At 54.6% G+C, this 57,671-nt stretch carries 53 protein-coding genes and 2 tRNA genes (1 of these 55 running past the window's edge); 34 read left to right on the top strand and 21 right to left on the bottom strand.

Annotation, left to right across the window (positions count from 1 at the left end; all coding sequences use genetic code 11):
• Positions 1-1,115, top strand: partial view of an FUSC family protein gene (locus tag Abin_RS09005; RefSeq protein WP_048846097.1) — the 3' portion only. Its footprint begins 928 nt before the window's first position; only the last 1,115 of its 2,043 coding nucleotides appear in the window; the start codon falls outside the window, past its left edge; it ends in the stop codon at positions 1,113-1,115.
• A 92-nt stretch (positions 1,116-1,207) separates the two neighbouring features.
• Here the strand turns inward: Abin_RS09005 and Abin_RS09000 are convergent, their stop codons facing one another.
• Positions 1,208-1,405, bottom strand: coding sequence for a hypothetical protein (locus tag Abin_RS09000; protein WP_084593555.1), 198 nt, complete (start codon positions 1,403-1,405; stop codon positions 1,208-1,210).
• Positions 1,406-1,908: 503 nt separating this feature from the next.
• On the opposite strand from Abin_RS09000, the gene Abin_RS08995 reads away from it, so the two are divergent.
• Together Abin_RS08995 and Abin_RS08990 are read left to right on the top strand one after the other, a co-directional pair.
• Positions 1,909-2,592, top strand: a complete 684-nt coding sequence (locus Abin_RS08995) for an RBBP9/YdeN family alpha/beta hydrolase (protein ID WP_084593554.1) — start codon at positions 1,909-1,911, stop codon at positions 2,590-2,592.
• Between the two features lie 68 nt (positions 2,593-2,660).
• The gene (locus Abin_RS08990; RefSeq protein WP_373321489.1) at positions 2,661-3,437 is read left to right on the top strand and encodes a tetratricopeptide repeat protein; all 777 of its coding nucleotides are present in this window, start codon (positions 2,661-2,663) and stop codon (positions 3,435-3,437) included.
• Between the two features lie 47 nt (positions 3,438-3,484).
• Here Abin_RS08990 and Abin_RS08985 read toward each other — a convergent pair whose 3' ends face one another.
• Positions 3,485-4,171 (bottom strand): Fe2+-dependent dioxygenase, encoded by a 687-nt coding sequence (locus tag Abin_RS08985; RefSeq protein ID WP_048846090.1) that lies wholly within the window; start codon positions 4,169-4,171, stop codon positions 3,485-3,487.
• 311 nt (positions 4,172-4,482) lie between these two features.
• Here Abin_RS08985 and bfr point away from each other — a divergent pair, with 311 nt between their 5' ends.
• Complete coding sequence (gene bfr / locus Abin_RS08980; RefSeq protein WP_084593553.1) at positions 4,483-4,971, top strand: bacterioferritin; 489 nt, start codon at positions 4,483-4,485, stop codon at positions 4,969-4,971.
• A 54-nt stretch (positions 4,972-5,025) separates the two neighbouring features.
• Here bfr and Abin_RS08975 read toward each other — a convergent pair whose 3' ends face one another.
• Entirely contained in the window at positions 5,026-5,385 is a 360-nt protein-coding gene (locus Abin_RS08975) for an ArsC family reductase (RefSeq protein ID WP_084593552.1), read from the bottom strand.
• Positions 5,386-5,578: 193 nt separating this feature from the next.
• Here Abin_RS08975 and Abin_RS08970 point away from each other — a divergent pair, with 193 nt between their 5' ends.
• From Abin_RS08970 to Abin_RS08950, 5 genes are read left to right on the top strand one after another with little or no spacing between them, the layout of a single operon-like run.
• The gene (locus Abin_RS08970) at positions 5,579-5,902 is read left to right on the top strand and encodes a YtcA family lipoprotein (RefSeq protein WP_244894968.1); all 324 of its coding nucleotides are present in this window, start codon (positions 5,579-5,581) and stop codon (positions 5,900-5,902) included.
• 3 nt (positions 5,903-5,905) lie between these two features.
• A complete protein-coding gene (gene mdtN / locus Abin_RS08965) occupies positions 5,906-6,955 on the top strand; it encodes a multidrug transporter subunit MdtN (RefSeq protein WP_048846083.1) in 1,050 nt (349 codons plus the stop codon).
• Positions 6,936-8,741 (top strand): FUSC family protein, encoded by a 1,806-nt coding sequence (locus Abin_RS08960; protein ID WP_048846082.1) that lies wholly within the window; start codon positions 6,936-6,938, stop codon positions 8,739-8,741. The genes mdtN and Abin_RS08960 overlap by 20 nt, the downstream gene beginning before the upstream one ends.
• Positions 8,741-10,360, top strand: a complete 1,620-nt coding sequence (locus Abin_RS08955) for a TolC family protein (protein ID WP_048846079.1) — start codon at positions 8,741-8,743, stop codon at positions 10,358-10,360. The genes Abin_RS08960 and Abin_RS08955 overlap by 1 nt, the downstream gene beginning before the upstream one ends.
• Positions 10,357-10,959, top strand: coding sequence for a glutathione S-transferase family protein (locus tag Abin_RS08950; protein ID WP_048846077.1), 603 nt, complete (start codon positions 10,357-10,359; stop codon positions 10,957-10,959). Before Abin_RS08955 ends, Abin_RS08950 begins: the two co-directional genes overlap by 4 nt.
• Here Abin_RS08950 and Abin_RS08945 read toward each other — a convergent pair whose 3' ends face one another.
• Together Abin_RS08945 and Abin_RS08940 are read right to left on the bottom strand one after the other, a co-directional pair.
• Positions 10,960-11,544, bottom strand: coding sequence for a DNA-3-methyladenine glycosylase I (locus Abin_RS08945; RefSeq protein ID WP_048846339.1), 585 nt, complete (start codon positions 11,542-11,544; stop codon positions 10,960-10,962).
• Between the two features lie 58 nt (positions 11,545-11,602).
• Positions 11,603-11,803: a hypothetical protein gene (locus Abin_RS08940; RefSeq protein WP_048846076.1), complete on the bottom strand. Its 201-nt coding sequence runs from the start codon at positions 11,801-11,803 to the stop codon at positions 11,603-11,605.
• A 279-nt stretch (positions 11,804-12,082) separates the two neighbouring features.
• Between Abin_RS08940 and Abin_RS08935 the strand changes: the two genes are divergently transcribed.
• The gene (locus Abin_RS08935; protein ID WP_048846074.1) at positions 12,083-14,374 is read left to right on the top strand and encodes a TonB-dependent siderophore receptor; all 2,292 of its coding nucleotides are present in this window, start codon (positions 12,083-12,085) and stop codon (positions 14,372-14,374) included.
• A gap of 63 nt (positions 14,375-14,437) precedes the next feature.
• Here Abin_RS08935 and Abin_RS08930 read toward each other — a convergent pair whose 3' ends face one another.
• From Abin_RS08930 to Abin_RS08920, 3 genes are all read right to left on the bottom strand, one after another.
• Complete coding sequence (locus tag Abin_RS08930; RefSeq protein WP_258027422.1) at positions 14,438-15,571, bottom strand: PepSY-associated TM helix domain-containing protein; 1,134 nt, start codon at positions 15,569-15,571, stop codon at positions 14,438-14,440.
• A gap of 122 nt (positions 15,572-15,693) precedes the next feature.
• Positions 15,694-16,101 (bottom strand): ArsR/SmtB family transcription factor, encoded by a 408-nt coding sequence (locus Abin_RS08925; protein ID WP_048846072.1) that lies wholly within the window; start codon positions 16,099-16,101, stop codon positions 15,694-15,696.
• On the bottom strand, positions 16,098-16,757 hold the full coding sequence (locus Abin_RS08920) for a peroxiredoxin (protein ID WP_048846070.1): 660 nt from the start codon (positions 16,755-16,757) through the stop codon (positions 16,098-16,100). The genes Abin_RS08925 and Abin_RS08920 overlap by 4 nt, the downstream gene beginning before the upstream one ends.
• Positions 16,758-16,864: 107 nt before the next feature.
• Between Abin_RS08920 and Abin_RS08915 the strand changes: the two genes are divergently transcribed.
• From Abin_RS08915 to Abin_RS08885, 7 genes are all read left to right on the top strand, one after another.
• Positions 16,865-17,791 (top strand): MBL fold metallo-hydrolase, encoded by a 927-nt coding sequence (locus Abin_RS08915; protein WP_048846068.1) that lies wholly within the window; start codon positions 16,865-16,867, stop codon positions 17,789-17,791.
• Between the two features lie 46 nt (positions 17,792-17,837).
• Positions 17,838-18,620 carry a sulfite exporter TauE/SafE family protein gene (locus Abin_RS08910; protein WP_048846336.1) on the top strand — a complete coding sequence of 261 codons (783 nt, stop codon included), beginning with the start codon at positions 17,838-17,840 and terminating at the stop codon, positions 18,618-18,620.
• Between the two features lie 265 nt (positions 18,621-18,885).
• Positions 18,886-20,568: a thiol reductant ABC exporter subunit CydD gene (gene cydD / locus Abin_RS08905; protein WP_048846065.1), complete on the top strand. Its 1,683-nt coding sequence runs from the start codon at positions 18,886-18,888 to the stop codon at positions 20,566-20,568.
• On the top strand, positions 20,565-22,256 hold the full coding sequence (cydC, locus tag Abin_RS08900; RefSeq protein ID WP_048846063.1) for a thiol reductant ABC exporter subunit CydC: 1,692 nt from the start codon (positions 20,565-20,567) through the stop codon (positions 22,254-22,256). The genes cydD and cydC overlap by 4 nt, the downstream gene beginning before the upstream one ends.
• Before the next feature lie 48 nt (positions 22,257-22,304).
• Positions 22,305-23,921 (top strand): cytochrome ubiquinol oxidase subunit I, encoded by a 1,617-nt coding sequence (locus tag Abin_RS08895; RefSeq protein WP_048846061.1) that lies wholly within the window; start codon positions 22,305-22,307, stop codon positions 23,919-23,921.
• 25 nt (positions 23,922-23,946) lie between these two features.
• Positions 23,947-25,086, top strand: a complete 1,140-nt coding sequence (cydB, locus tag Abin_RS08890) for a cytochrome d ubiquinol oxidase subunit II (RefSeq protein WP_048846059.1) — start codon at positions 23,947-23,949, stop codon at positions 25,084-25,086.
• Between the two features lie 11 nt (positions 25,087-25,097).
• Positions 25,098-25,289: a hypothetical protein gene (locus tag Abin_RS08885; protein WP_048846056.1), complete on the top strand. Its 192-nt coding sequence runs from the start codon at positions 25,098-25,100 to the stop codon at positions 25,287-25,289.
• Between the two features lie 156 nt (positions 25,290-25,445).
• On the opposite strand, the gene Abin_RS08880 is transcribed toward Abin_RS08885, so the two are convergent.
• Together Abin_RS08880 and Abin_RS08875 are read right to left on the bottom strand one after the other, a co-directional pair.
• Positions 25,446-27,125, bottom strand: coding sequence for a SulP family inorganic anion transporter (locus Abin_RS08880; protein ID WP_048846055.1), 1,680 nt, complete (start codon positions 27,123-27,125; stop codon positions 25,446-25,448).
• 167 nt (positions 27,126-27,292) lie between these two features.
• Positions 27,293-28,759, bottom strand: a complete 1,467-nt coding sequence (locus Abin_RS08875) for an aminotransferase class V-fold PLP-dependent enzyme (protein WP_048846053.1) — start codon at positions 28,757-28,759, stop codon at positions 27,293-27,295.
• A 119-nt stretch (positions 28,760-28,878) separates the two neighbouring features.
• On the opposite strand from Abin_RS08875, the gene Abin_RS08870 reads away from it, so the two are divergent.
• Positions 28,879-29,340, top strand: coding sequence for an Lrp/AsnC family transcriptional regulator (locus Abin_RS08870; protein ID WP_048846050.1), 462 nt, complete (start codon positions 28,879-28,881; stop codon positions 29,338-29,340).
• A gap of 40 nt (positions 29,341-29,380) precedes the next feature.
• Entirely contained in the window at positions 29,381-29,737 is a 357-nt protein-coding gene (gene arsC / locus Abin_RS08865) for an arsenate reductase (glutaredoxin) (RefSeq protein WP_048846049.1), read from the top strand.
• Between the two features lie 83 nt (positions 29,738-29,820).
• Here the strand turns inward: arsC and Abin_RS08860 are convergent, their stop codons facing one another.
• Positions 29,821-30,936: an S-(hydroxymethyl)glutathione dehydrogenase/class III alcohol dehydrogenase gene (locus tag Abin_RS08860; protein ID WP_048846047.1), complete on the bottom strand. Its 1,116-nt coding sequence runs from the start codon at positions 30,934-30,936 to the stop codon at positions 29,821-29,823.
• Between the two features lie 210 nt (positions 30,937-31,146).
• On the opposite strand from Abin_RS08860, the gene Abin_RS08855 reads away from it, so the two are divergent.
• Positions 31,147-32,052: a delta(1)-pyrroline-2-carboxylate reductase family protein gene (locus Abin_RS08855; protein ID WP_048846045.1), complete on the top strand. Its 906-nt coding sequence runs from the start codon at positions 31,147-31,149 to the stop codon at positions 32,050-32,052.
• Positions 32,053-32,211: 159 nt separating this feature from the next.
• The gene (locus Abin_RS08850; RefSeq protein WP_048846043.1) at positions 32,212-32,820 is read left to right on the top strand and encodes a GcrA family cell cycle regulator; all 609 of its coding nucleotides are present in this window, start codon (positions 32,212-32,214) and stop codon (positions 32,818-32,820) included.
• Positions 32,821-32,917: 97 nt separating this feature from the next.
• On the opposite strand, the gene Abin_RS08845 is transcribed toward Abin_RS08850, so the two are convergent.
• Entirely contained in the window at positions 32,918-33,640 is a 723-nt protein-coding gene (locus Abin_RS08845; protein ID WP_174766826.1) for a bactofilin family protein, read from the bottom strand.
• Positions 33,641-33,838: 198 nt separating this feature from the next.
• Between Abin_RS08845 and Abin_RS08840 the strand changes: the two genes are divergently transcribed.
• Positions 33,839-34,837 (top strand): adenosine kinase, encoded by a 999-nt coding sequence (locus Abin_RS08840; RefSeq protein WP_048846334.1) that lies wholly within the window; start codon positions 33,839-33,841, stop codon positions 34,835-34,837.
• A 27-nt stretch (positions 34,838-34,864) separates the two neighbouring features.
• On the opposite strand, the gene rnd is transcribed toward Abin_RS08840, so the two are convergent.
• Entirely contained in the window at positions 34,865-36,073 is a 1,209-nt protein-coding gene (gene rnd, locus Abin_RS08835; RefSeq protein ID WP_048846039.1) for a ribonuclease D, read from the bottom strand.
• Between the two features lie 128 nt (positions 36,074-36,201).
• Between rnd and queF the strand changes: the two genes are divergently transcribed.
• Complete coding sequence (queF, locus tag Abin_RS08830; RefSeq protein WP_048846037.1) at positions 36,202-36,672, top strand: preQ(1) synthase; 471 nt, start codon at positions 36,202-36,204, stop codon at positions 36,670-36,672.
• A gap of 304 nt (positions 36,673-36,976) precedes the next feature.
• On the opposite strand, the gene atpC is transcribed toward queF, so the two are convergent.
• The 5 genes from atpC to atpH are packed head-to-tail and all read right to left on the bottom strand — an operon-like array spanning position 36,977 to position 41,945.
• The gene (gene atpC, locus Abin_RS08825) at positions 36,977-37,384 is read right to left on the bottom strand and encodes an ATP synthase F1 subunit epsilon (protein ID WP_048846035.1); all 408 of its coding nucleotides are present in this window, start codon (positions 37,382-37,384) and stop codon (positions 36,977-36,979) included.
• A gap of 27 nt (positions 37,385-37,411) precedes the next feature.
• Positions 37,412-38,884, bottom strand: coding sequence for a F0F1 ATP synthase subunit beta (gene atpD, locus Abin_RS08820; RefSeq protein ID WP_048846033.1), 1,473 nt, complete (start codon positions 38,882-38,884; stop codon positions 37,412-37,414).
• A 31-nt stretch (positions 38,885-38,915) separates the two neighbouring features.
• A complete protein-coding gene (locus Abin_RS08815; RefSeq protein WP_048846030.1) occupies positions 38,916-39,812 on the bottom strand; it encodes a F0F1 ATP synthase subunit gamma in 897 nt (298 codons plus the stop codon).
• A 16-nt stretch (positions 39,813-39,828) separates the two neighbouring features.
• Entirely contained in the window at positions 39,829-41,361 is a 1,533-nt protein-coding gene (atpA, locus tag Abin_RS08810; RefSeq protein WP_048846028.1) for a F0F1 ATP synthase subunit alpha, read from the bottom strand.
• The gene (gene atpH, locus Abin_RS08805; protein WP_048846026.1) at positions 41,361-41,945 is read right to left on the bottom strand and encodes an ATP synthase F1 subunit delta; all 585 of its coding nucleotides are present in this window, start codon (positions 41,943-41,945) and stop codon (positions 41,361-41,363) included. The genes atpA and atpH overlap by 1 nt, the downstream gene beginning before the upstream one ends.
• A gap of 227 nt (positions 41,946-42,172) precedes the next feature.
• Here atpH and Abin_RS08800 point away from each other — a divergent pair, with 227 nt between their 5' ends.
• The gene (locus tag Abin_RS08800) at positions 42,173-42,334 is read left to right on the top strand and encodes a hypothetical protein (RefSeq protein WP_158319906.1); all 162 of its coding nucleotides are present in this window, start codon (positions 42,173-42,175) and stop codon (positions 42,332-42,334) included.
• 44 nt (positions 42,335-42,378) lie between these two features.
• On the opposite strand, the gene Abin_RS08795 is transcribed toward Abin_RS08800, so the two are convergent.
• A tRNA-Gly gene (locus tag Abin_RS08795) sits at positions 42,379-42,452 on the bottom strand.
• Between the two features lie 223 nt (positions 42,453-42,675).
• On the opposite strand from Abin_RS08795, the gene Abin_RS08790 reads away from it, so the two are divergent.
• The 4 genes from Abin_RS08790 to Abin_RS08775 all read left to right on the top strand — a co-directional run bounded on the left by Abin_RS08790 (position 42,676) and on the right by Abin_RS08775 (position 45,550).
• Positions 42,676-42,752, top strand: a tRNA-Trp gene (locus Abin_RS08790).
• A 121-nt stretch (positions 42,753-42,873) separates the two neighbouring features.
• Entirely contained in the window at positions 42,874-43,068 is a 195-nt protein-coding gene (gene secE, locus Abin_RS08785; protein ID WP_048846024.1) for a preprotein translocase subunit SecE, read from the top strand.
• A 9-nt stretch (positions 43,069-43,077) separates the two neighbouring features.
• Complete coding sequence (gene nusG / locus Abin_RS08780) at positions 43,078-43,608, top strand: transcription termination/antitermination protein NusG (RefSeq protein ID WP_048846022.1); 531 nt, start codon at positions 43,078-43,080, stop codon at positions 43,606-43,608.
• 307 nt (positions 43,609-43,915) lie between these two features.
• Positions 43,916-45,550 (top strand): NAD-dependent malic enzyme, encoded by a 1,635-nt coding sequence (locus Abin_RS08775; protein WP_048846020.1) that lies wholly within the window; start codon positions 43,916-43,918, stop codon positions 45,548-45,550.
• A 135-nt stretch (positions 45,551-45,685) separates the two neighbouring features.
• On the opposite strand, the gene Abin_RS08770 is transcribed toward Abin_RS08775, so the two are convergent.
• Positions 45,686-47,725 carry an alpha/beta hydrolase family protein gene (locus Abin_RS08770; RefSeq protein ID WP_371862208.1) on the bottom strand — a complete coding sequence of 680 codons (2,040 nt, stop codon included), beginning with the start codon at positions 47,723-47,725 and terminating at the stop codon, positions 45,686-45,688.
• Positions 47,726-48,003: 278 nt separating this feature from the next.
• Between Abin_RS08770 and Abin_RS08765 the strand changes: the two genes are divergently transcribed.
• Together Abin_RS08765 and Abin_RS08760 are read left to right on the top strand one after the other, a co-directional pair.
• Positions 48,004-48,588 (top strand): DedA family protein, encoded by a 585-nt coding sequence (locus tag Abin_RS08765; protein ID WP_048846330.1) that lies wholly within the window; start codon positions 48,004-48,006, stop codon positions 48,586-48,588.
• Positions 48,585-49,535: an SDR family oxidoreductase gene (locus Abin_RS08760; protein ID WP_048846018.1), complete on the top strand. Its 951-nt coding sequence runs from the start codon at positions 48,585-48,587 to the stop codon at positions 49,533-49,535. Before Abin_RS08765 ends, Abin_RS08760 begins: the two co-directional genes overlap by 4 nt.
• Before the next feature lie 8 nt (positions 49,536-49,543).
• Here the strand turns inward: Abin_RS08760 and Abin_RS08755 are convergent, their stop codons facing one another.
• The gene (locus Abin_RS08755) at positions 49,544-51,904 is read right to left on the bottom strand and encodes a helicase-related protein (protein ID WP_048846016.1); all 2,361 of its coding nucleotides are present in this window, start codon (positions 51,902-51,904) and stop codon (positions 49,544-49,546) included.
• A gap of 486 nt (positions 51,905-52,390) precedes the next feature.
• On the opposite strand from Abin_RS08755, the gene Abin_RS08750 reads away from it, so the two are divergent.
• The 4 genes from Abin_RS08750 to Abin_RS08735 all read left to right on the top strand — a co-directional run bounded on the left by Abin_RS08750 (position 52,391) and on the right by Abin_RS08735 (position 57,601).
• Entirely contained in the window at positions 52,391-53,248 is an 858-nt protein-coding gene (locus tag Abin_RS08750) for a ferredoxin--NADP reductase (RefSeq protein WP_370684435.1), read from the top strand.
• Between the two features lie 52 nt (positions 53,249-53,300).
• On the top strand, positions 53,301-54,698 hold the full coding sequence (gene gorA / locus Abin_RS08745; RefSeq protein WP_048846009.1) for a glutathione-disulfide reductase: 1,398 nt from the start codon (positions 53,301-53,303) through the stop codon (positions 54,696-54,698).
• Positions 54,699-54,852: 154 nt separating this feature from the next.
• Complete coding sequence (locus Abin_RS08740) at positions 54,853-56,229, top strand: dihydroorotase (RefSeq protein WP_048846007.1); 1,377 nt, start codon at positions 54,853-54,855, stop codon at positions 56,227-56,229.
• A gap of 22 nt (positions 56,230-56,251) precedes the next feature.
• Positions 56,252-57,601, top strand: a complete 1,350-nt coding sequence (locus Abin_RS08735) for an Hsp70 family protein (RefSeq protein WP_084593549.1) — start codon at positions 56,252-56,254, stop codon at positions 57,599-57,601.
• Positions 57,602-57,671: the final 70 nt, after the last annotated feature.

Raw genomic sequence — 57,671 nt, 5'->3', positions numbered from 1 at the left:
GTGTCGCACAACAGATAACGCATCAGCATCCTCGCCCGGAAGCACTCCAGAAATCCATCCGCTTTCTTACGCTGTTAAGCCAACGTGAGGAGGATCTGTTTACCAAAGGCGCGCGCATCTGCGCGGATGCGTTGCGTGATTTGCAAGCCGCGTGGCAAAGCCCTGCGTCTGCCAGTCGCGCTGAAGCTGGCACCCGCCCAACCCAAACAGAAAAGGCGGTAAAACCCACTATCCCGACCAGTATGTTTGTGCGGCACGCAGCCCGACTTTCTGTGGCTGTGATGGTGGCTTATGCCATCTCGCTTAAACTGAATCTACCTTATGCGTATTGGGCCATGATGGCGGTGGTGGTAGTTACCCAGCCGCGCGTCAATACCACACTGCCCCGCACGATTGAGCGTGTTGTTGGCAGCATTGCCGGTGGCCTTCTGGCCGCCGTCATGGGCGTGCTCTTGCCGATGTGGAGCATCCTGCTGCTCGTTTTCCCGCTTGCGGCTGCTACAATCGCATTGCGAAGCGTCAACTATACGTTGTGCGTCATGTTCATGACCCAGCTTTTTGTTCTGGTGACTGATCTGGTCAGCCCGGCTTTGGGATGGGATGTCGCGCTATCACGGTCTATCAATAACATTATGGGCAGTCTGGTCGGGCTGGCAGGATGCCTGCTGCTGTGGCCTGAACGGCGGGGGGCTCCGCTTTCTGCACAACTGGTTGCCGCCTTCAAAGCAAACATGCGCTACGCCGCACTGGCCACCAACCCGCAGCAGCGTGACTGGCAGCAGATTGAGCAAGCGCGTCGTGATGCCGGAACCACAACAACCCAGGCTGAAATTCTCTACCAGCAATTAAGGGTAGAAGGATTACGCCGTGCCGAGCATCTGAACATAAGCGGGGAAATTCTGTTTCTACTGCGTAAAATGGCCGGGGCGGCAAGCGTCTGGTGGCTGGAGCAGACGTCTCCGGCCTCAGCCGATGCACTACAGCGGGCCGAACTTTATGCATCGCTGGGGGAGGATTTCATGAACCCCGGTACAAACACCCCACAGGCTGACACAGAACTGAGGCTGGAGAAAATTCTTGCTCTTCTCCGATCTCTTGATCTCGATACCTTTTAAGAGAGAGCATAAAAAAACTGCGGCCCTTTCAGGCCGCAGTTACCGTTCTAAAATAATTTTTCCTGTTTAATTTACCAAGAAATTCTTAATTTTCAGGCAACGTGCGCCCTATTGCGGTGAAACTGTTGGGCTACATGACGCGCCAGAACAGCAAGGTCAGGCTCTACCGCATTGTGCAAAGCGCGGACGCTCTCGTGAGCTGCATAAAAACGCCGCCCGCCGACACCTTGCACCTGTATGGCTGTTCCCAGAAAAACACCGTCTATTTCGATTATTTTTGACTCTAACATAATGACCTACCCTCGAACACAAAGCTTTCAAGAAGCTGTATCCGCCGGCAGTTTCACTACCGGCAGTTTTTAACCGTAATTGCTACATGCATTGCATGGACACATTCGTTCCCGCCTACATCGCTGCATGACACTGATTGCTTGCACCATGAAAGAAGTCCCTTCACTCAGGTTCAGACTCTGTCCCATGCCGGAACACGCAGACCATGCGAGTAATTAGCGCCCCTGTCAACACATAAAAACGATTCTATTTCGTTGTTATTTTTTATCACATACAAATTCAAAGTTATTAATTTTATTGTTTTATTTCAATTTATTACATTCTATTTTTCATTCTAAACCGTGTCGAAAAACGTGTCTAAACCTAGAAAAAAGGATTAGTTTTCAACATGAGAATAATTTTTAACTTAATTTTTCGTTTTTTATCGTGTATTTCATTTTTAAGAACGATTTTATGCCGTGCTTAAAGCTTGTTTCGGATCTGAAGGAAGGAGTTTCGTCTGATGCCACCGTCATTACATCGCTCCCCCACTCTGCCTCTTGCATCGGATTTTCTGGCAACCCCTTCTACCAGACTATCCCCTGCGCTGATCCGTGCCCTATTGCCTTTTGATCTGTTGATTGTCCCCGGTTTGTTTGGTTCGGACGAAGACCATTGGCAATCAATCTGGGAGAATGTTTTCCGCGCCCATGGTCTTTCCGTAAAAAGGGTGGCGCAGGATAACTGGTCCACGCCTTCATTATCAGCATGGCAGGCAAAACTGGACGAAACACTGAAGGAAGCCAAACGCCCCGTTTTGCTTCTGGCCCACAGTCTGGGTGCAGTTCTGACAGTTCATCATGGAGCACGCCACCCGGCTTCTGCCGTGGCCGGTGCCCTGCTGGTTGCCCCGGCTGATGGCGAACAGCATAAAGGGCCAGATGCAGCCCGCATTGAATCCTTCATGCCGCTTCCGGCTCAAACCCTGCCTTTCCCAAGCACGGTAATCTTCAGCCGAAATGACCCGTGGTTAACGCCAGATCGGGCTCAAACCTTCGGCACACAATGGGGATCAACACTGGTTGATGGCGGGTATTCTGGCCATATGGGCAACAATGCCGGTCTGGAGCACTGGCCACTGGGGCTGAACGCGCTCCACTCCCTCGCCTTGACGTGCCACGCAGGGCAGGTACACGCACACGCCTGATTGCCCGCCCCTGTTTTATTCGCTATTGATAATCTTTCTCATAAAAAATCATGAGACTGGGTTATCCGGTGGCGAAAACTGTGTTGTCAAAACTCTTCCAAAAACGCGAAAAAACAGCACCAGTTCGCCTACCTTTGCCCGACAGCATCGAAGTCATTCGCCAAAAAGCCCGGCTTGGCTACCATCTGGAGCAAGTGCTGTGGGGTAAAACCCTACTGGACAGCATTTATATGCCTTCAGACCCGCAACAGGCCATCATATGGTTCACCATGGCGGCCAAAGCGGGCTACGGCCCAGCCCATAACATGCTTGGCCGCTGCGCCCATTTTGGCTGGGGATGCGACAAAAACCTGCAAAAAGCTGCACAGCATTATGAAATGGCCGCCACTTTGGGCGATGAGTGGGGACGTTATAATCTGGGCATCCTTACCATGCGTGGTATTGGTATGCCGCAAAACCTGGAACAGGCGCTAACTTTGTTTCAGACCGCAGCCCAGAATGGGCATGCCAAATCCATGAACATTCTTGCGCGCTTTCTGGAAGAGGGATGGGAAATTCCCCAAGACCGACAGGCTGCCCTTGGCTGGTATAAACGCTCAGCCGAAGGGGGGGATTACAGAGGCCAGCATAATTATGCCACCGCGTTGGCTGAAGCAGGTCATACAGAAGAAGCGTTGAAATGGTGGGGGCAGGCACTGCCAAACGCCACATCTGATATTCTGCTGGCCATGAACAAATCATTGACCAAACTTGGCCCTGATGCTGCCCCTGATCTGTATGCTGCGTTGCAGGAGCGCCTTAAAACCCTGCCATTACAGACAACAGAAACAGACCCGGAAACCTAGGCTGCAACGCACCTGATACGGCCCTGCCTCACCGAAGTCTCAAACACTTAAAGATCGCACCATTGCCGCATGAGGTTATGGTAGCAGTTTACCAGTTGCAAAATGGCTGGGTCATCATCGGGCAGGCGGGTCCGTAAATCCATAACCGTGCGATCAAGGTCATACAGAACGCGGCGGCGGCTTTCATCACGCACCATGGACTGGGTCCAGAAAAAGGACGCCCAGCGGCTGCCGTGCGTAACAGGTGCCACACTGTGCAACACGGTGGTCTCATAAACAATCATGTCACCCGCGGGCAGCTTGATCTCCTGTGTGCCTGCTTCATCATAAATACAAAGCTCCCCTCCGTCATATTCTTCCGGGTGACTGAGAAACAGGGTGGAGGACACATCCGTACGCACACGCATGCCGCCAGAATCGGGAATAGGCCGCACGGCGTTGTCTACATGCGCACCGAATCCCATGCCTGCATCGTACCGGTTGAAAAGCGGCGGCACGACTCTGAAGGGCATCACGGCGCTATTAAAGGTCGGGTTACGGCCTAAGGCCCGTAAAACCAGTTCTGCCAGTTCCCTATGCTGCGGGTGATTGAGCGGTAGCTGGAGGTTATGCTTGGCTTTGGCCGACTGCTGCCCCGCTGTTGCTTTTCCGTCCTGCCAGTCTGCTTCTGCCAGCACAGCGCGACAATGAGCGAGTTCCTGCGGAGTCAGGACGTTGGGAATATGCAGCATCATGGCATTATGTCCGATCCGTGGAAAAACAGAGTATCAGCCCCGCAGCATCATGCAGAAACCACCAGATTTTTAGACTTTTGACAGGGAAAGCTCAAGTTCATCAAACGCTTATGAGATCAGACGCAAACGCGTTGCAAAACCGGCTGGCCGCGCAGTTGATAATCAGTCAAAAAATGGCAGAAGCATGATGTTGATAGTAAGAATTAATTCCCGTAAAATGCTGATATATCATCATTTTTTTATTTGCATCCGGTTTTGCAGTCCGCTAGACACCATGCTGTATTCCCTCCCACACCAAAAAGAAGAGAAGCATCATGGTTAAAGACCCAAAAGTTATTGAACATCTGAACACGCAGCTTACGAATGAGCTGACCGCCATCAACCAGTACTTCCTGCATGCCCGCACCCTGCGCCACTGGGGCGTGACCCTGCTGGGCAAAAAGGAATACGAAGAATCCATCGAAGAAATGCGTCATGCTGACTGGCTGATTGAACGCATTCTGTATCTGGGTGGCCTGCCCAACGTGCAGCGCCTGAACACCATTCTGATTGGTCAGGACGTCAAGGAAATTCTTGAATGCGACCTGAAGCTGGAAGAAAAGGCCATGGCCGACCTGCGTGAAGGCATCGCCTATTGCGAAAGCGTGCGTGACTTCGTGTCCCGTGATCTTCTGCTGAAAATCCTTGAAAACGAAGAAGAACACGAAGACTTCCTTGACCGTCAGTTCGACCTTATCAAGCAGATCGGTATTGAGCGTTACATTCAGCTCAACTCTGCCGCTGCTCCTGATCAGGAATAAGTTTGCGGTTACAGCCCCAGCCTTCTGGCTGGGGCTGTATGCTTTTATAACCCCTTAGTCTTTTGAGAAAAATTTCTCATAATTTTCCGGCTTAAACCCGACCTCCATATCCGTCCCCGCTTCCAGCACTGGGCGTTTGATCATAGACGGCTGCTCGACCATTAACGTTACGGCTTTTTCTTCGGTCAGGTTGGTTTTGTCTGCATCAGGTAATTTCCTGAATGTTGTACCGGCCTTATTCAGCAGCTTTTCCCACCCCACATTTTTAATCCATTTCTGCACATGCTCGGCTGAAATGCCCTGTGTCTTATAGTCGTGAAATGTGTAAGTAATCCCATGGTCATCAAGCCATACACGGGCTTTTTTCATCGTGTCGCAGTTCTTGATCCCATAGAGCGTTATAAAGCGAGCCACCTTCTTCTCCGTTTCTGTCGTTTACAAAACAAATAGACCTGTTGCTTAGGCTTCCCTGAAACCGAGATGAATTGCTGCTGACCCATCGTCTGACACCAGCGGATAAACCATGCAGACAGCTTAGCGCAGAACCACGCTTTACATCAGCCCAAGACCAACCAGACGAAGCTGCCAACACGGCTGCCCCGAACGCTTGCCCCCTCTGTTGACAGGCTTGATAAAGTCAGACCAATTTGCCGGTATGCGTGCGCCCCTCCTCCGCCCAGTTGGCCTGTTTGTCACTGCCACCCTGTTAAACGGGTGTGCCGCGCAGGGTGCTCCATCCTTTTCTGTTTTCGGAGCTTATTTTCCCGGCTGGATGCTGTGCGGCATGATAGGCGTTGCTGTCGCGGTAGGCCTGCGCGTGCTGTTTCTGGCCTGCGGCATGGATGCGCTTCTTAGCCTACGCCTGTTTACCTATGCGTCTCTGGGCGTCGTAGCCGCCTTACTGGTCTGGCTGGTGTGGTTTGGGCCGTAAGATATGAAAAAAGTCTCGCTTTCTGCCTCACGTCCCCTCGGTATTCTCATTGCTGGCCTTTGCATTGCCGGGGCCGTTGGGTTGGGGGTCTATGTCGCCGGGCAGAACAGTAGCTATCCGTCGTCAGACAGTGCGGAACTGGATGCCGAGGTCGTGCATATGGCCTCAACAGTCGGGGGACGGCTGATCGACTTAAGGGTCCACGTCAATCAGGCCGTAAAAAAGGGGGATATTCTCTACCGGCTTGACCCTGAACCTTACCAACTGGCCGTCAGACAGGCTGAAGCCAACTTTGCCCTCGCCTCTGCTGAAGTCGAAAACCAGCAGCGGCTTGTTGCCGTCAAAACAGCCAATGCAGCCGTGGCCAAAAGCCAGACTGAACGGGCACAGACCAATCATGATCTGGCCGCCCGCACAGTAGAACGACTGAAACCGCTTGCAGGGAAAGCCTACATCCCCTGGCAGGAATATGATCAGGCCCGCGTCGCGCTGAACAATGCCTCGGTCTCTCTCTCGCAAAGCCAACAGCAGGAACAAGCTGCTCAGACCGCCATTGGGGACCTAAAAAGTTCGATCGCCGCACAGCAGGCTGCTCAGGCCGTTTTGGAACAGACGCGCTACGCCCTGAAACAGACCGTCATCATCGCCCCGACCGACGGCTACGTGACCAGCCTGCGTGTGAAAGCGGGGGAAATTCTGGCACCATCACAGGTTCTATTTACGCTGATTGCCAATGATGCCTGGTTCGCGACAGCCAATATTCGGGAAATTGCCCTTAAAGAAGTGCAGCTGGGGGCCTGTGCGACCGTTTATTCCATGATTGATAAACACACAGCACTGCGCGGGCATGTGGAAAGTATTGGCTGGGGCGTGCTGTCGGCTGATTCCGCCGGCATTGGTGCTAGCCTGCCGTTGGTGCCCCGGCAGATGGACTGGGTGCATGTCGCCCAACGCTTCCCGGTGCGGATCAAACTGGACGCCGCAAACCCAGCCCTGTTGCGTTTGGGCGCTACCGCCACTGTCGAGATCCGTCATGGCGCAGCCTGTCCCTGATACCCTGCATCTGACACTGGCCCGCTTCTGGCGGCTGGTGTGGGACGCAGCACCGGGCAGACTAGGCTACACCCTGCGCATGACGGCTGCTTGCACTATTGTCATTCTTATTTGTGAAATATGGCAGGTTCCAGAATCCGCTTTGCCCGCGCTTGTCACCATGGCGCTTTGGCAAAAAGACCGTGTTACCAACGTTCTGGCTGGTATTGCAGTCAATATTCTATTTGCTGTTGTTATTGCCCTGATGTTTGGGCTGGTGCACCTCACGCTCGATCACCCCCTTAGTCTTGTGGCCGCAATTGCTGTTCTGTCTTTAGGGTTTTTCTTTCTGGGGTCTGCCAGCAAACTGAAGCCAGTCGCCTATATGCTTGCTCTGGTTGTGGTGTACGCCATGATTGCCATAGATCAGGCCCCTATCGGCGAACTGGCAACACGCGCCCTGTTGTATGCTGATCTGTTTATTCTGGTGCCCGGCGGCGTCATGGTTGTGGTGGGGGCTGTGCTGTGCCCATCACCCAAAACTATTCTGACACAAGATATCGCAGCACGGCTGGAGTTAAGTGCCCGCCTGTTACAGCACCCAGACGCTCTGACGCACGAACAAGCGTCAGCCCTGTTGCGCGAAGGGGCTGGAGGCCTATTGAAATCTCTTAAAATGGCGAAACTGGAAAAGCTCTGGCGTTCTGAAGACCTTTCTTGCCTGCATTATGCCGCTTACAATAGTGTCGCCGTTCTGGCTCTGGCCCAAGCCGCAACATATGAGACGTCTTCAGAAAAACCGCCTGCCAGTCTGATTCAAACACTATCAGACATGGCCAAAATTTTTAGGGCCGGAGATTATCCTACAGACATTCCATGCCACCTGGTTTCTGACGCTACGCCTGCTCTGAATGAACTTGCAGTTGTCTTGTCACTGTTTACGGCATCCACATCGGAAAATGTTCTGCAAGCGGCTGAAAAAGCAGAAACTGGTCCGTCTGGTTTTTTCTTTTCCGATGCATTTACCAACCCCGAGCATGTCCGGTTTGCCGTTAAGGGAACAGCAGCCGTCATGCTCAGCTATTTCCTGTTTAAGGTTCTGGCTTGGCCGGGTATTCATACCTGTGTCATTACCTGCTTTATTGTTGCACTTCCCACTATGGGGGAGATGATTTCAAAGCTGAAACTGCGAATTTCCGGCGCTTTGATTGGCGGGGCCATGGGCATTGGTTCCATTATTTTCCTGATGCCCCACATACAGAATATTGCAGCTTTTCTGGCCATGATGGCAGCGGGAACGCTGTTAGCCTGCTGGGTTAAAACAGGCGATGAACGAATTGCTTATGCAGGGTTACAAATCGGGCTGGCGTTCTTTCTGTCTGACCTGAAAGGATATGGCCCTACTACAGACATGACGACTGCCCGTGACCGTATTATTGGTATCCTGATTGGCAATTTTATTACCTATGCCGTATTTACCAGCATCTGGCCAACAAGTGCCTATGATAAAATTCAGGCTCGTCTGAAAAAAGCATTTCATGCACTCAATGCTTTATGCACATCTCCCAACCGGGCGGAACAGGCTGTGCATGCCGCTGCCGCCTTTTCCGCGTTGGGTAGCGCAGAACGATTGATAGAATTCGCCACGATGGAGCCAGCGCATATGCGTGCCGCCATGCCGCATCTGCACGCATATCATGATGCCACCAAGAACGCGGCAGGCATTGCAGAAGCAGCGTTAATACCAGAACACCGACCAACCACCCAGCACCACCTGACCCAGCTTGAGCAGAGGATTGTTCCCTGATGCCGCCATCCTCTTTCCGCCGTCTGGTCTTATGTGGGCTGAGTGTTCTGCTTCTTTCTGGCTGCGCCACACAGGCACTTGAAACTGCCCCTGACCGGGCTGACACACCCTGGCAGCCCAATGTTTCAGAAAAAGGGGAGCTTTTACCGGGCAAAGCCACCGGGGCGCATGGGCTGACGCTGCCTCGCGATTTTACGTTACCGGCAAACCAGACACTCAGCCCCCGCCCTGCCGATGCCTCCATACAGGCCAGCCACAGCTATTCTTTGGCGGAACTGATTGATATTGCACAGTCCAGCAACCCCACCACACGCATTGCCTGGAACACCGCCCGAGATGCGGCGCTTGCGGTTGGCATTACCCGCACGGCCTATCTACCCCATTTAAGTGCCACTGTTGTTGGCGGTTACACGCACCAGCGCAATAACGGGAGCAACCCTAGCCTGAGTAATGCGGGGCAGATTGGGTCTGGCATCAACACCATTATCAATCAGGCTGAAGGGCTGACAGATGGTGTCAGAAACCGCAACTCCGGCTCTGGTGAGGTGCAAACATTAAGTATGGAATGGCTTCTTTTTGATTTTGGTAAACGGGAAGCCATTATCAATGCAGCCAAACAAGGGCAGCTTGCCAGCAATATCCTGTTTACCGCTGCACATCAAAAAGTCATTTATAGCGTCACACTTACCTTTTATAGGCATGCGGCTGCGGTTGCCCGGGTTGGTTTGGTGCAGCAGGCGGTTGCTAATGCTGCCAGAGTGCAGGCTGCCGCTGAAATGCGGCTGAAGCAGGGTCAGGGCACCATAGTGGATGTGACGCAGGCCCGCCAAATGACCGCGCAGGCAGAACTTCGACTTGTGCAGGCCCAGAATAGCGCTGAAAACACCTATCTTGACCTGATGACGGCTATGGGAATTTCTCCTGATACCCGCCTTCAGACAGTCGATGTTTCCAACCGTCCCTTGACGTTGGCAGACGCGCGCCTGACGGATGCCATGGTACGTCAGGCTGTTTCGCAAAGGCCGGATGTGCTGGCTGCGTATGCGTCAGCCAAAGCATCGCAAAGTCAGGTTTCTGCGGCAAAAGCTGAGTTCCTGCCCAAAGTCTTTGTGTCAGGCAACGTGGCCTACAGCACAGGCAGGCTTGCCCTTTCCTCAGTTCCAGGCATCGGGGCTGACTCTTCACCGACCCTCAATCTTTCGACAAATAATTTCAGTAGCCTGATACTGGGCGGCATTACCGTGCCTGTGTTTGATGGTGGCATGCGGGCTGCTGTTATGCGTCAGGCTAAAAATCAGGCTGACAGCGCGCAAGCTATTTTGCGCAAAACCATTGATGAATCCGTTAAACAAATTATTATTGCTGAAAATGGCGTACATGCCAGCCTAAGCGCATATTCCGCAGCCACAAAGCTGCAAACGGCATCCCAGACCGCGTTTGATGCCGCTTTTGCAGCCTATCGCAATGGTGTTGGCTCTATCACGCAGGCAACCATTGCGCAAAATGGCTTACTTGACGCACAACTTGGTAAATCAGATGCCTATTATGCATCGCTTATTGCTGCATCCAGTCTGGCATTCGCCACAGGGTCCATGCAAACGGAGGATCGTGTTCCATGATAACGCTTTATGGCAAACCTCTTTCAGGTCATGTGCATCGCGTTCGGCTGGTTCTGTCGCTGTTGAAGCTGGACTACCAATTTGAGATTGTGTCTGCTTTCACACCAGAACTGCGGATTATGAACCCACTGGCGCAAGTCCCTATTCTAAAAGATGGTAACCTTGTGCTGACAGACAGTAACGCCATTATGGTGTATCTGGTCAAACAATACGGGGCCGATTCATCTTATCTGCCAGACACGCCAAGTGACGCAGCCCATGTACAGCGCTGGCTGTCTATTGCTGCGGGAGAATTACGGCAGGGACCGGCTGCCGCCCGTATGGTCAGCCTTTTTCATAAAGCGGGTGAACCCGCCAATGCCATTGAACGGGCGCACGCATTATTCGCCATAATGGATGCGCATCTGGCACAGCAGCCTTTTCTGGCAACAGCTTTCCCTACATTGGCTGACTTTGCTTGTTACGCTTATACCGCCCGTGCGCCTGAAGGTGGGGTAGACCTTCAGCCCTATCCCAATATTCAAAGCTGGTTAAAAAGGCTTGAAGCACTGCCAAACTTTTTTCCAATGCCTTGGGCTGATGATCTGAAGAAGGGCTGACTACCCTTTCTCACATGTCTGGTAACGGAAGCAGGCGGGGTCATGGTCATCAACCATACCGATTGCCTGCATCCACGCATAAACAATCACAGGTCCCACAAATTTAAATCCGCGCTTTTTCAAGGCTTTTGATAAGGCCTGCGACTGTGGAGACTGGGCCAGAACCTGCCCCGTCGTGTTTCTGATCGGGGCATCGGGCACCATACCCCATGTAAATTCGGCAAAGTCCTCACCCTGTTCACGCATGGTCAGATACGCACGCGCATTGCCAATTGTCGCTTCAATCTTGGCCCGTGCCCGGATAATGCCGGGATCAGCCATCAAGCGTTCCACATCCGTCTGATCAAACTGCGCCACACGCTCGGGGTCAAATTCGGCGAACGCTTTTTTGAAACCATCGCGCCGACGCAATACGGTTAGCCAGGAAAGACCAGCCTGAAACCCTTCAAGCATCAGCATTTCCCACAGGGCACGGCTATCTTTTACAGGCGCGCCCCATTCTTCATCATGATAGGTGCGTAAAAGCGGGTTTGTTTGCGCCCACTTACAGCGAGTCAGCGTATCGGAATAGTCAGGGTGTGTCATAGCATCAGCATAAAACACTTGGCCTGTGTTGCGCCACCTGCCCACAGCGCCCAGAGACTTAACCCTCCTTCAGATCACGCGTCATAGTCAGGCGCGCCGTCTCAAGGAGCGTATGGGAAGCCGATTTTAATGTGCCGCCTGTTCCGCCCTGCCTTGGAACAGGCGGGTCAATATCTTCCCACCCAGACACAAGGTCAGACTGTGTATCGACATAGCTTTTCCAGGCATGATGCTGGAAAAAATGGATAAGGCCCGCCATTTCGCCCTCCTAAGCCACTTTTTTTCTTTCTTTATTATCGCCAGACCACTACGCACGCGGGGAAGTCGTCCTATGGGTTTTAAAGCCTTAGGCCTGCCTGAGTTTCAACAGCATGGCAGAAAAGTGGCATATTTATAAAAATTCCGTTTAATTTCAAAATACTACAACACTCAACCTTTAGTATCCATTTAGATTGTTCATAAGTTAGTTGACAATGATTATCATTATTATTAGTTGCAGACCACATTTCCTTCTTTTCTTTCCTGGCAGAAAGCCCCCATGAAACGACCCTCCGGCTCCACTCCTTTTCGTTCCAGCCGATTGATGCCTCTGGCTGTTTGCTGCGCCACTTTGGGAGGATACGTTCAGGCGGCGGAGCCAGATAAAACTCCAGCCAAAATGCAGGAAAAGGCTGACGAACACAGTAAAACCACCCAACGTGCACGCGAAAAGGAAGTGATTATTGTCACGGCAACCGGGCGGTCGCGGGCTACGTCCTCAACCAAAACCAATACGCCTATTATCCAGTCCCCCCAGACAATCTCCATCATCAGCCGGGAAGAAATAGATTTACGCGCCTCCCCCACCGTAGCTGATGCTTTGTCTTATACGGCGGGCGTGCAAGCTGAACCTTCTGGCATTGATAGCCGCGTGGATGAAGTCTCGGTTCGGGGGTTTGGTGCGGGTGGCTTTTCGTCAAACAATAACTTTGTTGACGGTCTGCGCCTGCCATCAGGCGGCCAATGGACCAGAACGTCGTTTGACCCGTTTGCGCTCCAGCAGATTGAAGTTTTGAAAGGCCCATCAGGCGCGCTCTATGGTCAGACGGCCCCCGGTGGTGTGGTCAATCTGGTAACAAAGCGCCCGACTGCACAATCAAAAGGGGAACTACTGTTTCAGGGGGCTGGCTTTACCGATATGGCCAACTGGCAAGGTCAGGCATCAGGTGATGTATCGGGTTCAATTTCAAAAAATGGTAAGGTTGAAGGGCGTTTTGTTGCGCTGGCCCGTTATGGCGATACGCAGGTCGATCATGTTCGGTTAGGCCGCTACTATGTCTCACCCAGCCTGACATGGCATATCACGCCCCATACCGACTGGACTATTCTGGCCCAGTATCAGCGCGATGAAGGCGGATCGACTTTCCAATTTTTACCGGCAACCGGTACGCTTTATCCATCCAAAGGGCGCTATATCAGTAACCACGCGTTTATTGGAGAACCTGACTGGAATACGTTTGACCGAAACCAGTTTCTGTTAGGCTCTTTTCTTGAACATCACTTCAACCGTCATTTTGCCATACGCAATAATACTCGTTACACACGGCTTGATACGCTTTACCGCGCCACAGTTCTTTCTGGTGACACGCTTGCACGCTGTACATCAGCCATTGCTGGCTGCGTTGCTGGGCAAACAGTCAATCGCCGCGCTGTCGAGGGGCGGGGTAACTCCCAAGGTGTGGCAACAGATACCCAACTGGAAGGCCGTTTTACCACCGGTCCGGTCAAACATATTGTTCTGATCGGTACGGATTACTTCTACACCGACTGGCAGCACGAACGTGATCTGGTAAAATCGTCTCTGGTTTTACCGGTTCTGAATATCTTTGACCCAGTCTCTCGTGGCTCATCCGGTTTCAAAAGCAATCTGTCCCCGCAGGTTTATACTGACACCATCAGTGAACAGAACGGTGTCTATTTTCAGGATCAGCTCACATTTGAAAATCTGCATATAACTTTAGGCGGCCGTCAGGACTGGGCGCGCGACAACACCTACAACCCGTTAACGCGCACACGGTATCTCACCAACTCAAACGCTTTCACATGGCGTGCGGGGGCTGTTTATCAATTCAAAAATGGTCTGGCGCCATACTTCAGTTACGCGGAATCGTTCCAGCCGCAGGTGTCTGATCCCTCGACATCTGCTGACGGTCAGCCTTTCAAACCTACAACAGGCCAACAATATGAAGCCGGGCTGCGTTACCAGCATGGGCGCGGCATGTATATTACGTTTGGGGCTTACCAGATTACCCAGCAGAACATGACCACGCCTGATCCGAACGGTACGCTGTGCGGGACATCAACCTGCCTTGTGCAAACAGGTGAAGGCCGGGTACGGGGTCTTGAACTGGAAGGACGCGCCACACTGCCGTGGGATATGGCTGTGATTTTCACAGGCACCCGAAGTGCTGCCAAAGTGACAGAGTCAAACACACAGTCACAAATTGGCAACTATCTACCGCAAGCACCAAAATGGATGGCGTCGCTGTTCCTTGACCAGCGTATTCGCCACGGTGCGCTCGCCGGTATGGGAATAGGTGGGGGTGTGCGCTATACAGGGCATAGCTATGGTGACACTGCCAACACGCTCTCCATTCCCGGTTACACGCTTTTTGATGTGTTCCTGCGCTATGATTTTGAAACAGCGCATCCGCGTTACAAGGGTCTATCTTTCTCCGTTAACGCCCGTAACATTGCAGACAAACGGTTCGTAGCAACCTGCACGGCTGTTTCTGCCTGCTATTATGGTCAGGGCCGCAGTGTAACAGCCCGCCTGCAATATAAGTGGTAAGCTGAAATTGGGTGAAGGCATCGTTCACCATGCCTTCACCTTACATTCTGTAAAATAAACCGTTTATGCTTTCTGCGGTTTCTTTTTTGAAGCAGGCTTAAAGCCGCCCGCAAACCAGAATGTCCATGTTGCCAGAAACCCGAGCAACGCCAGCGTCAGGCCAGACAGCGTCATCAGAAGTTTATAAATTATTCCACCCACCTTGCCGGTATGAAGCGGGAAGATGTCATTAAAGGCTCTGGCCTGAACCGGCATCAGGGTTGCGTCACGGGCTTCCACCAGTTGCCCGGTATCAGCCGCAAACCAGAGCATGGTGCGGCCATTAGGCAGCCACTCGGATGGTTGGCGCATCCGTATGGTAATCAGCCCGCTGCCTTTCCGCGGCAGAGCCAGACTTCTGAATTCGGCCTGCGGAAATTTTTCGCGGGCGGTTTCCATCATGGCCTGCCAGTCCAGATCATGACCGATTTTGACAGACTGAAAATGCGGGGGCCGCAGACTGTGATCAATCGCCTGTGCAGCCCCCGGCCCGAGCGCCAACCCGCCGAGCGGGCGAAACACCATCAACACACCGGTGATGAAAGACAGCAACAGAACAGGCGTCATCACAACGCCCAGATCACGATGCTGCCGGATAATGGCTGGGCGACTCATACGCTTTGGCCATAACCGGAATTCAAAGGTTTGTCGGGTACGCCACCAAGCAATGCAGCCCAATATAACCAGCGCAAGCCCGATAAAGCCGGCAATACCGACGACAGTTTCTCCGGCAGGGCGCATAAACAGATACCGGTGCAGGGTTACCAACCACAATTCTGGCCGGGCCCAGTCACTGGACCAGCTTGTCAGGAGTTGACCGGTCTGATCAAGATATGCCCCTGCCCCACCAGCATACGCCACGCGGTCAACACCAAAAGAGGGGGAGGCAAAGGCTATCATCTGCGGGTGTTTGCCCGTCTCGGTCATGACCTGCGCGACCAGCCGCCCGACATCCTGACCGCTCTGCACAACTGCGTCGCCTTTGTGGGAAACGACTGTCCATAAATCTTTATGAACCAGCAACGCCCCCGAAAGCCCGAGAACCGCCAGTAACAGACCCGCAATACCGCCCACCCAACGGTGGCACAGAACAATAAACCGCATCACTCTATAACGATCATCATGAGTAAGAGCGGCCACAGACACGCCGTGCGCCACCTGCTTCCCCTGAAGCAGGAAAAGGATGCCTGATTTTGTTAAAAATGATAATCTTTTGCAGGTAAAAAGATACGTTTGTGTCTGATTTTACGCAACCACTCTCTATCAGAACCCCATAGCGGCTAGCTACCGGGGGGCCGGATCAAGGCGAAGCGGGCGCCCCCTTCTGCCTGCCCTTTGGGTTTAGCCCCTGTATCTTTCCGCGCAGATGCCTGCTGAAGCAGCGGCAAGGTGGATTTGTCATCCCGCAACAGGCCGATCAGCGCCCGGGCGCGCAGAACTTCCTCATCATTGGCCAGACTGTAATAGATGGTGCGTGATTCCCGGCGGGGCACAATAATATCAGCGCGTCGCAACGTGCCCAACTGCTGGCTGAGTGTTGGCTGGCTGATACCCGTCTGGGTTTCAAGTTCGCTCACTGCCAGCGGCCCTTCAAGCAGGGCATCAAGAATAATCAGGCGCTGAGGCTGTGCAAACAGCTTCAGCCGTTCAACCAGCAGCCGCGCTTCTTCCAGAGACAGGCGTTTCATACGGACTTCCCTGTCTGCACGGACATGAACCATGCCGGGCCTGCGGCAGCAACGGCATCCTGCGTCTGTGCGGCAGGAGACATGACATCATCACCCGGTTGCCAGCCTTCGGGTGTCAGCACATCATCTTCAGCCACCCGTTGCAGGGCCGTCAGCAACCGCACCAGCTCCTTGACTGACCGCCCAACCGTAGGCGGATACCATGTTATGGCCTGCACCACGCCTTCCGGGTCTATGACGTACACCGCACGCACCGTCACACTGCTCTGGGCCGTGATATCAAGCATACCATACGCCCGTGCAATCGACATCGACGGGTCTTCAACAATCGGAAAAGGAATGCTGACGCCAAAACGTTCCCGAATAGCGTCCACCCACGCAAGGTGAGACGGCAGGCTATCAACAGACAATCCAACCAGCGCACAATTCATGGCCTGAAACTGCGGCGCAGCCTTGGCCAGTGCAATAAATTCACTGGTACAAACGGGCGTGAAGTCAGCCGGATGAGAAAACAACATGACCCAGTGCCCACGCAATGTGCTGAATGTCAGCTCCCCTTGCGTAGTACGGGCCACGAAATCTGGCACGGTATCGCCAATCTGAAGAATAGCCCGTGAATGGTACAAAGGGCAGGATTCTAACGTGCTGTCGGTCATAGTGTGTTCTTACGCGGATTGTTCTTCTTGACGCAAGATGGTTTCGTATTTAATGAAAATGAATATACATTTTTATATAAAACGATAAACTATGAAGGAAGCTACCGATGACGGATGCGCCCCTCGCTGCTGCCACAGCTCAGATTCTCAAGACCGAGCATTCCGCTGGCCAGCGGCCGGTCGTCAAAACCTTCTTCGATGAAGCCACCTTCACCGCAAGCCATGTCGTTCATGACCCCAACACCAAAGCTGCTGCCATTATAGACAGCGTTCTGGATTATGAAGCGTCATCCGGCCGCACATCTTATGCGTCAGCCGAAGAGATTGTCGCCTACGTGAAGTCCGAAGGACTTAAAGCAGAATGGCAGCTTGAAACCCATGCGCACGCCGACCATCTTTCCGCCGCTCCGTGGTTGCAAGAGCAGGTTGGCGGCAAACTAGGCATTGGCGGAGATATTGTACGCGTTCAGACCGTCTTTGGTAAAATTTTCAACGCAGGCACAGAATTTGCCCGCGACGGGTCACAGTTTGACCATCTGTTCCATGATGGTGATCACTTCAAGATTGGCACACTTGACGCCGTAGCTCTGCACGTACCCGGCCACACCCCCGCTGATATGGCTTTCATCATCGGAGATGCCGCTTTTATTGGCGATACCCTTTTCATGCCAGACTATGGCACTGCCCGGGCAGACTTCCCCGGCGGCGATGCACGTATGCTGTATCGCTCCATCCATCGCCTTCTAAAACTGCCAGAGCAGACTCGCCTCTTTCTGTGCCACGACTACAAAGCCCCCGGTCGCGATGTTTTTGCATGGGAAACAACGGTAGGCGCTGAACGCGCACACAACATTCATGTGCATGACGGCGTATCAGAAGAAGAATTTGTACAGATGCGCACAACGCGCGATGCCAAACTTTCCCTCCCCAACCTCATCATGCCGTCCGTACAGGTGAACATTCGGGGCGGGCACATGCCCGAAGCGGAAGATAATGGCGTCAGCTATATCAAAATCCCCATAAACAAAATGTAAGCCTTTTTTCTATCGTTTTCTTTTTCACGTGGACCTGAAACACATCATGCCAGAGACCTTTCTGCATACCGGACTGGAAATTTTTTCTGGCATGCTTGTCGGCTTTACTCTTGGGCTGATTGGCGGCGGTGGCTCTATTCTAGCTGTGCCGCTAATGGTTTATCTGGTTGGTGTTTCAAATCCGCACGTTGCTATTGGCACCAGCGCTCTGGCCGTTGCCATCAATGCGCTGGTTGGGCTGGCGCAACATGCGCGCGCCCATACCGTAAAATGGCGATGCGCCGCTATTTTTGCATCCTGCGGGGTGGTCGGCGCATTTGTTGGGGCTGCCGCAGGCAAAGCCGTTGATGGCAAACGCCTGCTTCTCTGTTTTGCCATTCTCATGATCGGCGTTGGTATTCTCATGCTGCGCGGGCGGCGCAACCAAGGCTGCCCAGGCGCAAGCTGCAACCGTGACAACGCCACCAAAGTTGCGGGCTACGGGCTGGGAACCGGGGTGCTTTCCGGCTTTTTTGGCATTGGTGGCGGGTTTTTAATTGTACCGGGGCTGATTGCGTCAACCGGCATGCCTATTCTGAATGCCGTTGGCACCTCTCTGGTTGCTGTGGCTGCCTTCGGTCTCAGCACCGCTGTCAGTTACATGATGTCCGGTTATATCGACTGGCAGTTAGCGGCGCTGTTTATTGTTGGCGGAGCCGTAGGGAGCATTGCAGGCACACGCACCGCCCGCAGCATGGCGAAGTCAACAGGCAGCCTGACCACCTTTTTTGCCGGGGTCATTTTCTGCGTTGCCATTTACATGATCTGGCAGAGTCTGCATGGCCATTAAGGCAAGCCCCAAAGATAATTAAGTAAAGTGGTTAAATAAAAAAGCGACCTTTTCGGTCGCTTTTTTATTACCCATATTTTCTTCAACCCATTGTAATTTCTAAATTTAAAACTTGCTTTAATCACCTGACCACTCATCAGGTGCATGCCTGCCCTTACGTGGTTTGCTTGACGCTTAACTCTTTCGTGAATATGTTAATCATACTTTCTTTAATTAAGAAAGTATTAGTTCTTCACCAGAGTCTCATTTCGATCAGGCACCCCGCATGCACACACAACAACACGCAGACTGGCAGACCACAGGTCTTGCCCGCCGGGCCAGAAGTTGGTTGGCTGCCGCCGTTATTCTGGGCGGGGCAGCATCCGTGCTGTTTGTGCTGCAACTGATCATCCTTGCCCAAACGGTCGATAACCTGACTTTCAAAGGCCACACACTGGCGTCAGCCCACATGGCTCTGATTGAAATTGCCTTGCTGTGCGCAGGTAGTCTTTTGGTGCAGTGGTTGGCTGATATGGCTGGCGCAGAAGCGGGGCTGCGCATCAGCACCTCGGTACAACGTGATCTTTTGCATCATTTGTTCCGGGTGGGGCCTATCGGGTGTGCCACACTACCTGCCGGACAAATTGTCACCACTTTGACTGAAGGGGTGGCTGCGCTCGAACCTTATTTTGCCCAGTATATTCCGCGCGCCGCCATGATGGTTATCTTACCGGGGCTTATTCTGGCGGTGGTTTTCCATCTGGACGGGTGGAGCTTTGCCATTCTTGCCTGCACTGGCCCCTTGATTCCGGTTTTCATGGCTCTGGTCGGTTACAGCGCGCAGAGCATCATGAACAGGCAATGGCTGCAACTTGTTGTCATGGGATCAAACTTTCTGGATTCTCTTCGTGGCCTGACAACCCTGCGTCTGTTTGGTCAAACACAGGCCAGCATTGACCGCATGCGTACCATGGCAGAAGCCCATCGGCGGGCCACATTTTCGGTCATGCAGGTGGCGTTCCTGACATCTGCAACGCTGGAGTTCTTTGCCAGCCTGTCAATCGCTCTTGTCGCCGTGGTTTTTGGGGCACGCCTTTTGCACGGCACAGCAGATTTTCGTTCCGCTTTTCTGGTTCTACTGCTGGCACCAGAATATTTCATGCCGTTACGCGCTTTTTCTGCCAGTTACCATGCCCGGCAAAATGCAACGGCAGCAGCAACACGCATTGCGGAAATCGCCTCTCTGCCAGAACTGAACATTGCTGTAGATGGCGAGAAACCTTCAGCCACGCATATTACTTCCCTCACACTCGATACTGTTTGCACCAGCTATGCTGATGAACCTGCTCTACAGGCTGTCTGTGCCCGCTTTGAACGGGGACAATTCATTGCCGTAACAGGCGAAAGTGGGGCTGGGAAAACGACTCTTCTGCGTCTTCTTCTGGGTTTTCTGGATGTACAGTCGGGCAGCATCACGGCACACGATAGTCATGGGCGCACCGTACCCTCCCCCCAAGCCCATATGGCATGGGTTCCACAACGCCCGCTGATGCTGTTTGGCACGGTTGCCGACAACATGCGCATCGCAGCCCCTCAGACTGACAGACAAAGTCTGCGTGAGGCAGCGCAAAAAGCAGATGCACTGGCTTTTATCGAGACTCTGCCTCAGGGTTTCAATACGCCCGTCGGGGAACGTGGTAGTCGTCTTTCAGGTGGGCAGATCAAACGTCTGGCTCTGGCACGGGCCCTGCTGCGCAATCCTGATGTGCTGTGCCTTGACGAACCAACAGCCAACCTTGACCCCGCCAGTGCACACGCCGTGGCTCGTGCGCTTCACCAGTGCGCATCCTATCGGATTGTAATTGCTGCCACCCACGACGACGCCCTTATCAGACAGGCTGACCAGATCCTGCATGTTGCAGATGGCAAAGTAACCGTGTGCCGCCAGAGCAAGGACGTGGCAGCATGAGCCCCCTTCGCACCATTCTCCCCCTTGCCCGCCCATTACGCGGTCGCCTGCTTCTTGGGTTGGCCTTGGCCTGTGGCGCGGCAACGGCTAATTTTTGCCTGCTGTTTCTGTCCGGGTGGCTCTTGGCTGGGGCAGCCTTTGCTGGTGCTGCCGGGTTAGCGGCCCAACAGACCTTCAACATGATGTTGCCTGCGGCTGGCGTAAGATTTTTCGCAACGGTGCGTATTCTGGCCCGCTACGCAGAACGACTTGTCACGCACGACGCAGCCCTGCGCGTAATTGGGCAGTTACGGGTCTGGACATACCGTCACCTTGCACCGCAAGCCCCCGCTGGCCTGACAGGACACCGAGGCGGAGATCTACTTTCCCGCTTTGTGTCTGATACGGATCAGATGGGACAGCACTACACGGACACGGTTCTGCCTTTTGTGCGGGCGGCAGTCTGTGGCAGCCTGTTTGTTCTCATTATGGCGATATTTCTGCCAAGTGCGGCATGGTGGCTGGGCCTTGCGCTTCTGGTGTGTGGTGTCGGTGTTCCCTTTCTGGTCGGGCTTGCATCTGATCGACTACTGGCACAACTCGCAGCACAGCGTGGCACGTTGCAGGCTGATTTGGCAGAAACCCTTCAGTCTGTCGGGGAGTATCTTTCACTGGGGGCAGCCAACCGTCAGGAAATCGCCATTGCAGAAAAGCAGCTTTCGATTGCAGCCATACAACGGAAGCTGGCAGCCATAGAAAGTGCTGCGCGCAGTATCTTGACCTTCTGCACGACGCTGACAACGCTGCTGGTTCTGGTCTGTGCAGTACAGGCTTTTCAGGCCCATCACCTGTCCCTGCCTGAAGTGCCCATGCTGGTGCTTGGCTGCCTTGCCGCTTTTGACGTCCTGATGTCTCTCCCCGCTGCGCGGCAGACTTTGGGCCGTACCCGTATGGCTGCCACACGACTGGACACCGCCTGTTCAACACCCGCTCTGGTTCCTGCGCCAACACAGACGCCAGATATCCAGCAGTCGTTCGACCTGATGCTGCATGATGTCTCTTTCCGGTATCCCAACACCACTCAGCCGGTTTTAGAACATGCCAGCCTTACCATCACGCAAGGCGAACGTGTTGCATTGATTGGCCCGTCAGGCAGCGGAAAAAGTAGTCTGATCACTCTCTTGTTTCGTTTTTACCCATATGAAACTGGCAGCATCTCTTTCGCTGGAACAGATATTCGCAGTTTTCAGGCCGAAACATTGGCACAGACAATCAGTGTCGCCGCACAGGGGTTTCACCTGTTCAATGGCACAGTGCGCGACAACCTGCTTCTGGCAAATCCCGCAGCGACAGAAGGAGACATGCAAACTGTGCTCCGTATCGCTCTGCTCGATACAGTCCTTGAACAGACCGAGTACGGGTTGGACACACTGATTGGCGATGATGGGCTTCGGCTTTCTGGCGGTCAGGCAAAACGCCTGACCATCGCACAGGCTCTTCTACGGAACACGCCGTGGCTTATTCTGGATGAGCCAACAGAAGGGCTGGATGCCGCAACAGAAAATGCTCTGATGGAAAGCCTGTTACAGGCGCGACCAGATGCCACTTTACTGTGCATTACGCATAGACGCGCCGTGCTGCCGTTTATGGACAGAGCCATTGAAATAAAAAACGGGACCTTCTGCCCCGCAGAGGAGGCCTGCCCATGACATAGCTCTTACGCTTTCTACGTTTTTCTTCATTCAAGGGCTTTGAAAATGGATATTATCAACCCTACGGTTGTTGATCTTTCGCGTTTCCAGTTTGCACTAACCGCACTGTATCACTTCATGTTTGTGCCTCTCACACTGGGGCTAACCTTCATGTTGGCGGCGATGGAGACAGTGTATGTTGTCACCGGCCGCAAGATTTACAAAGAAATGGCCCAGTTCTGGGGCAAGCTGTTTGGCATCAATTTTGCCATTGGTGTCGCCACCGGCCTGACCATGGAATTTGAATTTGGCACCAACTGGTCCATGTATTCCCGCTTCTTTGGGGATATGTTTGGCACGCCACTGGCTATTGAAGGTCTGATGGCCTTCTTTATGGAATCAACCTTTGTCGGTCTCATGTTCTTTGGCTGGGACCGTCTGAGCAAGCAGGCGCATCTTGCCATTACCTATCTGGTGGCACTGGGGTCTAACCTGTCTGCGTTGTGGATTTTGATTGCCAACGCCAGCATGAACGTGCCGGAAGGTGGTCACTTTGACCCAGAGACCATGCGCATGCAGTTTGACAGCTTCGTGCATGTTATCTTCAACCCCGATGCGCAATCTAAATTCGTGCACACGTCTGTTGCCGGATATGTCTCTGCGGCGCTCTTTGTCATGGGGATCAGCGCGTTTTATCTTCTACGCGGCCAACACAAGCAGTTTGCAGCACGCTCCTTCCGTATGGCTGCGCTGTTCGGTATTATTTCAACAGTAGCCGTCATTACACTTGGTGACGTTCTGGGCCGTATGGATTATGAAAAACAGCCAACCAAAATTGCTGCCATTGAAGGCCTGTGGCACACCAGCAAACCACCTTACGAACCATGGATTCTGGCTGCGCTACCTGATGACGCCAAACAGGAAAACCATTTCGAAATTGGTGTTCCCTTTGTTCTGACGCCGCTGATTGCACATGATTTCAATACCCCCATCACAGGGCTGCATGAACTGGAAGATGCTGCTGGCCCCCGTATTCAGTCTGGTATTGAAGCCGTTTCCGCACTTCGTCGATATGGTGAAACCCACCAACAGGCGGATCTGGATATTTTCCGCGCCCATGAAGAGGATATGGGTTACGGCTTTCTGGCGACGCGCCACGCACCGAATCAGGACGTGACCAATATCTCGGCCGAAGCACTACCTAAGGTTATTGAAGAAACAAAACCTGACATTCTTCCCAATGTTTTCGTAACATTCTGGGCATTCCGTCTGATGGTGTTTCTGGCCCTTTATTTCTTTGCGCTGTTTGCCATTTCGTCCTACGTCAGCCTGAAAAACAAGCTTGAACGCAACAAACTGTTGCTGCGTCTATGCCTGTGGTCAATTCCGCTACCCATTCTGGCAACCGAATTTGGATGGATTACCGCTGAAGCAGGCCGCCAGCCATGGACAGTGTTTAACAAGCTGCCAACCTTCCTGTCGTCTTCTACACATAGCGTTTCTTACATGGTGTTTTCGCTGGCCGGGTTTACGCTGCTTTACAGCATCTTCATCGCCGCCGAACTTTATCTGATGTTCAAATTCGCTCGGCTTGGACCAGAAGCGCACGATGCCCCGCATGATGACGCGACGCAGCATCCGCATCTGACGGCTGTTTCGTCCACTCCGTCCGCAGCCCACTAACGGTTGGTGAAAGGAAGCTCCTGTTATGGAACTTTACGCAATTCTTAAACTGATATGGGCGGCACTGCTGTGCGTGCTGTTCATTGGCCTGGGCCTGATGGTCGGGATGGATATGGGTGTTGGCACCCTGCTGCGCTTTGTTGGCCGCAATGATGGTGAGCGCCGCACCGCGCTGAACATTATCGGCCCACATTGGGATGGCAATCAAGTCTGGTTTATTCTTGGTGGCGGCGCAATTTTTGCCGCTTTCCCCACCCTGTATGCTACGTCCTTTTCTGTTTTTTATGTTGTCATGATTCTGCTGCTATTCAGCATGATCTTGCGCCCGGTGGCCTTTGAATATCGGTCAAAGGCAGACAGCAAGCTTTGGCGTGCCAGTTGGGACTGGGTGTTCCTGATTTCCGGATTTCTGCCTATGTTTATTTACGGCGCAGCATTCGGGAATATTCTGGAAGGTGTTGGTTACCATTTTGGTTGGAACGGCCAGTATTATCAGGATAGTTCTTTCTTCTCCTACCTGTTGAACCCGTTTGTTATCCTGTGCGGCCTGATGTCAGTTTCGCTGAGTGTCTATCAGGGCGGCGTTATGCTGATGATTCGGTCTGAAGACCCGATTTACGGCCGCGCCCGCACCTACGCACAGCGTGGTGGTATTCTGGCTATCATTCTGTTTGCCGTGGGCGGTCTGTTCATCAGCCGTATGAAGGGGTTTGTGCTAACAGCCCCGGTTGACCCAGCCATGCCTGCAAACCCTCTGCACGGGCAAGAGGTTGCGCAAATCGCTGGTGCGTGGCTGCATAATTACGCAGTACACCCCGCTTTGTGGTTGCTGCCTGTTCTGGGCTTTGCCTGCATGGTTCTTGGTGTTTTGGCTGTCCGTGCACACAACGGCGGTCTGGCATGGTGGGTCGGCCTTGGGTCTTGGATTGGTACTATTGGCACTGTCGGGGCAGCCATGTTCCCGTTCCTGATGCCATCGACCACAGCACCAAACCAGAGCCTGACAATCTGGAACAGCACAGCCAGCGCCTATGGTTTGTCTTGCATGCTGGTTGTCGCACTTATCTTTGTGCCGCTTATCCTGTGTTACACATCATGGTGCTATTATGTCATGCGCGGCAAAGTGCGCACTGCTGATATCATCCATGACTCCCATAGCTATTGAAGGAGCACACCATGTCTCTCTTCCGCATGGCCGGTCTGGCAATCGTTCTTGTTGTTTCTCTGCTGTTTGCCGTTTTTGTTGGTGATCAGGGCCCATGGTACTTCGCATGGGTTATCGGCACGGTGATGATTATTCTGATCTCTGGTGCCGGTGCCATTCTGCTTGATTCACAATTGGACTCTTCTCCAGATAATGAGGTGTAATCATGATGGGTGATCTTGAAGGAATCATTTTGTTTATTCCTTTTGTTTATCTTGCATTTTATTGCATTGCATATCTTTTCGGACGCAAGTTTTTCCCGTAAGATAGCAGCGTTCTGACAAAACAAGCCTCACAAGCTTCCGCCTTCATATCCTGTCCTAGCCATGGGTATGAAGGCGGGCCTCCGCCAACGCAGTGTGCAGTTGCGGAAAGATATTTTCTTCCCCTAAAATCTCAGAAATATGGTGCCGGTCCATATCTGCTTTCAGATACGAACTAACGCGGCCAAATATCACGCGGACGCCCTTTTGGTGCAATTCCGCTATACTGGTTTTCACGGCAATAGCTGCTGAATAATCAACATCTGTAATTGCACTTGCATCAACCACAATGCATTTGATGTGTGACTGTGCATCAGATGTTAACGTGCGCAAATCCTGAATAAAGTGATTACAGTTTGCATAGAAAATATCAGCACAAAATCGATAAATAACCAAACCGGTTTCAGATAAGGCATTTACCGTCACGGGTTGGGCTTCCAATGCGCCTGTCGCTGCGTCTTCTTTCAAAACCATGCTGTGCGGCATGTAGCTGTGCCGCACATGCCGAAAAAGGGACAGAGCAATGGCAATGAAAATACCTTGCTCAACCCCCAACCCCACAACAGTTGCGGCTGTAATCATAGCCAGACCAAATTCTCCCGGGCTTTCCTGTTTGATCCGCTGCAAGGCTCGTATCTGAATCATGCCGATGGCAACATTGAAAACGATAGCGCCCAGAACGCAGCGTGGTAGAAACTGCAAGGGTTTTGTAAAAAACAGCAACACACAGAACGTCACGAACGCAAACATCAGTTGGGCGCGCTGACTTGTCGCACCAGCCCGGATTGCCATAGCCGTCTGGGTTGGGCTGCCGTTAACAGCAAAAGACCCGCTAAAAGCAGCAACCGCGTTTGCTGCACTTAACCCCAGAATGTCTGAATTTTCGTCAACCGTTTCATCAAACTGGTTCGCTGCTGCACGGGCTGTTGCCGCACTTTGCGCAATCATTACAAAAACACAGGACGTTGCGACAGGCAGCAAAGCCAGAAGTTCGTCCCATCCAACCCATGGAAGGAAAAAAGCTGGCAGACCACCCGCCACAGGCCCAACAAGAGCCAGATGGTGTGCATGTCCGTCTGCCAGCCAGCTTGCGCTGATGCTTCCCACCACAGCGACCAGCGCCCAAGGGTAATGGGGCAGAAAGCGATTACCACACGCCAGCGCCACACTGACAAAAATGGAAACCAACACAGCCAAAGGCACTGCGTCTGGCAGATGCTCTAGAAGTTCCAGAGCCTGATAGAGCGGATGGTGGCTATGCGGGGTCAGGCCCAGCATATCAAACGCCATAACCACCCCAACCTGTACACCGACCCCGGCCATAAAGCCTACCAACACGGTGCGCGAAAGGAAGTCAGCCAGAAAACCGAGGCGGAACAGGCGGGCAACCAACAGAAACCCGGCACTTAGGAGGGCCACCATACTGACCAGCGCCATATAATGCGCACTGCCCGAAAGGGCCATTGTGGAAAGAGCACTGGAAAAAATAGCCGCTGTTGCGGAATCAGCCGCGACAACAAGATGGCGGGAAGATCCAAAGGCCGCAAACGCAACAAGCGGTAAAAGGACCGTATATAACCCCGTAACGGCTGGCATCCCTGCAATACGGGCATACCCCAGCACCTGTGGAATGTTCATCGACGCCAGTGAAAAACCTGCAAGCCCGTCACGCAGCCAGCCCTTCAGGCTATCCTGACTGCGAAATCGGCTACTCCATTGGCGTACTGTGCCCCACATTGCTCTCAACCACCTTCATGCTGCTACGTATCAGGATGGTTGTGGCGCTATTCTGGCTTTTCGTCACCTTTAGGGTGGGCAAACACACATCAAAAAATGACGCAATGCTCTTTGTCCTGACGTGGGATCAAAAGCGTTGCCATAACCCCCGCAGAGAGGGGATGCCCCTATTCAGCCGCAATGGGTGTCTGATAGCGAAAACGGGCTGTTGCAGCATCACACCCATATGTCGCTGCCAGACTACCTGCCTGATAGGCCAACTGATTAACGGCGTTCAGAATATAGTCTACTTTGGCATCATCCATAAGGACGCTGAAATTCAGGCGGACCCAGCCCGGTTTTTCCAGTTCCTGCCCGGCCTGAATGGCCTGATGCAATGCCTGCGACTGTTCTTCTTCTATTCCCAGCAATCTGTGGGCATATGGCCCAGCGCAGGCGCAGCCCCCACGCGCCTGAATACCATACATGTCTGACAGCATACGCGTGAAAAGCTGATGGTGAACCAATCGCCCGGTTTCGTCTTTCACCCGAAAGGAGAAAATAGGCAGATGTTGATCTGCGCCTGCATTTCCTAAAATCTGTAAATGGGGGTTGGTATGCCAGCTTGCATAGGCGCGCTGATACAATGCGGCATTACGGTTTGCCATATAGGCATTGCCTATGGCGTCTTTTACCAAAAAGCACAGGGCGGCACGAATATTCCCGACAACATCCGGCGTGCCTGCTTCCTCACGCGCCACAACACTGTGTGAGTAATCATGCCCCCAAGGAGAGACGAATTTGACTGTGCCACCACCTGGCAGCGTGGGGCATTGGGTTTCTACCGCGGCTTCGCGCACAATCAGCACACCGGACGCGCCCGGACCGCCGATGAATTTATGCGTAGAAACGACAACAGCGTCTTTTTCGTATGGAGTTCCGGCTTTCATATCAATTGGCAGATAGGGGCCGCCACCAGCATAGTCCCAGACAGATTTTGCGCCATATGTTTTCAGAATTTTTGTAACAGCATCCGCATCTGTGACAATTCCCGTGACATTGGATGCTGCTGAAAAGGCCCCGATTTTCAGACGTGTTGGATCAGCTTTGGCCAGACAGGCTTCCAGTTGCTGCAAATCCGGGCCGCCTTTTTCAGCTTCCTGAATTTCAACAATTTCTGCACCACTTTCGCGCCACGGCAGAATATTGGAATGATGTTCATATGGCCCGATCAGAACCAGCGGCTTCTGCCCTGCCTTGACCGCATCAGTCACACCCAGAAGATGCACCAGACGGTTAAGCCCTGCCGTTGCCCCATTTCCTGCAAAAATAACCGCATATCCGTGCTCGGCCCCGCACAGACGGGCAATCGTCTGCCGGGCAGACAGACGCAGGCGATTCATCACCTGCCCGCAGAAGGATGCTTCCGTATGGCTGTTGGCGTAATACGGCAGAACATCCGTCGCGATAGTTTGTTCAATAACCCCTAAGGCCCGACCAGACGCAACATAGTCTGCATACACCAGCGCCCTGACACCAAACGGGCCAGAAATTGAAACATCATCCCCAATAACATCCTTGCTCAACCGGGCAACACAGTCATCGCCACGCAGGTTTTCAGCAAAACGGGTGAAAAGAGTTTCGGGGTCAGACATCGCGCGGCTTTCAGTTCTGGGGTCAGGACAGGAACAGCGCTGAGAATAGAAAGAAACGAACGAGGAAAATTACCCTATTTCATGCTTGATGGCCTCAAATTTCGATCATATGATTGGATATGGACCAGAAACTCGATCAGATCGACCGCTCCATTTTACGAGCCCTGCAACAGGATGCCTCACTGTCCCAGCGGGATCTGGCTGAACGGGTGGGCATGTCGCAAAATGCCTGCTGGCGGCGGCTTCAGGCATTGCGGGCCACAGGTGTTTTGCAGGGTGAAACAGCGCGCATCAATCGTGCCGCGACCGAGCTTGACCTGACCGTATTTGTGCTGATCAAAACCCGCCACCATGCACAGGACTGGTTGAACAATTTCAAGAAAATCATTCTCTCCATTCCCAATATTGTCGATTTTTATCGGATTGCAGGCGAGTATGATTACATGCTGAAAATTGTAGCACGGGACATGAATGCCTTTGACGCCATTTATCGACAGATGATCGAAAAAATAGATATTGATACCGTCACGTCTTACATGGCCATGGAAGCCATTGCCGACAATCGGCCGCTTCCCTTGTAAGGTCATTATTTTTTCTGACTAAAACAGGAAATTTCTTAGTATGACTATTACCCTTTATCACAACCCTGCATGCGGCACATCCCGCAATGTTCTGGCCATGATTGAAGAAGCCGGAATAACGCCAGACATTGTGCTTTATCTGAAAACACCCCCAAGCCGCGAAAAACTTGCAGAACTAGCAAAGCTGACAGGTGGGCCGGTGCGGGACCTGTTGCGGCAGAAAGGTACTCTTTATGAAGAACTAAAACTGGCTGACGAAAGCGTAACAGATGACGCCATTCTTGATGCCATAGCCGCACACCCTGAACTGCTGAATCGTCCTGTTGTCGTCTCTCCGCTGGGGGCACGGGTATGCCGCCCTAAAGAACGTGTGCTTGATGTGCTGCCAAAAATCTAAACCCTGCGTCCAACAATAAAAAAGGGGCAATTGCCTGACGCAATCCCCCTTTTTCCATACCCATAGACAGCGTTTGGAACGGATCAGTATTCGACCACCGTACGAATACTTTCGCCCTTTGCCATCATGTCGAAGCCTTCGTTAATCTGCTCAAGCGGCAGTTTATGGGTAATCAGATCATCAATATTGATCTTATGTTCCATGTACCAATCTACAATTTTTGGCACATCGGTCCGGCCGCGCGCGCCACCAAACGCTGAGCCAATCCAGCGGCGGCCTGTCACAAGCTGAAACGGGCGCGTGCTGATTTCCTGCCCTGCACTGGCAACACCAATAATGGTGGACACACCCCAGCCACGATGAGCACTTTCCAGCGCCTGACGCATAAGAGTCGGGTTGCCCACACATTCAAAGGTATAGTCTGCACCGCCCTCGGTCAGTTCAATCAGATGGCCCACAATATCACCATTCGGGCCAAGGTCTTTTGGGTTTACAAAATCGGTCATACCAAATTTGCGGGCAATTGCTTCACGGTCCGGGTTGATATCAATCCCGATAATCCGATCAGCCCCCACCATTTTGGCACCCTGAATCACATTCAGGCCAATACCACCCAGCCCAAATACGGCCACGGTAGAGCCGGGTTCAACCTTTGCGGTAAACAGCACGGCACCAATACCGGTGGTAACACCGCAACCAATGTAACAGACTTTATCAAACGGGGCATCGGGGCGAATTTTGGCCAACGCAATTTCAGGCAGAACTGTATAGTTCGCAAAGGTTGAGCAGCCCATATAGTGATGAATAGGTTGCCCTTTGAAAGAAAAGCGCGATGTGCCGTCTGGCATCAGGCCTTTTCCCTGTGTGGCCCGGATGGAGGTACACAGGTTGGTCTTGCGTGAGAGGCAGGATTTACATTCCCGGCATTCTGGCGTGTAGAGCGGAATAACATGGTCGCCCGGTTTCAGATGGGTCACACCGGGGCCAACGTCACGCACAATACCAGCGCCTTCATGCCCCAGAATAGCCGGAAACAGGCCTTCCGGGTCTGCGCCAGAAAGAGTGTATTTGTCCGTATGGCACAAACCAGTTGCCTTGATTTCAACCAGAACCTCCCCTGCCTTCGGCCCTTCGAGTTGAACGTTTTCAATCTCCAGCGGCTTGCCGGCCTCAAATGCGACGGCTGCTTTTACATCCATACTCCACCTTCCTTTGATCTATATGCTATCAGGTCTGTCTTTGCCGTCATATCACGCTCACGTCACACTCTGGCTTTGTCTGACAGTCACAGTCTCATCTTTTCCAGTCTGATAAAATATCTTATGCGTCATATCGAACGCGCAATAATGCAGTTGCGGATAAGATCAGACCCGCTGTTTTAAGTATCTTTATTTTGGGGGAGACACCGCATGCAGTCCTACTCAGCGTCAGAAACGCGTGCCTTATTGCCTTACCCTGCTTTGCTGGATGCTCTTGCCCGCACGATGCAGGACTATGCGGCTGGTCTCATACGTTGCCCGGAGCGCCTGACTGTCGGTGCACCTGACCGATCAAGCGTGCTTATGACCATGCCTACCGCTAGCAAGGATCTGCTGGTTACCAAATTGCTGACCATCTGTCCGGACAATGCCGGGACAGAGCACCCCACCATTCAGGGAATTGTCACCTGTGCGGACGCCAGAACCGGCGTTTTGTTATTCTCACTTGATGGCCCAACGGTCACCATGCGCCGTACCTCTGCCGTCAGTCTGCTGGGCATAAAACTTCTGGCGCGCAGACCTGTAAAAAAGGTGCTGATTATCGGCACGGGGGCACAGGCTGTTGCCCATGTTGACGCCCTTTCGACCCTTTATCCTGACGCTAACGTGCATATCCGTGGTCGCACGCCAGACCGTGCCACGATGTTCTGCCAACGGCATAGCGCACCCAATTTCCCCCTTCACCCCGAACAGCCGGGTGAGCACCCTTTTGACGTTATTCTAACTGTTACAGCCAGCACGTCGCCTCTATTTGACAGCATGCCCAACCCAGACTGTCTGGTCATAGGTGTTGGGGCATACCGCCCAGACATGATTGAGGTCGGGCCACAGATTGTGCGCAACAGTCTGCTCTATGTCGATGACCCGATTGGCGCACCCACAGAAGCTGGGGACCTGATTCAGGCAGGTATTGACTGGCAGACTGTACGCCCTCTGGCTTCCGCTTTGACCACGCACCCACCTGAAAATAGCCCTGTCTTTTTCAAATCCGTTGGGTGCGCAGCGTGGGATCTGGCGGCGTGCGCTGTGGTTGCGGCCTCTGCGTCCGAAAGCTGAAACGCGTATATAGGGCACTCTTTTCAAATATCATTCAGGTCTATGCGTAAGATTTTGCTGCTTTCTCCTTGAGATAGCTCGGCTCTCGCCCTAATATGCGCGCAATCGGAAGCTCCCAGCTTCCCCTTGTTCGGTGATAAAGTGAAAAGGTGCCTGTGAATGGAGTGGACCGAGGATACAATCTCCCGGCTCAAAGAGCTCTGGGCGGAAGGCCTTTCGACAGCGGAAATAGGCCGTCGGCTCTCCATCACTAAAAATGCCGTGGTGGGCAAGGCGCATCGCCTTGGTCTGCCTGCGCGTCCATCACCCATTCGGCGTGGTGAAAAGAAAGCCGCCCCTGAGGTTGCACCGAAAGCAACGGTTGCAGCGACCACAGTACCACCATCAGCCGATGCCAAAACGGTGGAAACGGCCCCTGCTGCCTCTGCTGCCTCTGCTGCCCCGGAAAGTGTAGTAGCGGCACCTGTTCAGGCAACGCCAGCGGCAGCACCCGCCACACCACAGGCGGCTGTGCAACCTAAAGTGGCCAAGGTGGAAAAACCGGCGGCACCCCGTGCGCCCGTAAAACCCAAGCCGCTTCCCCAGCGTATTTCTGACCCCGAGCCAAAAAAACGACGTGGCCCGACCTGCTGCTGGCCGATTGGTGACCCAGGCACACCTGGATTTCATTTTTGTGGTGCGGTCCCGCTGCCGGGTAAACCTTACTGTGCCGAACATGCACAGATTGCTTACGTTAAACTGCGCGACCGGCGCGATAACGTCGCGTAACTCATGCGCTTCAGCCCCATTGTGGGGCTGACTTTCAAGCCCCTTGACTGCCTGATGTCTCCATCAGGCAGTCAAGGGCACTAAGCCCTTAAAACAATCAGGCTTCGCTTTTTTCCTGCACAGGCGCAGAAGATGGCTTGGATGCGCTATCATCGCTCAGCATTTCCAGCTGACCGGTAATCTGGCCACCATCTTCAACCTTCAGGCGACGGCAGGCTGCCTTGCCCAGCAGACGACCTGTTGCACGCAGCGTCAGGCTGCCACGGGCTGTCAGGGAACCATCAACCGTTCCGGCAATTTCTGCGTTTTCAACTTCTACGCCACCACGGAACAGACCACCCGGCATGACAACCAGTTCCTTGGCTGTAATCATGCTGGATTCAACAGTGCCTTCCACAACCAGACGTTCTGCATCCTGCACGGTGCCCTGAACGCTGATGCCCCGACCAACAACCAGCGTACGCTGTTCCGGTACGTCTTTTTTAGGCTGTGCTGCCTGCTGCTGTGGCAGGCCACGGGCGGCGGCGGCACCCGGAATAGGCGGAACAGACGCGCCAGGAGAAAGCGGGGAACCGGGAGGAAGTGGTGCACGACCCATGGAGGTCTCCTTTGTTGTGTCAGGAGTAGAAGGGGAAGCCGGAGACACGCTGCTGCCAGCAGCAGGTGGCGTTGAACCGGCCTGGGATGAGGATGGAAAAATAGTACCGTATCCACCTGCCGGACGGGCGGCGCCAGACGGGCTGGCGTTCTGACCCGGAGCGGGTGTTGCTGGTTTGGTTTCTTCAGGTTTGCGTCTTCTGAACAAGAACACCCCCGCCATGCTGGCTGTCGTGAAACGACAGCGGTTTACTGACCCTGTAACTGCCCGCGTCGATCCATCTAGCCGGCATCTCAAATTGTTATACAGCCGACAGGACTAGCGGCAAGCATCCCTTACTGCTTCCTGTTGCCCTTTTTGTGGCAGCAAGGTACCGAAAGGGCCGATACGTTCATTTTTTTCAGGAAAACTTACAAAGCCATGACTGTTTCTGAAGCGAAATACGACATTCTGGGCATTGGCAATGCGATTACAGATATTTTAGCCAATGTTGAACCTTCTTTTCTACAGCAGCAAGATCTGACACCCGGCAGCATGACGCTGATTGATGCCGCCCGCGCAGATGCACTGACGGCTGCCCTGAAAACAGAACGTGTGATGGGTGGCGGGTCTGTTGCCAACACCTGCGTTGTGGCCGCCCAGTTTGGCGCACGCGTTGCGTATCTGGGCAAGGTGGCCCGCGATGCGTCTGGGGAAAAATTTGCCCTGGACCTGCGTGAAAACGGCATTACCTTCCCATCTACCCCGCTGGATGGCCACACTTTTGAAAACCTGCCCACAGCCCGTTGCATTGTGATGGTGACCCCTGATGGCCAGCGTACCATGGCCACCTATCTGGGGGCCTGCACCTATTTCACGCCAGATGACGTCATTCAGGAAACGATTGCGGCTTCAAGCATTGTTTATCTGGAAGGCTATCTGTTTGACCCACCGCACGCGCAGGAAGCCTTCCGTCGCGCTGCGACACTCGCACACCAGAACGGGCGTCAGGTTGCGCTGTCTTTATCTGACCCGTTCTGCGTTGGCCGCCACCGTCAGGCGTTCCTTGATCTGGTACGAGGGCACATTGATATCCTCTTCGCAAACGAAGACGAAATCTGCGCACTTTACGAAACTGAAGATTTTGAAACAGCAGCCAGACACACACAGGAAGATACGACGCTGGCAGCCCTGACCCGTTCAGGTCTTGGCAGTGTGATTATTCACGATGGTCAGATGATCAAGGTTGACCCGGTACCGACACAGGTTGTGGACACAACCGGCGCGGGCGACGCCTATGCCGCTGGCTTCCTTGCTGGCCTGACATCTGGGCGTACGCTGCCAGAATGCGGCCGTCTGGCATCTGTCGCTGCATCTGAAATTATTTCCCATGTTGGGGCACGGCCACTGTCCAACATCTGGCAGGAAATGGGCTTCTAAGAAGCCCTTGTTCCGGTCCTCTTCCTCTCAGCTTTGAGAAGAAGGGGACTCGCTGGGCGTAAGGGTCACTCTGCCTTTTTTCACGGCCAGAGCAATTTCACCGTTACGCAGCGCTAGGGCCGAATCTCCAAAAATACGCTTGCGCCACCCAGAAAGCACCGGGTTAGGCACTGTCGGGTCAAGCGCCAGAGCTTCCAGATCATCCATCGATGCCACTAGTTTCGGGGCGACGTCATGGTCTTCGCAACAGGTTGTCAGCAGAACTTTCAACAATGCCATAAGGGCGGGGGAAGGCCGGGGGGCGTCCTTGCTGCGGCCTTTTGGCAAACGTGGCAATTCAGAATCTGGCAAAGCTTGTGCCGTCTTTACGGCCTCAAGCAACCCTAGCCCTGTACGGCCTTCAGCCAACCCTCGGGTAACACCGCGCACACGCGTCAGATCATCAACCGTTGCTGGCACAGTTGCTGCTATTTCAAGCAGGCTTTCGTCCTTCAGTAGACGCTGACGCGGCACGTTAACACGCTGGGCTTCCCGTTCACGAAATGCCGCAACAGCCCGCAGGATACCAAGCATACGGCGGTTGTTGGTTCTGGCCCGCAGACGTTCCCACTGTTTTTCAGGATCAGCCCGGAAGGTCGCCGGGTCAGCCAGTTCAGCCATTTCGGCTGAGACCCACTCCAACCGTTTTTCCTGCTCCAGTTTTTTCACAAGCCGTTCGTACACCAGACGCAGCCATGTGACGTCTCCCGCAGCATAGGTCAGCTGAGCAGGCGTCAGCGGACGCGCTGACCAATCTGTAAAACGGTGACTTTTATCTATGGAATGTCCAGTCAGGGAGCCAACCAGGCTGTCGTACCCCACCTGATCTCCATACCCGGCCACCATAGCGGCGACCTGTGTATCGAATACCGGCGTTGGAAGAGCATCAAACAGATACAGGAAAATTTCCAGATCCTGCCGCGCTGCGTGAAACACTTTCAGGACGGCGTCGTCTGCCATCAGTTCAGCCAAAGGCGTCAGGTCTAAGCCTTCCGCCAAAGCATCAATCAGCAGCACATCCTGTTCGCCGCCAATCTGCACCAGACAGAGTTCAGGCCAATATGTGCGCTCACGCATGAACTCGGTATCAATGGTCAGAAACCGCTCATGACGCAAACGGACAAGAGAGTCTGCCAGATCTTGCGTCGTTGAAACGAGACGGGGCTTGGGAAAAACGGGATCAGAGGATTTGGCCATACAACCTTCATACACAACCTGCGCGGAAAAAGAAGCGGACCGGCATCTGCCATGCCTGAAAAGCTTGACGAAATGGCTCTGACCTTCGACATGCTGACACCATCAGACCAATAACGAAAGCAATCCGCATGACCCGCCCCGATGACGGCAGTTCAGCCCTGACCCAACTTGGCCGCCACACGCCAGCCCCCAACAACCCGGAAGACGCCGTGCTGGAACGGGTACCCGCGCCCTATCCCGGCAAAAACTATCTGGTTCGTTTTACGGCCCCGGAATTTACCTCCCTGTGCCCTGTCACCGGCCAGCCAGACTTCGCGCATATTGTCATTGATTACGTGCCAGACCAGTGGATTGTTGAAAGCAAGTCGCTCAAGCTGTTCCTGACCAGCTTTCGCAACCACGGTGCCTTCCATGAAGCCTGCTCTGTGCAGATCGCTACCACCCTGGTTGATCTGCTATCCCCTGTATGGCTACGCATCGGGGCCTATTGGTACCCACGCGGCGGTATTCCGATTGATGTTTTCTGGCAGACAGGTGCCCCACCGGCCGATGTCTGGATTCCTTCCCAAGACGTTCCAACCTATCGCGGCCGAGGCTAACTTTTTCTCGACTGGTAGGGCCTCAAGAGTTTTCTTGAGGCCTTAGCTGCCTATCAAAGCCTGTCAAAGCAGAAAACTCCTATCCTTACGGAAGGCGCTTGAGTCTCGCTAAAGCCTGATTCGGGTTGCATCAGTTTTGTTGTTGAAGGGCGCATGTTTGGAGAAACCCGTTCGTCGAGAGGCAATACCCAACATGGCCACTAAAAAAAAACGGTTCTCTCTTTTTGCACCCATAAAAAAAAGCCACCCGAAGGCGGCTTTTTCCTGTTTCCTCTCTGATCTTTGCCGATAGCCAGACAGAGATTTAGTGAGAAGAACCTGCTTCGATTTCTGCCCGCACAGCAAGAATTTTATCCTGCAGGACATCCAGACGAGACATATCGCTTTTATCAGCTTTGTCCCATGCTTCTGTCAGAGCTTCGAGCTGGGCCGTCGCATTGTCAATTGAGATCTCGCTAACAGGCTCAGCCTTGTCAGCCAGAATGGTGCAACGCGTAGCCGTCATATCTGCAAAACCGCCGCCAACAAAGAAGCGATCGGTTACAGCGTCATTCTCGTACAGAGAAACAACGCCACCACGGAGCAGAAGCATCATGGGCGCATGCTCAGGCATGGCGGCGATATCGCCTTCCGCACCTGGCATAACCACCATATCGACTTCACGTGACACCAGAACCTTTTCAGGGCTGATAATCTCGACCTTGATAGGCATTGATGTGCTCCTTCCCGAAATCGGCTATTAGGCCGATGCTCTCAGTTTTTCAGCTTTGGCAACAGCTTCTTCAATGGTGCCAACCATGTAGAAGGCTGCTTCTGGCAGGTCATCATATTCACCAGCACAAATTGCCTTGAAGGAGCGAACGGTGTCTGCCACTGCAACCAGCTTACCAGGCGCACCGGTGAACACTTCTGCCACATGGAACGGCTGAGACAGGAAGCGCTGGATACGACGTGCGCGCGCCACGATCAGCTTATCGTCTTCGGACAGTTCATCCATACCCAGAATGGCGATGATGTCCTGCAGGGATTTATAGGTCTGCAGAATACGCTGCACTTCACGGGCCACGTTGTAGTGTTCTTCACCCACAATGGCGGGGTCAAGCGAACGGGATGTGGAATCCAGCGGATCAACAGCCGGGTAAATGCCCATTTCAGCGATGGAGCGGTTAAGAACCGTCGTTGCATCCAAGTGAGCAAAGGTTGCGGCAGGGGCCGGGTCGGTCAAGTCATCAGCAGGGACGTAAACGGCCTGCACGGACGTGATGGAGCCCTTCTTGGTGGACGTAATACGTTCCTGCAGCGCACCCATTTCGGTAGCCAGCGTAGGCTGATAACCCACAGCTGATGGAATACGGCCCAGCAGAGCAGATACTTCAGAACCAGCCTGCGTGAAGCGGAAGATGTTATCCACGAAGAAGAGAACGTCCTGATTTTCTTCGTCACGGAAATATTCTGCCAGCGTCAGACCAGTCAGAGCCACACGAGCGCGGGCACCCGGCGGTTCGTTCATCTGACCGAATACCAGCGCCACCTTTGAACCGTCGGTTGCGTTGTCTTCACCCAGTTTGATAACGCCAGCATCCTGCATTTCGTAATACAGGTCGTTCCCTTCACGGGTACGTTCACCAACACCAGCAAACACGGACACACCACCGTGCGCCTTGGCGATGTTGTTGATCAGTTCCTGAATAATAACGGTCTTGCCAACACCGGCACCGCCGAACAGACCAACCTTACCACCTTTAAGATAGGGGCACAGCAGGTCGACAACCTTGATCCCGGTCATCAGGATTTCAGAAGCGGCTGCCTGTTCGTCAAAAGACGGGGCATCACGATGAATCGGCGCGCGACGGGCTGTTTTGATCGGGCCTTTTTCGTCAATCGGCTCACCGGTGACGTTCAGGATACGACCAAGCGTTTCCGGGCCAACCGGCACGGAGATCTGTGAGCCAGTGTCAAGCACTTCTGCCCCACGGACCAGACCATCTGTGGTGTCCATGGCAATGCAGCGCACTTCGTGCTCACCAATTTCCTGGGCCACTTCAAGCACCAGCGTCTGATCACCCAGCTTTACGTGAAGGGCGTTGAGGATTTTCGGCAGTTCACCTTCGAACTGCACATCAACAACCGGCCCTTTGATCTCGGTAATGCGGCCAACAGCATTGGTCTTCGTGGCCGCAGGGGCCTGGGTCTGGGTTGTGGTATCCGACATGGGTCAGCTCCTGCGGGGCAAACGAGCGGGCTCAGACAGCCTGTGCGCCCGAGATGATTTCGATCAGTTCGTTAGTAATATTGGTCTGACGGGTCCGGTTATAGACCTTGCTCAGACTGTCGATAGAGCGGCCGGCGTTGCGCGTGGCGTTATCCATGGCCGTCATGCGGGCACCGTTCTCACCCGCTGCTGTTTCCAGCAACGAAGCGTAGATCTGAACCTGCAAGTTTTTCGGAAGCAGCATTGCCAGAAGCGTTGCTTCATCCGGTTCAAATTCGTACTGGGCCACATCGCCCGCAGTATCCGAAGCAGAGGATTTGACTGCGGTGTCATCCATAACCAGCGGCACGAGCTGCTGGCAGGCGGGAACCTGCGTCATGGCGTTGCGAAACCTGTTGAACACAAGTGTACAGACGTCAATTTCGCCCGCTTCCAGCAGCGCGTTGATCTTGTCACCAAGACTGCTTGCAGCAGAAAACGGAACGGTTTTCCCGCTGACACCGATAACCTTATCAATGATAAGGTTACTGTATTCGCGAGAGAAATAGTTCAGGGCACGGCGGCCAACAGGCAGCAGCTTAACGGTTTTGCCTTCAGACTGAAGCCGACGGATGGTCTGCTGCGTCAGGCGGTGCACATTGGCGTTGAAGCCACCGCACAGCCCACGATCACTGGTGATCGGAATAAGCAGATGAACCTGATCACGCCCTGTCCCGGCCAGAAGACGCGGACCGCCTTCTTCCCCCGTGGCAGCGCCTGCCAGTTCCGCAAGCATACGGCGCATGGCCTCTGCATACGGGCGGGCAGCTTCAGCACTTGCCTGGGCGCGGCGCAATTTTGCGGCCGCGACCATTTTCATCGCGCTGGTGATCTTCCGTGTCGATTTGATACTTCCGATCCGGGCGCGGAGTTCCTTGAGGGAAGCCATGACTGCTCCTGCTGCCTCAGCCGAAGTTACGGTTGAAGGTGGTCAGATATTCAGTCAGACGCGCTTCCGTTTCTTTGGAAATCTGACGATCTTTCACAATGGCGTCCAGAATGTCCTTGCCAGCGTTCCGCACATCTTTCAGCAGAGCCTGTTCCCAAGAAACAATCTTATCAACAGCGATACCGTCAATGAAGCCACGGGTCCCGGCAAACAGAACCACAACCTGCTCCGCCACTGTCAGCGGTGAAGACTGGGGCTGCTTCAGCAGTTCAACCAGACGGGCACCGCGTGCAAGCTGCTTCTGGGTAGCCGGATCAAGATCGGATGCGAACTGCGAGAACGCAGCCATTTCACGATACTGAGCCAGTTCCAGTTTGATTGAACCAGCAACCTGCTTCATGGCCTTGATCTGCGCGGCAGAACCAACGCGGGACACAGAGCCACCAACGTTAACAGCCGGACGGATACCACGGTAGAACAGATCGGTTTCCAGGAAGATCTGACCGTCTGTGATGGAGATCACGTTGGTCGGGATATAAGCGGAAACGTCACCTGCCTGCGTTTCGATTACTGGCAGAGCTGTCAGAGAGCCGGCGCCGTGGGCGTCAGACATTTTTGCAGCACGTTCCAGCAGACGGGAGTGCAGATAGAACACGTCACCTGGATAGGCTTCACGACCTGGCGGACGACGCAGCAGCAGAGACATCTGACGGTAAGCCACAGCCTGCTTTGACAGATCGTCATAGCAGATCAGGGCATGCATACCGTTGTCACGGAAATATTCGCCCATGGCGCAAGCAGCGTACGGAGCCAGATACTGCAACGGAGCCGGATCAGACGCTGTTGCGGCAACGACGATGGAATATTTCATCGCGCCTTTTTCTTCCAGCAGACGCACAAGCTGTGCAACCGTGGAACGCTTCTGACCAACTGCAACGTAGATGCAGTAAAGGGACTTCTTGTCGTCGCCTTCGTCATTAACCGTTTTCTGGGCCAGAATGGTGTCTGTCAGAATGGTGGTCTTACCCGTCTGACGGTCACCAATCACCAGTTCACGCTGGCCGCGACCAACAGGAACCAGAGCATCAATGGCTTTAATGCCAGTCTGCATTGGTTCGCTGACGGACTGACGCGGCATAATGCCGGGTGCCTTCACTTCAGCACGACGCATCACAACATCGGTGAGCGGACCCTTGCCGTCGATCGGGTTGCCCAGACCGTCAACAACGCGGCCCAGCAGACCTTTGCCGGTGGGCACTTCAACCACGGCACCGGAACGGCTGACCGTGTCACCTTCACGGATGTTGGTGTCGTCCCCGAAAATCACGATACCGACGTTATCGCTTTCCAGGTTCAGCGCCATGCCTTTCTGGCCAGCAGACGGGAACTCAACAAGTTCGCCTGCCATAACATTCTGCAGACCGAACACACGGGCAATACCGTCCCCTACGGACAGGACAGTGCCAGTTTCGACAACATCGGATTCCTTGTCGAACGAAGCAATCTGCTGCTTGAGGATATCCGAAATCTCTGCGGGACGGATTTCCATCACGCGGCTCCCTTCATGGCGTAATGCAAACGAAACAGGCGGGTCTGAAGACTGGCGTCATAAAGCTTTGCCCCCACACGCACGACGAGACCGCCGAGCAGGGAAGCGTCAACACGCTCACGAACTGTGACACGGGAATAACCGGCTTCAGCCAGACGAACCTGGAGTTGACCACGTTGTGCCGGGGTCAGCGGCTGGGCGGATGTCACCTCAGCCACGACTTCACCACGACGGCCAGCTGCCAGCGCATCCAGCGAAGCCAGAATACGGCGCAGAACAGGCAGGCGGCGATTATCAGCCACAACGCCAACAAAATTTCTAATGATCTGGCTGAACCCCTGCGCTTCCAAAGCTGTCAAAACAGCTTTGCGCGACACGAGGATATCCAGCCGGGTATCGGCAAGAACAGTGCGCAGCGGCGCGCTTTCATCAATCAGGCGACCAAGGGCCGCCGCTTCATCAAGCACTGCATCAAGCTGCTGCTGATCTGCTGCGAATTCATACAGCGCAGTTGCATAACGGCCTTCTAGACCGTTGGCAGCAAAAGCAACCGGTTGTGCTGTCGTTACGCCCGAGGCCACCACTTTTTAGGCTCTTTCCTTCTGTGCGCGCCGGCATTCCACGTCATGACTCCGCCTCTGGCTCCGTTGAAGCCACAAGCATGCGTCGGCGCGGCCTCTAGCATGCTGAAACACACCACGCAACCGGATGTATAAGGCTAATTTTAATATTGAGGATGTTTCTGCCTTCTTTCGGCAGAAAAACGTCTTATGGGCTTCCCCAAAGGCACCCATCATGATGGAGACGGCCAATGCGGAAATATGCTCACGCTGCACACCAACCAGAAGCCATTGCACGTCGTCACAAGACACAGACGCTTACGACGAATCCATGGTTGTCGCGCCTGTTTAACCACAACACCCAAAATGCTGCGTGCGCCCTGATCGACTACGGAGCATGCAAGCGTATCTAACGTGCAAAAGCGCTGTGAAGAAAAACTTATTTTTTAGGAAAAACTGGAGCGGACGGAGGGAATCGAACCCTCCTCGGTAGCTTGGAAGGCTACAGCATTACCACTATGCTACGCCCGCGCTTTCAGTTGTGGCTCTTTTAGCCCCAGACACCCGTAATTTGCAAGCCCCTGCATGGGCCGAATTTTTAGCCTTTTTTATTTAAGCTGCACGATATCGCGTTCTGCCTCTTGACTTTATGCTCACAACATATTTTGTTCCGCCTCCAGCGAAGGTCTCGCACGGCTGGTCAGGCTGACGGTTTTCCGTTATACCCGACTGACAGTGACGGCAGTCGCGTTGCAGGGGTGTAGCTCAATTGGCTAGAGTGCCGGTCTCCAAAACCGGAGGTTGTGGGTTCGAGACCCTCCACCCCTGCCAGCTAACGCTGGCTGGAAAATTCGCTGCCCAGGCAGCATTTCCTGACAGAATTGAAAAGTTTTCAGGCTGAACTGCCTGCCCGTTCCTTGTTTCGGGCCAGTCAGCGGAGAGAGGATAGTTCGTGTCGGTCAGTCCCGGTAAGTTTCTGCGTGATGTGCGTGCCGAGGCCGAACGGGTTACGTGGCCCACCCGCCGCGCCACTCTCATCACAACGGGTGCTGTTCTTGCCATGGCAGGGCTTGCATCTGTGTTTTTCTTCGTCGTTGACCAGTTGATTGGTCTTGGCGTGCGTCAATTGTTCGGACTGGGAGGCTGAGGAAACGACATGGCCAAACGTTGGTACGTGGTCCACGTCTATTCGGGCTTCGAAAAGAAAATCGCGCAGCATATTCGCGAACAGGCTGAACAAAAGGGTCTGGCTGACCATATTGATGAAATTCTGGTTCCGTCAGAAGAAGTCATTGAAGTGCGCCGTGGCCAGAAAGTTAACGCCGAGCGCAAGTTTTTCCCCGGCTATGTGCTGGTGAAAATGGAAATGACTGACGAATCCTGGCATCTGGTCAAGGATACGCCAAAGGTCACGGGCTTTCTGGGCACCAGAAACCGTCCCACCCCCATTTCCGCCGCAGAAGCTGAACGGATTATGCAGCAGACGGCTGAAGGCATTCAGCACCCACGGTCTGCCGTTACATTCGAAGTGGGCGAGCAGATTCGTGTGGCCGACGGTCCATTCACATCCTTCAATGGCGTCATTGAAGAAATTGATGAAGAAAAAGGCCGCCTGAAAGTCAGCGTTTCCATCTTTGGTCGCTCGACACCGGTTGATCTGGAATACGGTCAGGTTGAAAAGCTCTGATCTGTTTTTCTCATCTTTTACACGTTGAGCTGTTTTAAAAGGTGGCCGTTTTGGCCGCCTTTTTTATTGTCTGCTTTTCATCTGTTTTACAGGGCTGCAACTTTTCGGATCGCATTCCGTTTGCTGAAGCAGCCGTTATTTTCTGAAAAAATATTTCACACTTCCTTGTAAAGCATAGCTCCGTCTTGAAAACGTCAAACTGAGCCCTCTAGATGTTTGGTACGTTCTCTCACCATCCTGTGGCGGTCTGAGCCACTAGTTATCAGGGTTTGCAGACCGCCTGTTTCACTTTGCAAAAAGGTTTGCCATGCCAACCTCCACCCAGCCGCATGCACGGGGAATGTCCCTGCTGAATGATGCCCGACTGAACAAGGGTACTGCCTTCACAACTGAAGAACGCCGCCAGTACGGACTTGAAGGCCTTTTGCCTACGCATGTTGAAAGCCCGGAACGGCAGGTGGAGCGTGTGCAGCGGCATCTGGATGCCAAACCGAATGACCTTGAACGCTATATCTATCTAAGCGGCCTGCGCGATCAGAACGAGACACTGTTTTTCAGGGTTCTGATGTCCAACCCCGCCAAGTTTGTGCCCATTGTTTATGCACCCACTCTGGCAACGGTCTGCAAGCAGTTCAGCCACATCTACCGCCGGCCACGGGGGATGTATATCAGCCTGGAAATGAAGGGCCGTATTGAGGAAGTGCTGCGCAACTGGCCTGTAGAAGACGTGCGCGCCATTTGCGTGACAACGGGCGGCCGCATTCTGGGGCTGGGTGATATTGGTGTGAACGGTATGGGAATTCCCATCGGCAAGCTGCACCTGTACACCGCCTGCGGCGCTGTGCCGCCTGATATTCTGCTGCCCATCCAGCTTGACATCGGTACTACCAATTCGGCTTTGCGCGCTGACCCACTTTATCTTGGCCTACGGCGTGAACCACCATCCGAAGATGCGCTGGATGAGTTTGTGGAAGAATTTATTCAGGCTGTGCGGACTGTCTTCCCACGCTGCGTTATTCATTTCGAAGACTGGAAGGGCACAGATGCCATCCGGTATCTGGAAAAATATCAGGATCGCATCCGGTGCTATAATGACGATATTCAGGGCACGGCGGCCGTTACGCTGGCTGGCCTGATTACCGCGCTGAAAATCAAAGGCGAATCGCTGGCAGACCAGCGCATTCTGTTCCTTGGTGCCGGTTCATCCGGTCTGGGCACGGCCAATATGCTGGTTTCGGCCTTCAAACAGCAGGGATTGTCAGAAGAAGAAGCCATTGCACGCATTACGCTAATGGATGTGAACGGCCTTCTGGAAACATCACGCACGGATCTTTCCCCCCAGCAGGCCCGCTATGCCAAGACGCTGCCTGCCTCCAAAGATCTGCTAGCAATGGTGAAAACCATCAAACCAACTGTGCTGGTTGGTGTTTCCACCGCTGGCGGGGCCTTTACCGAAGATGTGGTGAAAGCCATGGCGGCCCTGAATGAGCGGCCCATTATTTTCGCACTGTCCCTGCCGGAGAAAAATGCCGAATGCTCAGCCGAGCAAGCCTACACATGGTCTGACGGTCGCGCATTATTTGCCGGGGGGATTCAGTTTCCGGAATTTACGCTGAACGGCAAAACCTTCTATCCAGGTCAGGCCAATAATTTCTACATCTTCCCGGCGTTGGCACTGGCGGTTTATGCTACCTGCCCGGATATTATTACCGATGAAATGGTGATTGAATCGGCCCGCGCTCTGGCTGATCAGGTTAGCCCCATTTCACAGGAACGCGGCCGCCTGTTCCCGCCGCAAAGCGACATTCTGGAGGTCTCCATCACCTCGGCGACGCGTATTGCGGAGTTCATTTTTGATCAGGGAGCCGCCACAGTAGAACGGCCGCAGGATATTCGCGCATGGATTGAAAGCCTGACGTATTCGCCACGCTACCCAAGCTGACATTCGCCCCCTTTCTTAGGGGCGTTGAATAAGACCTGAAGAACACAAAGGCCGATTCCCTGATCTGGGGAATCGGCCTTTGTGCTTCTAAACGCGGACTAACCCGCGCGATTCTGAAACGCTGCGCCCCTTACCTCATGAAGCGGAGAGCGTGCCGTTAGGATCCGCTGCGGGCTGGAAACCAAAAATACGACCGTAAAACGCCAGTTCCTCTGTGAAGGCCTGCCGGATTGTTGCCTCCTGCCTGAACCCATGCCCCTCGCCGGGAAATTCATGCAGCGTGCAGGGCGTGCCAGCTTCCTTGAGTGCATCCGCCATGGCGTAAGCCTGCCCTGGGGGGACAACTTTATCGTCCATCCCTTGCAACAGCAGCACGGGAGCGCGAATTTTCTGCGCAACTGACAAGGGGGAACGCGCCACGTAAACCGATTCGGCTTCTGGCCACGGGCCGATCAATCCATCCAGATAACGGGCCTCAAACTTATGGGTTTCGGCTGCCAACGCACGAAGGTCTGTTACCCCGTACAAACTTACCCCCGCCGCAAACAAAGGGGATGACGCCAGAGACACCAGAACCGTCATACCCCCCGCACTTGACCCACGAATCGCGATTCGCTGTGGGTCGATCCGGCCTGTGGTGACCATGTGCTGGCAAGCAGCAATGCAGTCTTGCACATCCACCACGCCCCAGTTGTTTTTCAGCCGTTCACGCCAGTCACGCCCGAAGCCGGTTGACCCCCCATAATTGACATCAAGCACGGCAAACCCGCGAGACGTCCACCATTGCACCTTGAACGACAATCCCTCCTGCGCGCGGGCGGTCGGGCCACCATGCACCAGCACAATCATGGGCGGTTGCTCGCCCTCCGGCACGCAAAACCGGCTGTTGGCGGGCGGATAGAAAAATGCGTGGCCAAGGGGTGGGCCATTTTTTTCAACCGGGAAGCGAATCGTCTCGGGCCGCGAAATATCAGCAGCATCCAACGTCAACTCGGCAGAACGGCGCACAACGGTCTCCACCCCTGTCTGCACAGAGCCCACAACAACCGTGGGAAGAGCATCTGGCGGAGCCTCCAACCACGCGAATCGTCCATCAGAAAGGGGAACCGGGCATTGGTCAGGATGGGCTGAAAAGGCCGTCGTCTGCCCCGTATTGGTTACGGACAGGCATTGCGTCACGCCTTCTCGTACCGCCAAAACAAGGGTGATGCCACCCGGTAGAGGCTGATAACTCCGCTGCCCGAAAACCCAAGCCGGTTGACCAATTTCGCCTTCGGGCATGGCACATGCAGTTAGACGACCGGACTCAGATTCGGGGTTGTTTGCATCAGCCTGCCAATTCACATGCCACACGGTCCAAACGCCACCTCGGTCGGATACCACATGAAGATGGCCTTCTTCCGTCCAGCGTGGTTCGAGAACCGATTCGGACGTCTGCTTGCCTGCTAAAATACGGTGATTCGCGAGGCCATGAATCTGCCCCTGATCATTTCTAACCACATCAGCCAGACACAGCCGCGTTGCATCCCACGGCATGTTCGGATGATCCCACTCAATCCAGGCAAGATACTGACCATCAGGAGAGAGCGCGGGCGAAGACAGAAAATCTGGCCCGGTATACAGCACATGCTCTAACGACGCAGTCTGCTGGTCACGTGGTACAGAAACCGCGACCAACGCCGCTTTTGCTTCCCGGGCCGCACGATGGTCTTCCCTGACAGCCAAGAGGGTATGAGCCGAGGAATCAAAACGCAGGTCGGCGTAACGGAGCCCCTCCGCCCCAGCCACCTGCACAGGGACGCTGGCACCTGCGGAAAGGAACCATAGGCCACCCGTTCGCTTATCAGAAAAAGCGACCTGCCCGTGTCTTACGGCGTATGCGCCTCCGCCATATTCATGCACACGGGTAGCGACATCGTACTCTGAAGGGAGGACTTCCTGCACACCCATTTTCTGACCCCACCGCATCAGGACAGTGCGTCCTTTTTCAGAGGGGCGACGCTCCAGCCAATAGACCTGATCCCCGTCCGTGCTGACTTCTGACAGGGAGAGCGTTTTGCCAGCCACCAGATCTGCCGTAACGCGAGACGGCCAACTGCCACAGGGCAACGGCTGCCGCCCAGTTTCATCTTGAACATTCTGCGTCAACGGCGGGGACATCGGGGCATCCGGCATAAAAAGCTCCATAAAGATCGTATGTGTGCATCTAACGTCTGGCAGTTATAGCATGCAGACTCCGTCGTCAGAGAAACCCTCCCTCGGCCTGCTTCTTCCTCCGCCAGATACGCGCCAGACTTGACACTCCGCAGCCAACGCGGTTCCTCCCTGAAACCCCCTGACCAGCCAGAACTGGATGCCCTGCTCTGCTACACGCTCTTGAATCCTTTTTTTCGCTTCAGCATCTGAACGTCCTGTTCTCCCAATACGGTTATGCTGTGGTGGGTGTTGTGGTCATGCTGGAAAGCATGGGGCTGCCCCTACCAGCCGAAAGTCTGATCATTACCGGGGCGTTGTTCTGTGCCACCACGCATAAGCTGCATATTGAAGGCGTGATTATCGCTGCGGTGGCAGGGGCCATCATGGGCGATAATTTCGGGTATTTGCTGGGGCGGGCGCTGGGCCTGAGGTTGCTGCAGAAATACGGCCCCAAAGTGGGCCTGACCCCTGAACGCCTGCTGCTTGGCCGGTATGTGTTTTTGAAGCATGGCGGGTCGGTTGTGTTTTTTGGCCGGTTTATTGCGGTTCTGCGTATGTTCGTCGCACTTCTGGCCGGGGCGAACCATATGCCGTGGCACACGTTTTTATGGCACAATGCGTTAGGGGGCGTGTGTTGGGCAGGCGGATATGCCTTCTGCACCTACATGCTTGGCAATGAAGTTCTGAAACTGTCTGGCCCGTTGGGAATAGGGATAGGAGTCTGCGCCACCGTTATTATTGGCGCGTCCTTCCTTTTCCTGAAACGCAATGAGAAACGCCTGACGGAGGAAGCCATGAAAGCGGCAGAAAAAGACGAACGGTTGCGGATTACACCATTATGATTGGCAAGCATGAATGGGCTGTCACAGCCCGGCAGCCCAGCCTTCAGGGCAAAGTGGCTCTGGTCACCGGTGGCAACAGTGGGCTGGGGTTTGAAGTCGCCTGTGGTCTGGCCATGCGGGGTGCCCGTCTGCTGCTGCCTGTACGCAGCAGCGCGCGAGGACTGGTTGCTGTTGAAAACATCAAGACGCGTTGCCCCAACGCGGTCATTGATCTGCTGACGCTTGACCTGACGTCTCTGGAATCTGTCGCCGCCTGTGCCGCCAGCGTGACGCACCATACCACCCGGCTGGATTTTCTGATTAACAATGCAGGCGTCATGGCCCCTGCCCGCAGGCAGGAAACCAAAGATGGGTTTGAACTTCAGTTCGGCACCAATCATCTGGGTCATTTTGCGCTGACCTACTATCTGCGCGGCCTGCTTGAAGCTGCAACGGGCGGGGGTGTGGTGGTCACTGTGGCCAGTCTGGCCGCGTGCAAGGGCAGCATCCAGTTTGATGATCTGCAATTTCGCCACCGCTACAGCCCTTTCGGCGCTTACCAGCAAAGCAAACTGGCCAATCTACTGTTCGCCCGTGAACTGGCGCGCCGGGCAGGCGAAGGCGGCTGGAACCTGCATTCACGCGCTGCACATCCCGGCTGGTCTTCAACATCCATTATCGCCAATGGCCCTGCGTCTGCATTACCCGGACCATTGAGCAAAATTGAGCAGGTTCTGGGCACCGCTGTCTTGCGGGTTATGGGGCAGTCTGCTGCACGCGGGGCAGAGCCTTTGCTGTATGCCGCACTTTCCCCCGCTGCGCGGGATGGGGATTATTATGGCCCCCAAGGGCGGGAGGAGCGCCGTGGCCAACCCGGCCCCGCCCACGTTCCGCCTGCTGCCCTGAAAGACAGCACGGCCGAGCGGTTGTGGGACGTTTCAGAACGACTGACCGGGCTAGGCTGGTAAGGCTCCCTTTACGTCCGGTCGCGTTTGGAACCACCGGTGCTGCGGGTGCGGCTTTGCTGCCGCAGCACACTTTCAATCCACTCATTCAGTTTACGAGTCGTTTCTTCGGCTTCTTCCCGGTCCGGGTAGAAATCGGGGAAACGAAGCGCAAGCCAGCGCCAGGCCACCAGTCGCTTATGGCGTTTTTCAGCACGTTCCAATTCTTCCCGGCTGGCACGCTCACTTGGCGGCAGTCGGCCTGTACCGGGGGGTAAAACCCTGCGCCCGGCAGCGTGATCTGCCGCCCAGCCCACCAGACGCCTGATTCCGTTATCACGGTCATCTACCGGGCACATGGCGTATGACCAACGCGTCGTCAGGTCGAGCCCATCGACCCCTTCAAGGGCCGAGGCAATGGCGAATGCCTGCTCCATATCCGCAAGGCGGTAATTGGGGTCATCCTTGCGCAACACCGCCCGATGAATCCGTGACAGAACGCCATACAGACTTTCCGACCCGATTTCAGAAGCAACGGCTTTCACAATGTCCGCATCGGGCTGAACAAAGGGCCGCAAATCTTCAGGCAGTTCAGCATCAGCCTCCAACTGCCGACGGATAAATGACGGGCTGCCTGCACCAGCCAACACGGCCACGGTGCCGACCTCATGCTTGCCGTACCGGCCAGCACGCCCCCCAATCTGCTTGACCTCCTGCACTGTCAGGTCACGCGTCTGCTTGCCATCAAACTTTTTAAGGGCTGCAAAAACCACGCGCTTGATGGACAGGTTGAGCCCCATGCCAATAGCATCCGTGGCGATAAGAATGTCCGCCCCGCCTGAATTGAATCGCTGGGCTTCCGCCCGCCGCACTTCAGGGCTTAGGGCTCCGTAAACAACGGCGACGCGCCGACCGTGCTGCATAAGGGCCGCCCGCAGATCAAGCACTTCCCGGCGGGAGAAAGCGATCAACGCATCCCCGGCGGTCAGATCGGTCAGTTTGACGGGCTGTGCTGCGGCACGGAGGGGGCTTTTCCGTTCGAGCGAAATTTCATCCAAAGGGTCGCCACAAAGTTCAGCAATCCGCCGCACCATGGGAATACAGTCTGGCGCGCCCAATACATACAAATGCCGGGCGGGCGCCCCCATAATAGCGGCCGTCCATGCTGCCCCGCGGTCTGTATCAAACAGCATCTGGGCTTCATCAATCACCGCTACATCGACGGGATTGTAAAACGGACACATCTCGACCGTAGCCGCCAAGTGGCGGCTGGAGGGAACAGGAATGCGTTCCTCACCCGTCGCAAGAGACGCCTCGACCCCACGTGCGGCCAAAGCCTCACGAAATTCATGTGCAAGAAGACGCAAAGGAGCCAGCGCCAGCCCGCTTTCGGCCTGCGCCAAGGCATTTAGCGCCGTATAGGATTTTCCGCTGTTGGTCGGGCCTGTCACCAGTGTGATACGCCGGTTAAGCGAACGCGCCGTGCGAAAGTGGGCCGCATAGCGGTCAAGTGCCGCAACACGGGCAATGACAGCGTTGGCAACCTTTCGCCCCATATCTGGCTGAAGTTTGGTACCGCCCGAGCCAACCGGCAGCCCACCAGCCCGCCATTCTGGCAGCTGGTCACGCAGGGCTATCAGTTCAGCCGGATCAAACTCCCACCGTTCGCGCCCACCCGATTCGCGTACCTTTCGGGCCACTGGCAGACGGTTTTCGGCAATCCACCGCAGGGCTTCCTTGTGCGAACACCGCAGAATCCGGGGAACGTCCTTGAATAAAACAAGGCTTTCTTCCCACGATTGCAGGCGTTTCTCTTCCTGCTGGCGTTTTTCCTGCGCGGTACGCTCAATGGTATGCGCAATTTTCTGCCGCTGGGCTTCTTCCTGCCGCGCTGTGTCCAGAAAGGAATCGCCTTCTGGCAGGCCAAACGCCACGGCAATCGCCATAAGCAGCAGATCAGTCTGACCGGGGGACAGCACACGCCCGGTATCCAGCAGATCTGCCTGAATGGCTTCAAAAACAGCTTTTGGCGTCTTCGCATAAGACCGCAGGCGTTCCTCGGCCACAGGGGCCAGAGCACGCTCAAGATCTGCGTCCCCCGCTTCGGGCTGGGTTATGGTGCCAACTGCCTGCTCTATTTCATCGCGCGTGACCCAGATACGGCCAGAACGGCGTGTCAGATCAACCAGACGGGAAATGCGTTTCTTGCGCCGCACAACGCACAGAATGGAGCGGAATGTCTCATCCGGAATATCCCGTGCGCCGGGTTCAAGAGCGCGGGCAACACGGCGCAGAACTTCCTGCTCTTCCTTGGGTTCGACCTCCAGCCCGGTGCGGACTGTAACATGGACAAACGCCTCACGCGCGGGCGAGGCAAAAGGTTCTGACGTCATCCTTTACTCATGCGTCATCCTGCCGCGCGGAACAATGCCTCTGATAGCAAAGCGGCCTGATTTCACGCCTGCGTCACATCGCAAACACGCGGGCCGTGCTGCACAATAGAAGATTCACGCGCAGCATTGGCATGATGCACGCGAAAACCGGAGTCTCACCCTGAACATCCCACTGATTGAAGACGTGCTTTGTTTTAACCGTAACCCATTGTTTTAAAATACAAATCCCCCAAACCACGCAGAGGAGGAAGAAGACACGTGATGAATTTGCACTGGCATCCGGCTGCGTGACCCCTTAGAAACGCCGCCACGACTAGACAACGCGCCTCGAAATACGCCCATACGCCGGTCAGGACTCCTCCCCGAACCTGCGGGCTGATAACGGGGCTTTTTCTCTTGATCTGCTGCAAGCGGAGTATAAAGCGGCCCATGTCTGAAACCATGCCAGAAACGCAGACCGGAACTTTTTCTGATATTCTGCCCAAAATGTCTGCTGATGAAGTGCCCACAGGGCTGCTGCCAGTAGAAGGGCAGGACGGTGTATGGCACCTTGCGCCGCCCACAAAAGAATATGGTCACCTGTACCCGGCAAAAGTGCTGACGGTGCATCACTGGACCGACCGTCTGTTCAGCTTCACCACCACGCGTGACCCCGGCCTGCGCTTTGAAAACGGTCAGTTTGCCATGATCGGCATTGAACTGAACGAAAAGCCGCTGCTGCGCGCCTATTCTCTGGCATCCCCGAACTATGAAGATGAACTTGAGTTCCTCTCCATTGCAGTGGCGGATGGTCCGCTGACATCCCGCCTGCGCCATGTGAAAGTGGGTGACACGGTTCTGATTGGCCGCAAGCCGACAGGCACCCTGATTCTGGACAACCTGCGTCCGGGCCGGAACCTGTATTTCCTGTCCACCGGCACTGGTCTAGCCCCGTTCATGAGCCTGATTAAAGACCCAGCCTGCTATGAAAAATATGATCGCGTCATTCTAAGCCACACCGTGCGGCTTTCTGGCGAACTGGCCTATTACAACCACATTCGCCACGAACTGCCGGAACACGAATTTCTGGGCGAGGATATTGCCGCCAAACTGCTGTATTACCCGGCCGTGACGCGCGAAAACTTTGCCGTAACGCACCGTATTACCAAGCTGATTGAAACCGGGCAGATTTTCACTGACCTCAACATCCCGGAACTCGACCCTGAACACGATCGCGTCATGATCTGTGGGTCACCGGAAATGCTGGCCGACACGGAAGCCCTGCTTCAGGCCCGCGGGTTTGACGAAGGCAACATGTCCAACCCCGGTTCTTACGTAGTAGAAAAAGCCTTCGCTGGCCGCTAAGAGGTTTTTCTACTTCACTTTTTCTGAACACCCCCGTTAAGGAGCCCGCACCATGGCGCATGAGTTTGATCTTCTAGTCATTGGTGCGGGTTCCGGCGGGGTTCGGTGCGCGCGCATTGCCGCGGGCCATGGTGCCCGTGTGGCGGTTGTTGAAAGCCGCCACTGGGGTGGCACCTGCGTTAATCTGGGCTGCGTGCCCAAGAAGCTGATGGTTCAGGCCAGCGAATATGGTGACATGGTGGAAGACAGCCACGCCTTTGGCTGGACAAGCACCCGTGGCACCCATGACTGGGCCAAGCTGATTGCCGCCAAAGACAAAGAAATTACCCGCCTGAACGGCATTTACGTCTCGATGCTGGAAAAGGCAGGCATTACACTGCTGACAGGCCATGCACGGTTTGAAGATGCCCATACCGTCCGCATCGAGCCCTCTCCCCTTGCACCCGATGAACAGCCCTTCACGGTCAAGGCCAGACATATTGTCATTGCGACAGGGTCCACCCCCGTCAAACCGGACATTCCGGGGGCAGAATTTGCCATTACGTCTGATGAAGCCTTCCATTTGCCTACCCGCCCGCAACGGGTGGTCATTGTCGGCAGTGGCTATATCGGGCTGGAATTTGCCGGTATTTTTGCAGGCCTTGGTTCAGAGGTTGATCTGGTTTACCGTCAGGATCTGCCGTTGCGTGGGTTTGATGAAGACATGCGCGCCGCCATGAAAGAGGCCATTACGGCCCGCGGTATTACACAGCATAGCCATGCTTCCCCTACCCATATCCGTAAAGAGGGGTCAGGCTATAGCGTTACGCTGGATAACGGCCAGACGCTTGAAGCCGATTGCGTTTTCTTTGCGACAGGCCGTCGTCCCAAAATCGATTCTCTGGGGCTGGAAACAACGAAGGTTGAAACGGCTGATAACGGCCGTATTAAGGTCAACAGCAAGCGTGAAACAACGCAGCCCGGTATCTATGCCATTGGTGACGTTACCGACCATCTGAACCTGACGCCTGTGGCCATTGCCGAAGGCCATAATCTGGCAGACCGCCTGTCTGGCAAGGAAACGCCACGGTCTTGGTCTTTGCGCACCACCCCGAAAGCTGTGTTTTTCTCCCCCCCTCTGGCAACCGTGGGGCTGACGGAAGAAGAGGCGACACACCACGGCGCGGTTGATGTCTACTTCACGCGCTTCACACCCATGCGCCATACACTCAGTGGCCGCACAGACCGCAAGACCGTCATGAAGCTAGTGGTCGATCAGGCCAGCCAGAAAGTGGTGGGGGCGCATGTGCTGGGGGATGACGCCGCAGAAATGATGCAAGGCATTGCTGTGGCCGTGACAGCAGGCCTGCGAAAGGTCGATTTTGATCGCACAGTCGGGATTCACCCGACATCGGCCGAGGAACTGGTCACGCTGCGCACCCGCACACGGGAAACACCGGCCATTAACTGACCCTCCGCCCTGCTCTTTTCATTCTATGGGGAGTCTTACGGGCTGCCGCCACATTATCCGTTGACGCTTCAAGCGCTGGCCGCCAGAAAAATGGCGACCAGCGCTTTTTCTACGCGTTATCCCGTCTTTTGCCCCTGCATACAGGAAATGCTTCATGCCCCAGTCCAGCAGCACCCCCGGTAGCGCAGCCGCTACGGCTCATGATTCGTACGATCTGGTTCTGAAAGGTGGCTCGGTTGTGCTGCCTGATGCCACGGTGGTGGCAGATGTGTATGTACGCAATGGCCTGATTGCCGCCATTGGGGGCAGCGGCACCGCTGCGCGCGAACTGGACTGCACGGGCCTGACCATTCTGCCAGGTGTGATTGATACCCAGGTTCATTTTCGCGAACCGGGGGCTGTTGAAAATGAAGATCTGGAATCTGGTAGCCAGGCCGCTGTGCTGGGTGGGGTAACGGGCGTTTTTGAAATGCCCAACACAAAACCTACGACCTCAACGCCTGAAGCTGTGGCCGATAAACTGGCCCGCGCCAAAAACCGTATGTGGTGTGACCACGCCTTTTACGTCGGGGCCACAATCGACAACGCAGACCAGTGTGGTGAGCTTGAGCAGCTTCCCGGCACGGCAGGCATCAAGGTGTTCATGGGCTCCTCCACCGGTAATCTGCTGGTCTCTGAAGATGATATGCTGGAGCGTGTGCTGCGTTCTGGCCGCCGTCGCGTCGCTATTCATGCGGAAGATGAAGCCCGCCTGAAAGAACGGATGGACCAGCGTATTGAAGGCGATCCGTCCTCTCACCCTGTCTGGCGCGATGATGAAACCGCCCTGCGGGCCACGACCCGCGCCCTGCGCCTTGCCCGCAAGACAGGACGCCGCGTGCATATCCTGCACATCACCACACCGCAGGAACTGGCATTGATTTCCCAGCATCGCGATATTGCGAGCGCCGAAGTCACCCCCCAGCACCTGACGCTTGCTGGCGAGGAAGCCTACGCACGGCTTGGCACATTCGCGCAGATGAACCCGCCCATCCGTTCCGGTGCGCATCGTGACGGGCTATGGCACTGGGTCAGTCAGGGCATGCCTGATATTATTGGGTCAGACCATGCGCCCCATTCTCTGGAAGCGAAGGGGAAGCCTTATCCGGCGTCTCCCTCCGGCATGCCGGGGGTGCAGACCTTGCTGCCACTGATGCTGAACCACGTTGCCAACAACCGCCTGACGCTGCGGCGGCTGGTTGACCTGACATCCGCTGGCCCGCAGCGGTTGTTCGGTCTGGTACGCAAAGGCCGTATTGCCGTTGGTTATGATGCCGATTTCTCGATTGTGGATCTGAAAGCCCGCTGGACGCTTGACCAAAGCTGGCTGGCGTCAAAATGTGGCTGGTCCCCCTTCACCGGGGAAACGTTGATGGGCCGCCCGGTTGGCACCATCATTCGGGGGCATCAGGTCATGTGGGAAGGAACTCTGGCCGACAAAGCCGTGGGCGAACCCCTGAAATTTGACGCAACAGACCGCCCCGCCACCTGAAAGCCAAGCAGTCCATTTTTCCATGACCCCGACCACATCTGCACAGCATCCGGGTGGCTCTGCCCCGGATGCCTCTTCTGCTGCCCCAGCCGACGTGCGCTCTAACCGGCTTAAGCTGGGCATTGATTTTGGCACCACCAACAGTGTTGTGGTGCTGGCCCATCCCGACGGGAAAACGGAAACCCTTCAGTTCCGCTTCCCCGATCATGCTGACTCTGACACCTGCCGCACGCTGCTCTGCTTCTGGCAGGATGAAGTTGGCTCCCGCATTGTGCAGCAGGAGGCCATCGGGGCCGCCGCCATTGATGCGTATCTGGAAGATCCAGCGGAATCCCGCATGATCATGTCCATGAAGTCCTATCTGGCGCAAAAATCATTCCGGGAAACGCAGGTTTTCAGCAAACGCCTGACACTGGAAATGCTGATTGCGCGCTTTCTGTCCAACCTGATGCGGGCTGTTGCCATTGATCCGGCCAGTGTCAGCGTCACAGTCGGTCGCCCGGTGGAGTTTGCTGGCGACTTCCCCGATGACGCATTGGGGGCACAACGCCTGCGGGACAGTTTTACCGCAGCAGGTTTCCCGTCCGTTGCGCTGGCATGGGAACCGGAAGCCGCAGGCTGGCGCTTTGCCCAACGCCTGCAAACCCCAACGACTATTCTGGTGGGTGACTTCGGCGGCGGCACAAGCGATTTCTCCGTCCTGCGCTTTGACCCGACACGCCCCGGCCACGCCGAACCGTTGGGCCATTCCGGCGTGGGCATTGCGGGCGACCAGTTTGATTACCGGATTCTGAACACCGTTGTCGCTCCGCTTCTGGGGCGGGATTGTACCTATCGCGTCATGGGTGGCGAACCCCTGCCCGTGCCGATTGAATGGTATGCCAGCCTTGGCCGGTGGCACCGTCTGGCATTAATGCGCACACCCCAGACCTTACGCGCGATGGAAGACGTGGCCCGCACGGTATCCGAGCCTGAAAAGCTGCGGGCCTTGATTGATCTGGTGCAGGATCAGCAGGGACAGGCACTTTATCGCGCTGTCGGCGCAGCAAAAAATGCACTGTCGTCTTCTGACAGCACGGTGCTGACCTTCCGCCACCGTTCCTTCAAAGTTGAGCAAACGATTACCCGTGCGGACTTTGAAAGCTGGATTGCCCCTGATCTGGCCCAGTTTGACACCGCCGTTGATCAGGCTTTGGCCAATGCCGGTCTTTCTGCCGCTGATATTGATCGTGTGTTTCTGACAGGCGGAACGTCCTTTGTCCCCGCAGTACGGAACCTGTTCCTCACCCGCTTTGGTCAGGACAAGGTGGATATGGGGGGAGAGTTTGTCTCTGTAGCTGAAGGTCTTGCGCTTATGAGCGGCAAAGCCTGAAGAGGTAGCCTGACACCGACAAGGCTTCGGGCTTCGGGCTTCGGGCTTCGGGCTTCGGGCTTCGGGCTTC

It is taken from the genome of Acetobacter indonesiensis (genome assembly GCF_000963945.1).
Lineage (GTDB): Bacteria > Pseudomonadota > Alphaproteobacteria > Acetobacterales > Acetobacteraceae > Acetobacter > Acetobacter indonesiensis.
This window is presented reverse-complemented; position numbering and strand designations above follow the sequence as displayed.

Bases quoted from the DNA above. Each gene is read 5' to 3' on its own strand.
- Abin_RS08770 (WP_371862208.1), bottom strand. From the start codon at position 47,725: ATGCCGGATGCCCCGATGTCCCCGCCGTTGACGCAGAATGTTCAAGAT.
- cydC (WP_048846063.1), top strand. From the start codon at position 20,565: ATGAGCCCCCTTCGCACCATTCTCCCCCTTGCCCGCCCATTACGCGGT.
- nusG (WP_048846022.1), top strand. From the start codon at position 43,078: ATGGCCAAACGTTGGTACGTGGTCCACGTCTATTCGGGCTTCGAAAAG.
- Abin_RS08775 (WP_048846020.1), top strand. From the start codon at position 43,916: ATGCCAACCTCCACCCAGCCGCATGCACGGGGAATGTCCCTGCTGAAT.
- Abin_RS08815 (WP_048846030.1), bottom strand. From the start codon at position 39,812: ATGGCTTCCCTCAAGGAACTCCGCGCCCGGATCGGAAGTATCAAATCG.
- Abin_RS08750 (WP_370684435.1), top strand. From the start codon at position 52,391: ATGTCTGCTGATGAAGTGCCCACAGGGCTGCTGCCAGTAGAAGGGCAG.
- atpC (WP_048846035.1), bottom strand. From the start codon at position 37,384: ATGCCTATCAAGGTCGAGATTATCAGCCCTGAAAAGGTTCTGGTGTCA.
- Abin_RS08870 (WP_048846050.1), top strand. From the start codon at position 28,879: ATGGACCAGAAACTCGATCAGATCGACCGCTCCATTTTACGAGCCCTG.
- Abin_RS08765 (WP_048846330.1), top strand. From the start codon at position 48,004: ATGCTGGAAAGCATGGGGCTGCCCCTACCAGCCGAAAGTCTGATCATT.
- gorA (WP_048846009.1), top strand. From the start codon at position 53,301: ATGGCGCATGAGTTTGATCTTCTAGTCATTGGTGCGGGTTCCGGCGGG.
- Abin_RS08760 (WP_048846018.1), top strand. From the start codon at position 48,585: ATGATTGGCAAGCATGAATGGGCTGTCACAGCCCGGCAGCCCAGCCTT.
- Abin_RS08800 (WP_158319906.1), top strand. From the start codon at position 42,173: ATGCGGAAATATGCTCACGCTGCACACCAACCAGAAGCCATTGCACGT.
- Abin_RS08755 (WP_048846016.1), bottom strand. From the start codon at position 51,904: ATGACGTCAGAACCTTTTGCCTCGCCCGCGCGTGAGGCGTTTGTCCAT.
- Abin_RS08955 (WP_048846079.1), top strand. From the start codon at position 8,741: ATGCCGCCATCCTCTTTCCGCCGTCTGGTCTTATGTGGGCTGAGTGTT.
- Abin_RS08845 (WP_174766826.1), bottom strand. From the start codon at position 33,640: ATGGCGGGGGTGTTCTTGTTCAGAAGACGCAAACCTGAAGAAACCAAA.
- cydD (WP_048846065.1), top strand. From the start codon at position 18,886: ATGCACACACAACAACACGCAGACTGGCAGACCACAGGTCTTGCCCGC.
- rnd (WP_048846039.1), bottom strand. From the start codon at position 36,073: ATGGCCAAATCCTCTGATCCCGTTTTTCCCAAGCCCCGTCTCGTTTCA.
- Abin_RS08935 (WP_048846074.1), top strand. From the start codon at position 12,083: ATGAAACGACCCTCCGGCTCCACTCCTTTTCGTTCCAGCCGATTGATG.
- mdtN (WP_048846083.1), top strand. From the start codon at position 5,906: ATGAAAAAAGTCTCGCTTTCTGCCTCACGTCCCCTCGGTATTCTCATT.
- Abin_RS08985 (WP_048846090.1), bottom strand. From the start codon at position 4,171: ATGATGCTGCATATTCCCAACGTCCTGACTCCGCAGGAACTCGCTCAT.
- Abin_RS08940 (WP_048846076.1), bottom strand. From the start codon at position 11,803: ATGGCGGGCCTTATCCATTTTTTCCAGCATCATGCCTGGAAAAGCTAT.
- Abin_RS08920 (WP_048846070.1), bottom strand. From the start codon at position 16,757: ATGACCGACAGCACGTTAGAATCCTGCCCTTTGTACCATTCACGGGCT.
- Abin_RS08880 (WP_048846055.1), bottom strand. From the start codon at position 27,125: ATGTGGGGCACAGTACGCCAATGGAGTAGCCGATTTCGCAGTCAGGAT.
- Abin_RS08995 (WP_084593554.1), top strand. From the start codon at position 1,909: ATGCCACCGTCATTACATCGCTCCCCCACTCTGCCTCTTGCATCGGAT.
- Abin_RS08840 (WP_048846334.1), top strand. From the start codon at position 33,839: ATGACTGTTTCTGAAGCGAAATACGACATTCTGGGCATTGGCAATGCG.
- Abin_RS08860 (WP_048846047.1), bottom strand. From the start codon at position 30,936: ATGGATGTAAAAGCAGCCGTCGCATTTGAGGCCGGCAAGCCGCTGGAG.
- Abin_RS08960 (WP_048846082.1), top strand. From the start codon at position 6,936: ATGGCGCAGCCTGTCCCTGATACCCTGCATCTGACACTGGCCCGCTTC.
- arsC (WP_048846049.1), top strand. From the start codon at position 29,381: ATGACTATTACCCTTTATCACAACCCTGCATGCGGCACATCCCGCAAT.
- Abin_RS08915 (WP_048846068.1), top strand. From the start codon at position 16,865: ATGACGGATGCGCCCCTCGCTGCTGCCACAGCTCAGATTCTCAAGACC.
- atpA (WP_048846028.1), bottom strand. From the start codon at position 41,361: ATGGAAATCCGTCCCGCAGAGATTTCGGATATCCTCAAGCAGCAGATT.
- Abin_RS08950 (WP_048846077.1), top strand. From the start codon at position 10,357: ATGATAACGCTTTATGGCAAACCTCTTTCAGGTCATGTGCATCGCGTT.
- atpD (WP_048846033.1), bottom strand. From the start codon at position 38,884: ATGTCGGATACCACAACCCAGACCCAGGCCCCTGCGGCCACGAAGACC.
- Abin_RS08885 (WP_048846056.1), top strand. From the start codon at position 25,098: ATGTCTCTCTTCCGCATGGCCGGTCTGGCAATCGTTCTTGTTGTTTCT.
- Abin_RS08875 (WP_048846053.1), bottom strand. From the start codon at position 28,759: ATGTCTGACCCCGAAACTCTTTTCACCCGTTTTGCTGAAAACCTGCGT.
- Abin_RS08740 (WP_048846007.1), top strand. From the start codon at position 54,853: ATGCCCCAGTCCAGCAGCACCCCCGGTAGCGCAGCCGCTACGGCTCAT.
- Abin_RS09000 (WP_084593555.1), bottom strand. From the start codon at position 1,405: ATGTTAGAGTCAAAAATAATCGAAATAGACGGTGTTTTTCTGGGAACA.
- Abin_RS08910 (WP_048846336.1), top strand. From the start codon at position 17,838: ATGCCAGAGACCTTTCTGCATACCGGACTGGAAATTTTTTCTGGCATG.
- queF (WP_048846037.1), top strand. From the start codon at position 36,202: ATGACCCGCCCCGATGACGGCAGTTCAGCCCTGACCCAACTTGGCCGC.
- Abin_RS08855 (WP_048846045.1), top strand. From the start codon at position 31,147: ATGCAGTCCTACTCAGCGTCAGAAACGCGTGCCTTATTGCCTTACCCT.
- Abin_RS08735 (WP_084593549.1), top strand. From the start codon at position 56,252: ATGACCCCGACCACATCTGCACAGCATCCGGGTGGCTCTGCCCCGGAT.
- Abin_RS08895 (WP_048846061.1), top strand. From the start codon at position 22,305: ATGGATATTATCAACCCTACGGTTGTTGATCTTTCGCGTTTCCAGTTT.
- Abin_RS08925 (WP_048846072.1), bottom strand. From the start codon at position 16,101: ATGAAACGCCTGTCTCTGGAAGAAGCGCGGCTGCTGGTTGAACGGCTG.
- cydB (WP_048846059.1), top strand. From the start codon at position 23,947: ATGGAACTTTACGCAATTCTTAAACTGATATGGGCGGCACTGCTGTGC.
- Abin_RS08850 (WP_048846043.1), top strand. From the start codon at position 32,212: ATGGAGTGGACCGAGGATACAATCTCCCGGCTCAAAGAGCTCTGGGCG.
- Abin_RS08945 (WP_048846339.1), bottom strand. From the start codon at position 11,544: ATGACACACCCTGACTATTCCGATACGCTGACTCGCTGTAAGTGGGCG.